The following is a 57,671-nucleotide window of genomic DNA, read 5'->3' as shown; positions in this document are numbered from 1 at the left end:
TTTCGATGTTCTCCTCCAATGAACCTTTGATTTCGGAAGATTTTCCTTTCACTTCACGAGCCAATTTGTCCATTTCCTTTTTCAATTTGGAAGTTTTTTTATCGACAGAATCTTTGATTTTTCTGCGAGTGTCTTCTCCTTTATCGGGAGCGAACAAAATTCCTACTCCAGTTCCGATAGCAACACCTGTTACTAATGCTAATAAAATGTTTCCTGTTTTTGTCATAACGCTTACTTATTTTTATGTTTAATATTTTGGTTATATCCGAATAATTCTTTTTTCATAATGATTTCCGCAACTCCCTCAGGAAGTAATTCTTGCCATCCTGAATCACCTTTTTCAATCATTGAAAGTATTTCTTTTGAAAAGATGTTAAGGTGCGTTTCGTCGTAGTCTTTGATGTCCACGACTTTTCCGTTGAATTTGAAAAATTTGTATAATTCCTTCATACGCGGATGAACTTTTAAATTCTCGCTGTTGATTATTTCTCCGGTGTTTGGGTCTTTCATCGGGAACAGATAAATTTTTATATCCCGATAGAATAATTTTCCGAAAGCTTCCAGAATTCCGCCGCTCAAATGTCGGTAATATTTTTCATCAAAAATGGCAATCAAATTACTTACTCCCATTGCTAATCCCATTCGTGAATGAGTATAATTTGAAAAATACTCAACTACGCGATAGTATTCTTTAAAGTTGGAAATCAGTACTTTCTGTCCTAAAGAACACAACAATCTGGCTCTGTCCATAAAATCTTGCTCATTCAATTCACCTCCGGAGATGAGATTGGAAAGTGTAATTTCAAAAATAACCTCAGTACGTGCCGGGTTCACCTTATTTTCATTGAGAAACATCTCCAATGATTTTTGGTACATATCCATATTTACCTTAGTTACAGGTCTGAAACTTCCTCTCAAAGTAAGAATATTTTTCTTGTAAAGTTGTTCCGCAGGAAGAATATTTTTCCCATCGGGACCAAACATTACGGCTTCCGTCATCCCGTTTTTGATAAGTTGCAGGCTAATTAACCTGTTATCAACGTCTTTGAAATCAGGGCCAGAGAAATTAACCATATCAATTTCAATCAAATCCTTGTCGATATGGTCGTATAAATACTTTAATATCTTTTCAGGTTTTGAGGTCTTGTAAAAAGCCCCATAAATTAAATTCACTCCCAAAACACCCAAAGTTTCCTGTTGGGCTCGAGCTTCATTTTGATGAAAACGAATGTGAATGATTATTTCATTGTATTCGCCTTGTGGCTGCGTTTGAAAACGTATTCCAACCCATCCGTGTCCTTTTTTCCGTTTTGAAAAATCAATCGTGGTTACGGTATTCGCATACGAAAAAAACACTTTATTGGGATGATTTTTTCTGGTTAAGCGAGTTTCTATTAGTTTGATTTCATAATCAAGCATTTTTTTGAGTCGGCTTTCAGTAACGTATCTGCCGTCTTTTTCAACTCCATAGACTGCGTCACTTACTTCCTTGTCATAGGCACTCATCGCTTTGGCAATAGTACCGGAAGCTGCACCCGCTCTGAAAAAATGTCGCACGGTTTCTTGCCCTGCTCCGATTTCGGCAAAGGTACCATAAATGTTCTCATTCAGATTGATTCTCAAAGCTTTTGCTAAGGTTGAAGGCACATCTTCAATAGGAATATCTCTATCTCCTTGGATAATGACGCTCATAGTACACGATTCGTTTTTCAGAAAAAAATTTTCACAAATATAAGCATTTATCTGATAAAATCATAATTTTGCACGAAAAAAATACTTTGAAAATCACTTTTTTAGGAACAGGAACTTCGCAAGGAATTCCAGTTATAGGCAGTAATCATCCCGTAGGGTTTAGTAAAAATAAGAAAGACAGGCGTTTACGTACCTCTGCAATGATTTCTTGGGAAAATGTAAACCTCGTTATAGACTGTGGTCCTGATTTTCGCCAGCAAATGCTCACAAATAAGGTTACTCACCTTGAAGCTATTTTGTTTACCCACGAACACGCCGACCACACTGCGGGAATAGACGATATCCGCCCTTTTGTGTATCAGCAGGGAGATATGCCCATCTATGCACTGCCACGCGTAATTTCGGAACTTGAAAGGAGATTTGAATACGTGTTCAGAACTGAAAATCGTTATTTAGGAGCTCCGTCAGTAATCATCAATGAGATTGAAAGCGAGAGTTTTAGCCTTTGTGGAAAAACGATAATACCTATACAAGTGATGCACGGAGAGTTGCCTGTGCTGGGGTATCGAATTGAAAATATGGCTTATATTACCGATGCAAAAACTATTCAGAAAAACGAGTTGGATAAGTTATATGATTTAGATGTTTTGGTACTGAATTGTTTGCGAGAGCAGGTTCACCCTACTCACTTAAACTTACAAGAAGCTCTTGAAATTGTCGAAATTGTAAAACCTAAGCGGACTTTTTTTACCCACATAAGCCAAACGTTTGGGTTTCACGATGAAGTTTCAGAGAAGCTACCGTCCAACGTTTTTTTGGCGTATGATAATTTAGTGATTGATATTAAATAGCGTAATCTCATAGTCGTACTTTGGTTGTTACTGCCTTTATCTTCAAAAATATTCGATATAAAATCCTTACTGATTACAAGCATTATCACCATATACTAATTACTACATTGTCGCATCTCTCTTTTTATCAATAAACTATACCTAAAATAAGTTATGGTGTAGTTAAAGAAATCAAAAAGTTTAATTTGTTTAATATAGATTGAACTTTTTGTGTACTTTTGTATCTCCAAGTTAAGAATATAATTATGATAAAAAATATAGACGAAAATTTAATTCAGCAGTTGGTAAATGTGTACACGAATAAGGGGCTTTCGCCTATTGCTGCACAAATATTGACTTATCTCAGGTTTGATTTTAGTGGTAAAGGCGTAACTTTTGAGCAGTTGCAAGAGGCTTTGGGAGTGAGTAAAGGCTCTATTTCGCTTAATTTAAGAACTCTGATTGATAAAGGTTTTGTGATAGAGTTCAATAAATTCAATGACAGAAAGCGATACTTTACCCAAAACTCAGGATATCTTCCAGAAAGATTAAAATCAGAAATAGAAAAGCTTGAATTTGAACAGCAAACAATTGAAAAACTTGCTGATTTGTTCTCTAAAAAGGAAACAGCCAACCCTGAAATACTAAGCACGCTTCAAGTACATATGGCATTAACCCGCAAAATTACAAGGATATTAAAAGAAAGTTTAGCCGAGTTATAATCAATTATTAAATACTTAAAGTGTAAAAAAGTCAAAATTATATTAGGTATTTTTCTATTAAAAGTTGAATAGCAATTCTTTATATAAATGTAAAAAAAGATGAATAGAATATTATTTTCAGTAATTGTAGCTGGTTTATTTATAGCTTGTAAAGAAAACCGACAATCTGCACCACAGAGTGTAAAATCGTATCCTGTGATTACGGTTAGCCAAGGGCAGGCAACGTCCTATTTTTCATATCCTGCCAATATTGAAGGTAAGGTAAATAGTACCATACAAGCAAAAGTTACAGGCTATATCACTCAGGTTTTAGTTGATGAAGGGCAATTTGTAACCAAGGGGCAACCTCTTTTCAGGTTGGAGACGCAAACACTTAACCAAACGGCACAAGCTGCCAAAGCATCAGTGGAAGTAGCACAAGTAGAGGTAAACAAACTCATTCCATTAGTGGAAAAAAACATTGTAAGTACTGTACAGCTCGAAACAGCTAAGGCAAATTTACAAAAAGCCCAAGCCACTTATAGCGAAGTAATGTCCAATATGAATTTTGCTACGGTAAAGGCTCCTGTAAGTGGGGTAGTAGGAGCGATACGCCATAGAGAGGGAGCGTTGGTAACGGCAGGAAATACGATGCTTACCAGCGTTTCTGATGTGGGGGAAGTGTACGCCTACTTCTCTATGAACGAGAAAGAATACCTTACCTTTTTGGAACAAGTGCCAGGAAAAACCACAGCCGAGAAGCTCAAAAGTTTTCCGAAGGTAAAATTAATTTTAGCTAACGGGGCTATATATCCTGAAAGTGGCACTGTCCAAGCCGTTACAGGGCAAATCGATACTTCTACTGGGAGCATACAATTCAGGGCTACCTTCCCCAATCCTAATGGCTTATTAACCAATGGAAATAGTGGAACTATACAAATTCCGCAACATTCCAGCGAGGCTATCATTATTCCAGAAGTAGCTGCCTTTGAACAACAAGGATTGGTCTTTGTATATAAAGTTGAAAAAGATACCATAAAACAGTCAGTAGTGAAGGTACGCAACCGAACAGCTAATACAATGGTGGTAGAAAGCGGACTGAAAGAAGGTGAAGTTATCGTAGTGCAGGGTATCAATGGGCTTCGTTCAGGAATGGTCATCAAACCGCAACCTGTACAAATGGATAGCATTGTTAAGCAAATACAACCTATCTTTTAGAAGATAATGAACAAATAACAGAGGTTAATCAACGCACAATTTCTTATAATTAAAATAGAAATAAGCTCTTTTATTTAACGTATAAAACATTTCTCTGCTCCCTTCAAAGGGGGAATGTAGGAATTTGATAGAGCTGTTTTTAGTAAGAGCTTTTATATAGTTTGAAGAAGACATACCTCTGTCCCTTTCAAAGGGGGAGTGTAAGAATTTGATAGGGCTGTTTTTAGTAAAAGTTTTTATATAGTTTGAAGAAGACATCCCCCTGCCCCCTTCAAAGGGGGAATGTAGGAATTTGATAGAGCTGTTTTTAGTAAGAGCTTTTATATAGTTTGAAGAAGACATACCTCTGTCCCTTTCAAAGGGGGAGTTTAGAGGTATTCTAAAACTGTTTTTAGTAAAAATTCCCCCTTCGAAGGGGGCAAGGGAGATGTAAATAAAAAAAAATTGCAGTATAAAATAATTTAATAATGAATATATTTAAAATAATAGGAGTTACGATAGCTACTGTCCTGCTGACATCGTGTGCTGCCCGAAAAAACTATGAGCGACCACAGCTGGTAGATAGCAAATTGTTCCGTACTGAGAATGTTTCAGCAGATAGCCTCAGTTCGGCGGTGGTGTCGTGGAAGGATATTTTTACCGATAAAGTGTTACAGCAGTATATCGGCAAGGCTTTGACCGAAAATTTGGATATCAGAGTGGCATTACAGAATGTCGCTTCGGCACAAGCCTATTTAAAACAAAGCAAGAGTACCTTCTTTCCTTCGGCTACAACATCAGCAAGCTATACGCGTAGCACATCTTCACTCAATGCAAATCCATTGCAGGCGGAAAGAAGCTATAACAACGTATGGGATTTGACAGTAAATGCCTCTTGGGAAGCCGATATATGGGGAAAATTAAACGCTCAAAAGAAGGCGAGTTATGCCTCGTATCTGTCTTCCGTTTCAGTGCATCAGGCGGTACAGTCCGAAGTGGTGGCTACACTGGCAACAGCTTATTATCAACTGTTAATGTATGATAAGCAACGTGAAATATTACAGGAAACCATCAAGCTACGGAAAGCCAGTTTGGAAACTACTCAGACACTTAAAGGTGCAGGGATTACCACAGAAGTAGCTGTGCAACAAACTCAGGCACTTTTATACAATGCACAATCACAATTAATTACTGTAAACAATGCTATCTGGGCATTAGAAAATAGCATAGCAGTACTACTGGCAGAAAATCCACAAGCCATTAAACGTACAAAGCTGGAAGAACAACAGTTCCCTACTGACTTCAAGCAAGGATATACCCTTAGTTTACTTGAAAACCGACCCGATGTAAAGCGTGCAGAGTATAACCTTATCAATGCCTTTGAACTGCATAATGTAGCACGTGCAGGATTTTATCCGTCATTGACCCTTACAGCTCGTGCAGGGGTTACAAGTACTGATATTGAGCAATGGTTTTCAGTAAAGTCTATATTTGCGAATTTCATTGCAGGGCTTACACAACCTTTATTTAATCGCCGACAGATACGCACACAATATGAAGTAAGCGGAATTAATAAAGAGATTGCTTTATTAGGATTTCAAAAAGCATTACTCATCGCAGGGAAAGAAGTTTCAGATGCAATGCAAAATTTTACTTCACAAGATGAGTTTATACAGATAAAACAAAAAGAAATGGAGTCTTACCAAAAAGCGACAGACTATTCCAAAGAGTTATTTAATAGTGGAATGGCAAGTTATTTGGAGGTAATAACTTCGGAAGTTAATCGATTGAATGCTGAATTATCCCTTGCAAATGCTCAGTTTATGAGAATGCAGTATGGAATTGTGCTTTATAAGGCTTTGGGTGGTGGCTGGCGATGATTTTAGATAGTATTGATTTATGAAATAGTGGTACTGATATTGCGTAAGAAATCATTAAAAAAAATAGTTAGTGTATTGTGGTCTTTATTGTGGGTTTGTGTTGTTGAAATTGTTGTATTGAGGTCTTTATTGTAATTCTAATTAATTGTATCTGGTGTAGTGATGTGTTTTTTATGAGTGTAAAAATTAATAGTTGTAGTATTGTGTAGTTTATTGTTACTATAAATGATAAAACCTATTGTATTGAAGTATTTATATATTGTACAATATATAAAAGTGATTAGAAACAATTAAATAGAATAATTTATTTATGAATTGTATTTGAAATAAGATTATATAAATGAAGTTTAATTTTTAAAAATAATAAGTTATGAGCGTATTAATGGATATTTCGTTACCAAATCTTGTTAAGTTAAACAATGATGAGTATGCCCAATTTATAAAAGGGGTGGTGAAACTGATAGATGTAGATAATTTGGACAAGTTATCCATACGTCAAGAGTTATTTACAGATATTCAAACGAAATTGGATTTGCTTACGGAAGCCTCTCGGCAAAGTCGTTCAAGCAAAGAGTCAATGGAGATTAATGTGTTAGATAAGCAACGTAATGAATTGCTGTCTTATTTGCTTTCTTCTTTTAAGTTAGGTAAAAAAAGCTCATTAGCAGCACATAAAGAAGCATCACAAGTGCTTGTTAATGAATTTAAAAGCTACTCAAAAGTACAATCTTTACCTACTCGACAAAAGTCGCAAGCTATCGATGCATTGATTAAAGATTTGGAAAAGCCTGAAATCTCTAAGCACTTGAATGCATTGAGTGTATCACACGCTGTGGCTTCTTTAAAGCAAGCCAATACCCGATATCAGGAATTGGTGGGAGTGCGTGCTGAAACACAGGCTACAACACCATTAATCAATGTGAAAAAGGTACGTAAAGAAGCTCACGTTTTATATAAGGAGTTAGTTCGCTTCGCTTTTTCTAATAATGTAATACACCCATCAGAAGAAAGCAAAAATTTTATTACCTTGCTCAGTAAGTTAATGGAAGATACGATGAATGCATACAAACAGCGTTTAGGTCAGCTTAAAGCAAACAAAAATATATCAACTAAGGAAGAAAATGTTCCTTCTGTATCGTGATGTATTATAGGCAGATATTGATTTTATATGTTAAATGTATAAAATTAATAAGCCAAAAATATTCTGTGTAAGTCCAAGAGAGGTCAAGGGCTTACACAGATTAAATAATATCTATTAGCAAATAAAAAGTATGATAAAAAAATTTATTGACAGACCTGTACTATCAACGGTTATTTCCATTTTGATAGTTATTGTAGGTATTTTAGGAATAGTAGCATTGCCTGTATCGCAGTATCCTGATATTGCCCCTGTAACGGTAACGGTTTCGGCTAATTATACGGGTGCAAATGCAGAAACGGTGCTAAAATCGGTGGTAATTCCCCTTGAAGAACAAATCAATGGGGTAGAAAATATGGATTATATTACCTCTACGGCAAACAATAGCGGTTCTGCAAGTATTTCTGTATATTTTAAGCAGGGAACTAATCCGGATATTGCAGTGGTAAATGTGCAAAATAGGGTTGCACGAGCTAATGCTATATTACCTTCGGAGGTTACGCAATCAGGAGTTATCACCCAAAAACAAAACTCAGGAGCATTGATGTTCCTAACTTTCTATTCAGAAAATCCAGAGCTGAATGATATCTTTATCCAGAACTATATGAATATTAACGTAGTTCCTGCCATTAAGCGTATTAATGGAGTAGGTGATGCATCAGTATTCGGAGCGAAGGATTATTCTATGCGAATATGGCTCAATCCTCAGAAACTTTCAGCCTATAAACTAAATCCGTCCGAAGTTACCTCAGCTATCACCAGCCAGAGTAGAGAAGCCGCAGCAGGTACATTGGGGCAAAACAGCGGAAGCATCTATGAATATACCATCAAATATAAAGGTAAGTTCAATGAAGTAACTGAGTATGAAAATATTGTCATCAAAGCGATAGATGGAGGTAGAATTCTGCGATTGAAAGATGTAGCAAAGATAGAGTTAGGAGCTCTTTCCTATACTGGATTTGCTAAGAATAATGGAAATCCAGCAGTGTCTATGGGTATTTTCCAAACGCCAGGCTCCAATGCACAGGATATTATTAATGATATTAAGTCATACTTGGAAAAGGCACAACCTACATTTCCCGAAGGGATAAGCTATACGATTAATTATGATACCAATGAGTTCTTGGAAGCCTCCATATCAAAGGTACTTACTACACTTTTAGAAGCCTTCTTATTAGTGTTTTTAGTAGTTTATATCTTCTTGCAGGATTTCCGTTCTACGCTTATTCCTGCTATTGCAGTGCCAGTATCTATTGTAGGTACGTTTTTCTTCTTGAATTTGTTTGGTTATTCAATTAATATGCTTACACTTTTTGCCTTGGTGCTTGCTATTGGTATTGTGGTGGACGATGCGATTATCGTGGTGGAGGCTGTTCACGCTAAAATGGAACGCACAGGAGATAAAGCAAGAAATGCAACTATCGAGGCAATGCACGAGATTTCAGGAGCAATCATTTCTGTAACTCTGGTAATGGCAGCAGTATTCATTCCTGTAACCTTTATAGGTGGAACAACGGGTGTATTTTATAAGCAATTTGGGATAACACTTATTGTAGCTATTGCTATTTCAGCGGTGAATGCCCTTACACTTAGTCCTGTGCTATGTGCATTATTCCTAAAACCCCACTCACATAAGGAATATGCCAACAAATCCTTCTTGCAGAAATTCTTTCATAAATTCAATATTGCTTTCGATGCTGCTACCAAACGATATGGAAAAACGTTTACCTTCTTTTTACGTCATAAGTGGGTAACTTTGGTATTATTTGCCTTAGCTGGTGTAGGGTTTTATGTGGCTAACAGTCAGATGAAATCAGGTTTTGTACCTACGGAAGATAATGGATTGTTATTTATAGATGCTCAATTGATACCAGGAGCTTCAATGGAGCGTACAGCAGCTGTAATGGAAGAAGCACAACAAAAACTGAGAAAGATACCAGGGGTAAGTTCCGTAACAGCTATTACAGGTAGAAGTTTTATTTCTGGTGCGGGGAGTAATTATGGTATGGGTTTTTTACGTTTGAAGCCTTTTGAAGAACGTCTGTCAGACCCCAATCAATCCATACAAGCTATTACAATGCAGGCTTTCAAAGCAGTTTCAGATATTCCAGAGGCTCGCGTTATCTTTTTTCAACCACCAGCAGTTCCTGGCTTTGGTATGAGTTCAGGATTCTCAATAGTACTTCTTGATAGGGCAGGAGGAGAGATTAAAGATTTGGAGCGAGTATCACAGGAGTTTATCGGAAAGCTAATGCAACGACCTGAAATACAATATGTGCAAACTTCTTTCAATGCGAATTATCCGCAATATCAGATGACGTTAAATGTAGAGCGTGCAGTACAGTCGGGAGTAAATGTAAGTACTATTTTGCATTCTCTTCAAAGCTATATAGGAGGTGTGTATGCTACTGATTTTACTAAGTACGGGAAGCAATTTCGTGTGATGGTTCAGGCACTTCCCGATGATAGAAAGGATATAAATAACTTAAATGGCTTGATGGTGAAAACAGCATCAGGTGAAATGACTCCGATTTCACAATTTGTAACGTTGGAAAGGGCTTTCGGTCCTCAGAGCTTGAATCGTTATAATCTTTTTACTTCTGTAAATCTTTCAGGAGCTAATGCCGAAGGATACAGTACAGGTGATGCCTTACGTGCCATTGAGGAAGTAGCAGCTGAAAGTCTTGGGGCAAATTATAGCATTGATTATACAGGAATTACACGTGAAGAACAAGGTTCTGGCTCGCAGACAGCTATCATTTTTGTACTTAGCTTGATATTTACTTATTTTATTCTTTCAGCACAATATGAAAGTTATATCCTTCCTTTGGGGGTAATCTGCTCGCTACCTTTTGGGATAATGGGAGCTTATCTGGGACAATGGTTATTTGGCTTGGAAAATAACATTTATTTTCAGATTTCGCTCATTATGTTAGTTGGATTGTTGGCTAAGAATGCTATCTTGATTATTGAGTTTGCCGAACAACGCCGACACCACGGGGAGAGCCTGTCGCGTTCAGCTATCAATGCAGCAATGGCACGTTTGCGACCTATTTTGATGACCTCATTTGCCTTTATTGTAGGGCTATTGCCATTGGTATTTGCCTCAGGAATTGGTGCGGCAGGGAATCGTTCTGTGGCAACGGGAGCTGTAAGCGGATTACTTATAGGAACGTTCTTAGGATTGATAGTTATTCCGGTTTTATTCGTGATTTTCCAGCATTTACAAGAGCGATTCGTAGGAAGAAAGGTAAGAATGTAGAATTTGATATAGCTTTTATTCTTCTGAATAATTGCAAATGCTAAATTACTTCAAACAGAAATCCCAGTAATGAGCTCATTACTGGGATTTTACCAATTATAGATAACCGATTAGAATTTCAATCCGACTCCAACCTGAATTTGTTGCGTTTTAGCCTTTTCTTTTAAAAAATCGCTAATATCATAGAAGCCCCAAACATAGCGTCCGTAAACAAAGAAGGGGCTTAGGTTTATTTCTGCTCCTGCAAGGAACGAAAAATCGGAGCTTTTAAAAAGTTTTTCTCCGTTTTGCCATAAATTATCACCGCGATTGGTCAAGATACTGAACTGAGGACCTGCAAGTAACGAAATAAATCCGTTTTGATTGAATTTGAGTAAAACAGGAACGTTTAAATAGTTCAGCTTTTTCCCTTTATCGAATTTGTCATTCCAAATTGAAGCGTAAGAATCTTCAATGGTAGTATTTGTTTGGTCAAATAGAACTTCACCTTGTATTGCTAACTTATCAAGAAGCCCAACACTCACAAAACCACCCAATTGGTAACCTAATTTGAAATTGTCTTTGTAGGCAACACCATCAATTTTTCCCAAATTAGCACCAGCTTTTACACCAATGTTAAGTTGTGAATAAGCACTCACGGAAAATAACAGCGTGAGAATCACCGAAAATGTTAAGAACGTCTTTTTCATATTCTGTAAATTTTAAATTTCCGAAAATAATAGGGCAATAACCGTACCAAACTATAAATTATATTACTTTCGGAAAGAAAATAACTTTTGAGAAGCTTCAAAAACTGATTTTTATCATAAAAAAATAAAATTTTAATATAAAACTTTTATAAAACAATATTATCTTGTACTTTTGTAGGACTTTTTTTGAGTATTAACTTAATAAACGATAAAGTATGAACAGGAGAGTTTTATGCTTACTTGTGCTTTTTATAGCGAGTTTTCCTCTCTTTGCACAAGTAAAGACCGTAACAGGAACTGTTACAGATGAGGCAGGTAGTCCGCTACCTGGTGTGAGCGTTCTAATACAAGGAACGAAGAAGGGGACTTCTACTGATTTTGACGGGAACTATACTTTACAAGTTAATGAAGGTGGCGTTCTTGAGTTTTCTTACATTGGATTTACAACTCAAACCAAAAAAGTTACAGGTGGTGGTAATTCTCTGAAAATTAACGTTGTAATGAAAGAACAGGCTGAGCAACTCGGTGAAGTTGTTGTTACAGCATTGGGGATTAAGCGTGAAAAGAAATCTTTAGGATATGCCTTACAAGAAGTTAAAGGAGAGGCTTTAGTGGAGGCAAGGGAAGCTAACATAGCAAATGCTTTTTCAGGGAAAGTAGCCGGATTACAGATTGTTAGAGGAAGTAACGGCCCTGCGGGTTCTTCCAAAATTGTGCTTCGTGGGAATAATTCTTTAACAGGTGATAATCAGCCTTTGGTAGTTGTGGACGGAGTTCCGATGGACAATTTCACGGGAGCTTCCAACAATGATTTTTGGAATCCTTCCAATGATATGGGAAATGGATTGGGAGATTTGAATCCGAATGATATCGAAAGTATGTCGGTGTTAAAAGGTCCTGCTGCGGCTGCTTTGTACGGCTCTCGTGCTGGTAACGGGGTTATTCTTATTACCACAAAAACGGGTAAAGCACGCGAAGGATTGGGAATCACATATTCTTCTTCCGTAGGTTTTGAAAATGTTTTTATGAGACCTAATGTTCAGGATATTTTCGGTCAGGGAGAAGATGGAGTTTATGACCCGATTTCTTTCTCCAGCTGGGGACCAAAAATTGAAGGACAAACAATTACGAATTGGGATAAGAAAAAAATACCTCTACGTTCGTACGACAATGTTAATTCATTCTTAAATACGGGAATTGATATTCAGCATTCTGTGTCGTTTCAACAACAATTAAAAAACGGAACTTCTTTATACACTTCTTTAACACACGTGGATAATGAAAGTACCATTCCCGGTTCTACGTTGGAGCGTTTGAATTTGATAACAAGAGCAGTATCTCGATTTGGGAAAGATAACAAATGGACGACAGATTTCAAAGTTCAGTACATTAATTCTAAGGTGAATAACCGTCCTATTAATGGTAGCCGAAAAGATAATCCTTTTTCAACATTGATTAATCTTCCTTCCACTGTTGATGTTTCGGAGTTTAGTTCAGGAATTAATTCCAACGGATATCATATTTGGTTTCATCCAAAAGATGGTTTAAATCCTTATTGGGCAACTAAATATAATTTGAATAGCGATTCTCGTGACCGTTTCTTGCTTAATGGTTCTGTAAAATACGAATTTACCGATTGGTTAAATGCAGAAGTGAAAGTTGGAACAGATTTGTACACAACTAACTTGGAAAACAAAACTTACGGAAAAGGACCTTTGACAGCCACAGGAAGATATAGCATCGGGAAAAATACCTTTAATGAAACCAATATGAGTTTCTTGTTAAGTGCCAATAAAAGTAACTTATTCGGAAAAGTGGGAATGGCAGCTACATTTGGGGGTAACTTGATGAGCCGTAAGCATACAGGTATGGGCATCACGGTTGGAGAATTGGAAGTGCCAAATCTGTTTTCAGTGAATAATTCCGTTGGCACGCCTTCTGTAAGTCAAGATTATAAACAACATAAGATTAACTCATTCTATGGAACTTATCAAATAAGTTACGATAGTTATGCTTATTTGGATTTCACAGGAAGAAATGACTGGTCTTCAACCTTGAGCAAAGCAAATCGTTCGTTTTTCTATCCGTCAGTAAGTGCTTCCGTAGTATTTACAGAATTGTTAGATAAAGAATTTTCAGCAAAACCTTCTTGGTTTGATTACGGAAAAATCAGAGCTTCATATGCAGCAGTTGGTAATGATATGGGACCATATCAGTTGTACAATTACTACGTAATAGGTTCAGACCCTAACGGAAATACAACAGGTAGTACCAATTCAGTTCTTTTCAATCCTAATGTAAAAAATGAGTTGATTAAATCTTGGGAAGTAGGGTTGGAAACCAAAATGTTTAACAATCGTGTGGGAGTGGATTTATCTTTCTATAAATCAAATGCTACGAATCAATTATTGAACATTCCTTTGAATTCAATGAGCGGGCGTACTGCCAAAAAGATAAATGCAGGAGATATTGAAAATAAAGGTTTTGAGTTGATGCTTACAGGGCAACCTATTCGAAATGAGAACTTTATGTGGGATATGAATTTGAACGTTTCTAAAAACATAAATACAGTTAATGAACTTACAGAAGGAATTACGCAATATGCCTTAGGAGGATTTGAAAATGTTAAAATATTGGCTTCTACGGGAGAACGTTATGGAGCTATTTACGGAAGTAAATTCTCTCGCGTTGAAGATACTGCAAGTCCGCATTATGGCAGAATTATTGTTGATGCCAACGGTATTCCTGAAGCAGCAGAAGGAAGTTTTTACTTAGGAAATCAGCAACCTGATGTTATGGTTGGGTTTACCAATACGTTTACGTACAAGAACTTAAGTTTAAGTGTTTTAATTGACGGACGCTTTGGAGGTAAAATATTCTCAGGAACTAATTATGGTTTGAAAGCAAGCGGTCGTTCAGATGTCACTGTAGTTAATGGTGATAGAGCTGATATTATTTACAACGGAGTTGTATCGGATGGTCAGGGAGGATACGCAGAAAATACCAAAGCTGTTTCTCCGCAAATTTTCTGGACAACTTTAGCAGGAAAATCCAATCGAAATTTAGGGATTACAGAGGATAACTTGTATGACGCCACGAATGTTCGTATCAGAAATATTCAATTGAATTACAAATTACCGGATTCTTGGGCGAAAGCTTTCAGAGCTCAGAATGCAAAAGTAGGATTTTCTATGAATAACGTAGTGATGCTAAAAAGCCATTTGAACGGTGTTGACCCCGAATCAGTTTATGCTACAGGAAGTAATGCAGTTGGTTTTGAATATTTTTCAGCACCAACAATGCGTTCTTATTATTTCAACTTAACGATAAGTTTCTAACCTCTAAAGTATAAAAAAATGAAAAATAGTAAATATATCAAAACAGGAATATTAGCATCGGCATTGGCATTATTCTCTTGTGGTAATTTTGATGAAATTAATGTGAATCCTAACGTGTCAACTAATGTTGAACAAGTTCAGATAGAATATTTTATCAATAATTCTGTTTTAGGAGCACAACAAAATCCGCACGTAGCCGAAAGGGTTTTCGTTCTGTATTGGAAAGCCGCAGGGAGAATGGACAGAATTAACACTCTGCCAGCAGGTGTAGCCGATGACGGATGGAGTACTGACTATTACAACGCTTTGGCAAAGTGGCTTACAGATATTAACACAGCCATAAAGGTATATGAGGAGAAAACAAGTTTGGGATTTAGCGAAAATTATTACAATAATTTGCTACAAGTTGCCCGAATTTGGAGAGTTTACCTATTAAGCGAAGGTGCTGATAATTTTGGACCGATGCCTATCAATGGGTTTCACGATGAGAATCCAAAATACAATAGCGTTGAGGAAGTTTATAACTATATGCTTTCAGAATTGAAAGATGCAACCTCAAAAATGGATTTAAGTGTAGGGAAAGTACCAAGTAAAGTAGCTAAACTTGACCTTGCTTACGGATATGATTTTTCGAAATGGAAAAATTACGGAAGTTCATTACGTATGCGTTTGGCGATGCGTCTGTCAGAGGTTGCTCCATCTGTGGCACAAAGCCATTTTGAAGAAGCGGTAAATGCAGGATACATTGCCGAGTTAAGTGGTGATTTTGAGGTGCAAGAAAAACCAGGCTGGGATGATTTAACAGGAGTAATGTCACGCGAATGGAATATGCAGTATCTTTCTCCTACATTAAATAACTTATATGTAGGGTTGGGAGGCGTAAAATCTTCTGTTCAACTTGCTGGAAAGAAAGATTCTATCATCTCAAATATAAAACCGGCAGATTGGTTAGGAGTTCGTTATGAAAATCACATAGCAACTAAAACAAACAATCCTATGGCTGGATATTGGTTTGACGGATTGCCAGATGCTATCGACCCTCGTGCTTATGCACTTTATCCTATTCCGGGAGATGTTCAAAATGAGCAATTTAATCTATATCCTTCTTGGGCTACTTCTCAAGTGACTGATACTAAGAGAAAATTGAAAAAAGATGATAAGGAGGACTTAGTGGAAATTGATGCGGTTTTTACTTGGAACGCTCAATCTTTAGGAAGTTGGGGTGCAAAAGGAAGTCTTAACCAAGTTTATAGCTGGCCGGCAATGACACCTCGTTTGAGAAACAATCTGAGAAACAGTACCGCAAAACGTTTATTTTTCGGGGCGTGGGAGTCTTATTTCCTAATTGCTGAAGCTGCCGTAAGAGGTTGGAACGTGCCAATGACCGCACAAGAAGCGTACGAAAAAGGAATCAAAATGAGTTTCGATTATTGGGGACTTGCTTCATATTATTCAACTTACATAGCTTCAGAAGATTACAACCGTATAGGTACTTCGGTTAAATGGTCACATAATACCGAACCTACTTCTGTTGCAATGAAATACAAAGATGGTTATACCAATGCTGAGCAAACAACTACATATCAATATCCTGTAAATCATTTGTACAAAAATGGAAGTGTACGCAATGATGCTCTAACTAAAATCATCACACAGAAATTCATTGCACAAGTACCTTGGTTACCTTTGGAAGGATGGAGTGATCATCGTCGTTTGGGGCTTCCTTTCTTTGATAATCCTGCTATTGAAAATCCGTTGGTAGGAGTTCCTTCCCTTACTGATGCCAATTATATGGAAAGCAAGGTAGAGTTCTTCCCACAACGATTACAATATCCAAGCACTCTAAAAAGCAATGTTCCAGATGGATACAAACAAGCTGTACAACTTTTAGGAGGAGAAGATGAAGTTCATACACCTCTTTGGTGGGCTAAGAAAAAATAAGGTTGCTAACAATCATTAAAAATAAAAACAGAATGCTTTTGGGTATTCTGTTTTTTTTGTATTTAAAACATAAGGAAAAAGACTTTAGAAATGTTTTTTGCATATTCGACATACTTAAGTTATATTTGCATTGAGATAAAAAGTAATATTGGATGTAAATCAAACTTAAAAAAGGTGTGATTATCTTCAAAATATAATTAAGCGGAATGAATTGGATACTTCTTGTTATTGCTGGGTTGTTTGAGGTGGCGTTTACTTTCTGTTTGGGAAAAGCAAAAGGAAGCATCGGAACAGAAACATATTTTTGGTACAGCGGATTTGTTATTTGTACGATAATAAGTATGACTTTGCTAATGAAAGCATCGCAACATCTTCCATTGGGAACGGCTTACGCTGTATGGACGGGCATTGGTGCGGTAGGAACTGTTTTGGTAGGAATATTCATTTTCAAAGAACCGGCTACTTTTTGGAGATTGTTTTTCATCACAACACTTATCGGTTCTATCATTGGGCTGAAAGCTGTCTCTAATTAATTTGATGAATATTTTTTAAATTTGTGACTAAAATAAAAAGATATAATTATGAAAGTAACCTATTTAGGGCACGCCTGTGTCAATATCGAAATTGGAGGAAAATATTTCCTTGTTGACCCGTTCATTTCGGGCAATCCGCTGGCGAAACACATTGATATCAAATCCGTAAAGGCGGATTATATTCTGCTCACGCACGCTCATTTAGACCATATTTTAGATGCTGAGGTTATTGCTAAAAATACTGGAGCAAAGCTTGTTACCAATCCTGAAATAATGGCACATTACAGAGAGTTGGGATTGGACGGATACGAAATGAATATCGGAGGAACGCAACGATTTGAAAACGCAGAAGTAGAAATCAAAATGACCAAAGCTGAGCATTCATCTGCCTTTGCTGATGGAAAATATGGCGGAAATCCGGCGGGATTTCTTATAAGCAGTAAAAACATTACGATATATATTTCAGGAGATACGGCCTTGTCTTTGGATATGAAGCTCATTCCGTACCAATATAAGGTAGATTTGGCAATTCTTCCGATAGGCGATAATTACACTATGGGCGTTCAAGATGCGTTATTGGCTGCGAAATTTGTTGATTCATATCACACATTAGGAGTTCATTACGATACTTTTGACGTTATTAAGGTAGATAAAGAATTTTCAAAACAAAAGTTTGCAGATTCACACCGTAAGTTACATTTATTACCAATCGGAAACACGATTGACGTTGTAAATCTTAACTAAAAGTTGAAAAATAATTTAAAAAGAATGGATAAAAACTTATCCATTCTTTTTTGTTTTTTTGTGAAAAGAAAAATCGGTAAATGAAAAGTCACTTACCGATAAAAAATTAAACTAAAAAATTTTATAACTAAAAACCATTAAGCCTTTGCCTCTGGTGCCCAAGAAGAGCAAAGCATTTCTGAGCTGGCTTTTTGAGGGTGAGCACATTTATCAGTTTTAAAACGAACACAAGTTCCGCAACTGATAGCCTCTTTTGCAGCAACAGTCATATCAAAACTGTCACAAGTGTATTTCGCTTCTACTTTTGTTTTGTGAACGCTGCAAATATTGTCTTTTTCTAAATTTTGGCAGTTTACGCAACCGCTTGTTAATCTGATAGCCATAATCGTATATTTTTTTTAATTAATAATTCATTTATTTTACGTTGCAAAGGTAAGAGTAGAAACACTTAGAAACAATTTAAATAACTGAAAATGAATTATATATATTTAGATTAACTCTATTGTTGAGTTATTTGAAATAGGAATAAATTAATAAATTAGGTGCGAAATAAGTCTGTACAATAGATTTTGGCTTTTGACGACTAACTTTAGGAGAATTGTTTTTAAAAAATACGGAAAACAGAACAATTTTTGTATTTCGATTATTGTTTTTGTTGTTCTGTAAATTTGACCAAAACATACTAATCAGAATTACAATTAGTTTTGTCTTGTAATGTTACGTAAGTATTAAATTTTCATTTTTGGGATAAAAAAAATGTGAATTTGATTTTTTATTTCAAGTTTTTTTTTTACTTTTACATCGCCAAATTAAAAAAGGCATTGCTTAGAATTAACAATATAAATAATTATAAAATCAAAATTATGAGTAAATCAAAAACAATTTCAGTTGAGAATTACGGAATCAAAAATGCAAACGTACGCTACCAACTTTCTGCTGACGAGTTGCACAAAGAAGCTATCGCAAAAGGTGTAGCTGAAGAAGCTAACTCTGGAGCATTATCTATCAAAACAGGAAAATTTACAGGACGTTCTCCGCAAGACCGTTTCATCGTAAAAGATGACATTACAAAAGACCGTGTATGGTGGGGAAAAGTAAATATTCCTTTCGATGCAGCAAAATTTGACGCTCTTTACGATAAAGTAATGGCATATCTTTCAGGAAAAGAATTGTTCGTTCACGACGGATATGTATGTGCTGACCCTAACTATCGCACAAACGTTCGTACCATTGCCGAGCTTCCTTGGAGTGCACAATTCGTGTACAATATGTTCCTTCGTTTGGAAGAGAGCGAAGTAGCTGGATTTAAAGAAGATTGGTTGGTAGTAAACGCACCAGGATTCTTGGCTGACCCTGCTGTGGACGGAACTCGCCAATCAAACTTCGCTATTTTGAACTTTACCAGAAAAATCGCTCTAATCGGTGGAACAGGATACCCAGGGGAAATGAAAAAAGGTATTTTCTCGGCTCTTAACTTCGTGCTTCCTGTATTCAAAAATACAATGCCAATGCACTGCTCTGCAAACGTTGGTAAAGGTGGTGATACAGCGATTTTCTTCGGACTTTCAGGAACTGGAAAAACAACCCTTTCAGCTGACCCGAACCGCCACCTAATCGGAGACGACGAGCACGGCTGGACACCAGAAAACACCGTATTTAACTTTGAAGGTGGTTGCTACGCAAAAGTAGTGGACTTGACCGCTGAAAAAGAGCCTGAAATTTTCCGTGCCATCAAAAAAGGAGCTATCCTTGAAAATATCGTGATGGATGCCAAAGGAGAAGTAGATTTCGCTGATACGTCAATTACTGAAAATACACGTGTTTCTTACCCAATTTACCATATTGATAACATTCAACCAGGGTCTATCGGAAAAAATCCTAAAAATATTTTCTTCCTAACGTTCGATGCTTACGGAGTGTTGCCTCCAATCTCTAAATTGACACCAGAACAAGCTGCGTATCAGTTCGTTTCAGGATATACTTCAAAAGTAGCTGGAACAGAGGTAGGAATTACTACACCACAAAAAACGTTCTCGGCTTGTTTCGGAGCTGCCTTTATGCCACTTCACCCAGCCGAATACGGAAAAATGTTGGCTGAAAAAATCGAAAAATCAGGCGTAAACGTATGGTTGGTAAACACAGGTTACAACGGAAAAATGAAACGTTGCAGCTTGAAAGACACTCGCGCTTTGATTACTGCGGCTCTTACCGGAGCGTTGGATAAAGTGGAGTACAAGGAATTGCCAATCTTCGGATTTGGAGTGCCACAATCTTGCGAAGGAGTTTCTGACCAAGCTATTTTGAACCCAGAAAATACTTGGGATGATAAAGCTCAATTCGTTGCTAAATCAAAAGAATTAGCGGAAGCATTCTTACAAAACTTCAAAGATAAAGGATTTGAAGAAGGAGCTGATGCACAAGTACTTAAAGGAGCGCCAAAATTGTAATTCAATTAGGATAAATTCATTAAGTCATATTTTTATAGAAGAAAGATTGCCTCTGAAAAAGAGGCAATTTTTTTATTTTTGATTTTAAAATAATTATGATTTATTAACTAAATTCGGTATAATTTTTGCTTAATAATTTGTATTAACATTTTAAAAAACAAATAAAAATGAAGAAAAAAAATTATTTTAGTTTGCTGTTTGTCTTTGCATTGCTTTTGGTGGGTTGTAAAGATAATGATGATGTAAAGGAAAGTGACGTTGTTGCTATGCCTAATTCCTCAAGCTTTCAAAATTTAAGAAAAGCTGCCTTAGCTGAATTAACTCAAACAAAGGAATTTGAGGTTGATGGAAATGGAAATATTGAGTTTACATCTAAGAAAGGTGTGAAGGTAAGTATTCCGGAGTATTGTTTAACTGTTAATGGAGGTACGGTGTCAGGTACTGTTAAATTGGAGTTTATCGAACATTTTGATAAAAGCACATTACTTACCACGAACATCGCTACAATGGGCAGAGACAGTAATGGTGATGTGAAGTTTCTTGTTACAGGAGGAGCTTTTTATTTAAAATTAACCCATAATGGTAAAGAAGTTGAAAGTCCTACTTATTGTAATTACGAATTGGAAGTTCCGGCAAAGCTTACAGGGAAACTTGATAATACTATGAAATTATGGTATGGTAATTTTAACGAGGAAGGAAATTTAATTTGGGAAGAGGTTATAACAGAAAATTGGAATCCTGAAACCGGAGAGGGATGGAATCCTGAAACTGGAGAGGGATGGAATCCTGAGGTGCCGATGCCTGGCTTGATGTTCCAAGATGAGAAATACCTTGTTATAGCTAATAAATTTGGTTGGGTAAATATAGACCGTTTCTATGATAATGAGTTACGTGAAGTAACGCCTGTTACTGTCAAAGTGCCAAGTGAATATGATGGAAAAAATTCTGCAGTCTATATGTCTTACAAAGAAGTGCCAGGACTTGCTACAATTTATTACCACATTGACAAGAAAATTTTTACTACAGGAAACTATACTTTACCAATCGGTTTAGAGGTTCACGTAATTTTCGCTTCTGAAAGTAATGGAAAATGGGCTTATGCTATAAAAAGTGCAAAAATTACGAAAGACCATCAGGTAGAGTTTTTGAAATCTGACTTGAAAGAAGCTACACAAGCCGAATTTGAAGCCGCAATAGAGGCTATTAAATAGAAGTTAATTTATTAATAACAAAAAAGCTCGAAATTAATTTTCGAGCTTTTTTATATGTAAAAAGAAAATTCTATTCTTTTTTACCTCCCAATCCTCTTAAAAAATTGTCTATTTGTTTTTTAGCTTCTTTTTTGACCTCTTCTTTGGCCTTCTCTTTTACTTCTTCTTTTGCTTTTGTGATGACGCTATCTTTATTGTTGATTAATCCATCAACCATTTTGCCTGCTTTTCCTGCCGTTGTAGAGTCTGTTTTTGATGAAATTAAACTTTTTAGCGCATCTGTTCCCTTGTCTTTTAGATTATTAATCTGACCTTCTGCTATTTGAGAAACTAAGTTTGTGACAGCTTGTTTCATATCAGTCGATACCTTGGGAGATTTAAAAGTACCTTCAACAGAAGCAATTACAGGAATATTACTGATTTTTTTCTGATTTTCAGGCGTTAGTTTTGATAGTAGAGAATTAGCTTCGTTTCCTAACATTTGAGGCGGAACGTTGAATGTTAGTTGATAATTCATTGTTTGGTCAAAACCGTGCGAGCCATCTACATTAATAGCTACATCTTTGTATTTCAGAGTGAAAGGCTTAAATTTTACTCTGCCGTTTTCAAATTGTAAAGAAGCTTTCAAATCGTTCAGATTTAAGTTAGATAGATTCAAACCCGAGAAATGTGAATCCAAGGAAGAAAGTAGAGGCGATTCTTCACTTTTAATTCTGGAATTAACGAGCGAAGCCAACAAATCTCCCGAAATGGTATTCAAATTCGGAGTTAAATCGTCATTTAATTTTCCATTAACAGTGATATTTGTATTTACAAAACCTTGAACTACATTGGCAATCGGAGCTATTTTCTTTAACATATCAATATGCGTAAAAGCCTCAGGTACATTCAATTTGCTCATTAACAGCTTAACATCAAAAGAAGGAACATTTTCCTTAGTTGAAACATTTCCGCTTATAGCGATTTCTCCTCCGAAAATATCTGTTCTCAAGTTTTCAAGCGAAACTTTTTCATCTTTGATAATCAATTTTCCGGCTACACTTTTCAACTGTAAATTATCGTAAATCACGGTATTGGCACTGGCAGAAAAAGTACAATCCAAGAAAGAAGGCACTTTTAATGAAGTTTTGTCAGAAGTCTCTTTTGTTGTATTTTCTGTCGTTTTAGATTCAGATTCCGTATTTTTTGACCCTGAAGAAGGTTGTAAAAAGTCATTTACAGCTAATTTATCTGATTTCATATCAAAATTTCCTTTCAAAATCTCCTTTTTGAATAGAAATCCGTAAAGATTATCAAATCTTCCCTTCAGATTGATGTCCGATTCACCCGTTTTTGCTGAAAAACTGCTCAATTCAATATGTGAAGGACTGAAATTCAATCCGGCTTCGTTGATATGAAAAGGTTTTACAAACTCTTCCCCCTCATAAACAAACTGTTGCAGAGAAGCATTTCCTTGACTTTTTATGTTTTGATATTGTTGTTTTTCAACAGAATTCATATCTAATTGAGCAGAAACATCCATTTTCAATATTCCTGACAATTTTTTATCCAAAGAGATAGGATATGCTTGAGAAAGATTAGCCAGATTTATAACTCCTTTTAAATCAGTATCTACATAAGGATTTTTAACAAGATTACTCACTTTTGCTTTGGCAGAAAAATGGTCTTGGTCAATTGTTATTGTAAATTTATTCAGGTTGACTTTGGTGTCATTCAAAATTCCTGTTTCGTTATTTACTTTTAAATCAATATTAATATTTTGGATTGCTTTGGGCAAATCAGGATATTTAAGCGATGCGTTTTGCGAAAACATTTCAATCCCAAAAGCGGGAATTCGCTCTTTATTAAAATCACCTTTTACATTTCCATTAACAGTAAAGTTCCCCGTAGTTTTCACATTTTCAATACTTTTTGAATATTCTTCGGGAATTAAAGCCAAAAAGTTCTGAAAGGAAGAAGAAGGCGTGCTAAAAGTTAAATCGTATCGTTGTCCGTTTTCCAATAGCTGAATAAATCCGTCAAATACCAAATCCAATCGGTTAATAACAGCTTTGTTTTCCTTGAAAGTGTATTTTTGTTGGTTTAAATCGATTCCCAAAACAGCATCCAATGAAATAGGAACTTTATTCATAAAGTTGCTTTTATCCATTGAAAAAGAGAGATTTGCCGTACTTTCCGTATCCAAATCCAAAATTTCGTTGGAAAAATTTCCTTTTCCTTTATGGTTGATTTCATCAAGGGTTAAAAGTATGTTCCCGTCGTCATCTTTGAAGGTAAACTTCATATTTTCAACAGTATAAGATTGTATTTTCAGGTCAAAAGTACTTGATTCACTGTTTTTATCTGTGGTTTCGGAAGGAATGGCAATATCGTAATTCCCTTTTCCTTCTTCGTTAAAATGTATCAGAACTGAGGCATTTTTCAAATCAAATCCAAGAATGTTATAATTTCCTGAAATTAAATCGGTTATACTTAGTTTCAAATTCATTTCTTTGGCTGAAAGCAATGTATCTCCAGCGAAAGGTTCTTTATTGATAATCTGAAAGTTAGTAAGGGAAACAGACGCTTTTGGAAAATTTTTGAACAGACTCACGGAAACATCTTCCAAAGAAGCCGTCGCATTTATGTTTTTGTTTACGGAAGCGATTGCTTTTTCCTTTATCGTATCTTTAAAAAAATAAGGAATTGCTATCATCGCTAAAATGATAATAATCAGAACTATACCTCCAATTTTGAAGATTTTTTTTACTGTTTTCATTTAAGATTGCGTTTTTTGAAGCTTTTTTGTGATTTTTAAATTTAAAGAGGGAAAATTATTTTTGAATTATTTCTTTTTTCGGTTTAATACCCGATATTCTTCATAGCAACTACTGATTGCCTCAAGTATCTGTAAATCATTGGCTGACATTATGAAATCATTGGAATAGTTGCACGAACGAATAACTTCTTCAAGCTCATTTCGGTCTATTTGCAGAAGTTCCAGAAGCGTTTCTCGGTCGTATCTTGTGGCAAGAAGGTCGCTCAATTGGTTGTCTTCCCGCATTTTTTGGAGTTTCCGCATTTCTCTTCCCTTCGAGCTGAATGTTCGGTAAAGCAAATCAACAGGATTGAAGATGGAACTAATAACACGCCCCACAGCACCCGAACTTCCTCGGCTTTCGTAACCGATTTCTAACCCTGAAATACTATAACGCTTATTCTCGTTTATAGGAACATTTTTTGCGTCAATATCCAAGAAACCAGTTAATTTATAGGGAGTTATGACTACTTCTTCCAAAGCGTACGCAAGTTCTGTCATTCCAATTTTTGTACCCGAAAACTTAAGCATATCGTTGGTTACTTGCACTTTCATTGATTTGTGTCCTAAAAAAGAAAAATACAAGGTATCATTTATCGCAGCACGAATGCTGAAATTTCCGTCGTTATCCGTAGTTGTTCCTCTAACCTTATTTAGGTTTAAAATATGCACGTTAGGAATTGGTTTATTTGTATGCACACTAAATACATTTCCTTGAACTTCAGTTTCTTGAGCGGTTGCAAGATGAACAAATACAATTGTTAGTATAAATAGTATTTTCTTCATATAATATTTTTTTACTTTAAGGTTTTATGATTTCATTACATAATCAAAGGATAAAGATATAAAAATAAAAGAAATAAATCAGGAAAAGGCTTTATTTTTTGTTTTTATTTAACAAATTTTGTAGAGTATTAAAAAAGAGTGAAGATTTCTCTCCACTCTCCATTTCAGTTATGAGTAACTATTTTCGTCTTTTCCTTTTATTGAATGCTTTTTCAAAGGCTTGAGAGGTTTTTTGTTCTCTTTTTCCTTTCGGAGATTGTTTTTCAAAAGAAGAACGAGATTTTCCATTGCGTTTTCTGTTTTTTGAATCTCTGCTTTTCTCTCTTTGACCTTTTCTGTTTCGTTCTTTTCCTTCTTGCTTTGAAGAAATTTCTACATTGATAAAGCGACCATCCATCTGAAAATCATTGAATGTATTCATCACTAAATCAGTGTTTTCTGCCTCAGTATTGAAAAAAGAAAAACTATTTTTTACATCTACTTTGAAAACGTCATCTTTTCCTAAATCAAGGGTTGCTTTCAGGAAGTCTTTCAAAGTTTTCCAATCGTAACCATCTCTTTCACCAACATTTATAAAAAATCGAACTTCGTTATTGTTGGAGCTGGAATCTTTTTCTTCCGAACTGTTCAAATCCTTTGAATTTTTGTAATAATTGAAGAATCGGTTGAATTCCACAGCCACCATTTTTTTGATAAGTTCCTCTCTGTCAACTCCTTGAAGGACGTCATTTATAGCAGGCAAGTAATCCTCAATAGCCTGATCTACAGTAACATTTTTGATATTATTGGCTAAATGATACAACTGTATTTCACAGATTTCGATTCCGCTTGGCAGTTTTTTCAGTTCAAAAGGTTGCTGAATGATTTTCTCAATGGCTTTGATTTTTTTAACCTCACTTTTAGGTATGATAACCATCGAAACTCCTGATTTTCCGGCTCTTCCGGTGCGTCCGCTTCGGTGAGTATATGTTTCTATTTCATCAGGAAGTTGATAGTGAATAACGTGAGTAATATCATCAACGTCAATTCCTCGTGCCGCAACATCTGTGGCAATTAACATTTGTATTTGCTTGGCACGGAAGGCTTTCATTACCAAATCGCGTTGGTTTTGACTTAAATCACCGTGTAATGCGGCTGCGTTGTAACCATCTTCGATTAATTTTTCTGCAACAGATTGAGTATCTTTCTTTGTTCTGCAAAAAACCACAGAAAAGATATCAGGATTTGCATCAGCCAATCGTTTCAGAGCTTCGTATCTGTGTCGTCCATTGACCATATAAAACTCGTGACGTACACTGTTGGAAGCCTGATTTCTTGTTCCTACTGTGATTTCCAAAGGTTTATGCATAAATTGACGAGCAATTTTTGCTACTTCATTAGGCATTGTTGCCGAAAAAAGCCACGTATTTTTTGTTTCCGGAGTATGTGATAAAATTGATGTAATATCCTCATAGAAGCCCATATTGAGCATTTCGTCAGCTTCATCCAGTACGCAAAAGTCTATGTTTGAGATATCTACAAAATTTCTGCGAATCATATCCTGCATACGCCCGGGAGTAGCAACGATAATTTGAGCTCCTTTTTTTACGCTACGAGCTTGTTCCTCAATACTTGCCCCACCGTAGATTGCAACTACATTTATTTTTGGAATATACTTTGAGTAAAGTTTTAATTCTGAAGCTATTTGCAGACATAATTCGCGAGTGGGAGAAAGGATAAGTCCTTGTGTTTCACGGCTATCAGCATTTATTTTTTGTAAAAGAGGGAAACCAAATGCTGCTGTTTTTCCTGTTCCTGTTTGTGCCAAAGCAACCATATCAGTGTCTTCAGAAAGTAGCGAAGGGATTGCTTTTTGTTGTATTTCAGAAGGGTTTTCAAAGCCCATATCATCTATGGCTTTGATTATAGGCTCATTAAGCCCCAATTGTTTAAATGAATTCATATATAATTTTCTACGGGGGCAAAGGTAATCAATTAATTGAGAAAAAATCGTTAATTTTTCGTTTTTATTGTTCTAAATAATTTTACTTTTGCACAAAAACGAAAATGATACAATTTTTACGCTACTTACTTTTTCCAATTTCCATTTTATACGGAATGGTAATCCGTTTGCGTCATTTAGCATTCGATTACGGAATATTTGATTCTGTAACATTCAATGTGCCAACCATTTGTGTTGGAAATTTGAGCGTTGGAGGCACCGGGAAAACCCCAATGGTAGAATATTTGATACGTAAACTCAAATCCGAAAAAAGAGTGGGAGTTGTTAGTCGTGGGTACAAACGTAAAACAAAAGGTTTTGTATTGGCGAGTAAAAATTCAACAGTTTTTGATTTGGGAGATGAGCCATTTCAGTTTTGGAGAAAATTTCCTGAAATTGTTTTAGCAGTTGATTCTGATAGAGTTAGAGGAGTTGGGGAATTATTGAAATTGAAAAATGCTCCTGAAATTATTTTGCTTGATGATGCTTTTCAACATAGGAAAATAAAGGCTCAAAAAAATGTATTATTAACTTCTTATAACAGCTTATATTCAGACGATTATCTTCTTCCAACGGGAGATTTGAGAGATGTCGTTTCAAGAGCTAAAAAAGCGGATGTAATTGTTGTTACTAAATGTCCGACCGATATTTCAGAAAAAAAACGTAAAGAAATCACGGAAAAATTACAAAAAAACGAAAAACAAAAGGTAGTTTTTGCAACTATTTCCTATTCTGAGAAAATTTATTCACAAAAAGAAGTAATTGATTTACAGGATTTTTTGAAAACACCTTTTGTACTTGTTACTGGAATTGCAAATCCTCTTCCGTTAATTCAATTTTTAGATGATAATCAGGCTAATTACAAGCATTTGGAATTTCCTGATCATCATAATTTTAGCACTTCGGAAATAGAAAAACTTAAGAAAGAGTCGCGAATATTAACCACAGAAAAAGACTTTGTACGTTTGCAAAATCAACTTCCTGAGATTCACTATCTTCCCATAGAAACCGAATTTATAACCAAATCAGATGAAGATATTTTTTGGGAAATATTGGAAAGTTAATTGTAGTTTTTGTTAGTTTTGCCCGTATTTTGTAACTAAATATGAATATTATTAAGCTCGAGACAATAGATTCTACAAATAATTATCTAAAAAAATTAGCAAATTCGGAGGAAAATTTGCCGAATTTCTTAACTGTTTGGACTCCAAATCAAACCAATGGAGTGGGGCAGTACGGTGCTAAGTGGGTGACGGAATCGTACAAGAATTTGACTTTCAGTGTTTTATTTTTACACAAAAAATTTGAATTGGAGCGATATTTCTTGCTGAATATGCTCACGGCAATTGTGGTTGCACAAACCATTGAAAAAATGCAAATTCCGAATGTAAAAATAAAATGGCCTAATGATATTTTGTTAGAAAAGCATAAAATAGGAGGAATTTTAATTGAAAATGTGATTAGAGGCACGAATGTAGAAAAAAGTATCATAGGCATAGGTTTGAATGTTAATCAAACAGATTTTTCGGACTTGCCAAAGGCTTCTTCTCTTCAAAATATCACTCAAAAAGAATTTGATATAGAGGTAATTATGAAATCCATTCTTCGTAATTTACAGAAAGAATTTTTGAATTTGGAGGAGCTACAATTTGCAGATATTTACCCGATTTACAAAAAATATCTTTTTCAGTTAGATAAAATTTCTGCTTTTCGCCCAAAGGAAGGAAAAGATTTTTCGGGAATCATACGAGGTGTGTTGCCTTCAGGAGAACTTCTTGTTGAAACAGAAAACGACGAAATCAAACAATTTGCTTTAAAAGAAATACAGTTATTGTATTGATTTGTAGTGTTTTATATTAAAAAATCGACCTCAAAAAAAGAGGTCGATTTAAAATAGAAAGGTTTGACAATTATTGAACTTCAATCATTTGCTGAAAATCGGTTTCACTAATCATTGGAATACCTAATTTTTCAGCTTTTTCTTTCTTGCTTGGTCCCATATTATCTCCTACAATTATGTAACTTGTTTTAGATGAGATAGATGAACCTACTTTTCCTCCGTTTTGTTCGATTAAATTTTTTAACTCGTCACGTGAGAAAATTTGAAAAACTCCTGAAACTACGATGGTTAATCCTTTAAGTTTATCCGTTTGATTTTGCATATTTTCCTCGGAAAGAGAGAACTGCAATCCGTGATGTTTTAATCGTTCTATAAGTAGTTGATTTTGTGTGTTATTAAAGAAAGAAATTACACTTTCCGCAATGCGATTCCCAATTTCATCTACTTCTGTAAGTTCCTCCAAAGTAGCTTTTTGCAAGTTTTCAATACTTTTATAATGGCGTGCTAATTTTTTTGCTACGGTTTCTCCCACATAGCGTATTCCAAGGGCAAAAAGTACACGTTCAAACGGAATTTCTTTTGATTTTTCAATGCCTTTTACCATATTTTCCGCACTTTTTTCAGCCATACGTTCCAAAGGCAACAATTGCGGAACGGTAATTTCATACAAATCCGCATAATTTTTTATAAGTCCTTCTCGGAAAAGCAATTCCACCGTTTCTCCGCCCAAACCTTCGATATCCATCGCTTTTCGGGAGATGAAATGTTGTATTTTTCCTGTAATCTGAGGCGGACAAGTATTTGTATTAGGGCAGTAGTGTTGTGCTTCGCCTTCATTGCGAATTAAATCCGTTCCGCATTCAGGACAGTTTGATATATAGATAGTTGGATTAGAGTTTTCAGGGCGTTTTTCAAGGTTTACGCCCACAATTTTTGGGATAATTTCACCTCCTTTTTCCACATAAACCGAGTCGCCAACACGAACGTCCAGCTTTGCGATTTGGTCTGCATTATGTAGTGAAGCCCGTTTTACGATGGTTCCCGCCAGTAAAACAGGTTTGAGATTAGCAACCGGAGTGATAGCTCCCGTGCGTCCTACCTGATAGGAAATGCTTTCCAAAATTGTATCTACCTGTTCGGCTTTGAATTTGTAGGCAATTGCCCAACGTGGTGATTTTGAGGTATATCCTAACTCTTCTTGTTGTTGAATGTTATTTACTTTTACTACCACTCCGTCAATTTCATAGGGTAAATCGTGACGGTGCTCGTCCCAATAATTTACAAAATCCATTACCTCTTGAGTAGAATGGCATAATTTGGATTCTTTAGGAACTTTAAATCCCCATTCACGTGCCTTTTGCAAACCTTCGTATTGTGTTGATATTCCGGTATTTCCGATTAGGGAATAAAGCAAACAATCTAGTGGGCGTTTGGCTACTTCTGCCGTATCTTGTAATTTAAGGCTTCCGCTGGCGGTGTTTCGAGGGTTCATATATGGGTCTTCCCCAGCCTCCACACGCTCTTTGTTCATTTGTTCGAAACCTTTTTTTGGTAAAATGATTTCTCCACGAATATGAAACTTTTCAGGATAATCGCCTTGCAATTGCAAAGGTACACTTCTGATAGTCCGAACGTTAGCCGTGATTTCATCACCTTGAAAACCATCTCCGCGTGTGGTTGCCTGCACTAATTTTCCGTTTTCGTAATGTAAGCTCACCGATGCTCCGTCGTACTTCAACTCACAAGCGAAAGCGATTTTGTCAGTTCCGATGGCTTTGATAACTCGTTTTTCCCAATCTTCCAAATCTTCTTTAGAGTACGAATTATCAAGCGAATACATCCGAAACTCGTGTACAATGGTTTTAAAATTTTTGGTAATTGTTCCGCCCACCCGAACTGTCGGAGAATTTTCGTCATAAAACTCTGGGTGATTTCTCTCTAAATCCTGTAATTCCTTTAATTTCAGGTCAAATTCATAGTCAGAAATGGTTGGATTATCTAAAATATAATAGTTGTAGTTATGTTGATTGAGTTCCGTTCTGAGTTGCTCAATTTTCGTTTTTATATCCATAAAATTGAATTTATAAATCAAAAAAAGCTATCTTTTTTGATAGCTCTTTTCTAATTTTTAAGTTTTACTTTTCGTAAACTCCTTCTTTTTTGAAATGTTTTGCCAATAAGTAGTAAATAACCGCACGGTATTTACTCTTGTTTGATTTTCCGTAAGTTTCGATTACGGATTCAATAGCACTATCCAATTCCGGACCGTCTTTTAAGCCAAGTTTTTTAATCAAAAAATTTTGTTTTACACGGTCTAATTCCGTTTTGTCTGAACCTGCAACTGTTGAAGCATCAGCGTTGTAGATTGAAGGACCTAAACCAACTGTTACTTTTTTTAAGAAATCTAAATCGGGAGTTACTCCACATTTCTCTTTTAAGTCTTTGGCATACAATTCAATAAGTTCGTCTCTTTTACTCATATTGACTTTTGTTTTAATAATTAAAAGTGTAAAACTAAATCAATTTTTCAAGAAATGAAAGTAGTTTAACAAAACTTTATCGTTTTCCAAGCGAGGTGTGCTGATTTCCAATAATTTCGGACGTTCAGAATTGTCAAAAAAGGCTTGTAATTCAACTTCAAGCGATGCTAAATCATTCGTTTGAGAGTAGTTCCATCCGTACATTTTGCAGAGATGTTCCGCAGTGAGTTGGTGAGGCGTTTCAAAATATATTTCAAAATTTTTGTCGGATTTATCGCCTGGTAAAATTCTAAAAATCCCTCCTCCTTGGTTGTTAATCAGTATAATACGAAAATTTTTCGGAATGTATTTGTTCCAAAGTCCGTTGCTGTCATAAAAGAAACTTAAGTCTCCGGTAATCAGTAGAGTAGGGGATTCGCTTCCTACTGCGGCACCAATGGCGGTAGATACGCTTCCGTCAATTCCGCTTGTTCCTCGGTTACAAAAAATCTTCCAAGAAGGGTCTAATTTAAAAAGTTGTGCATAACGAACTGTGGAGCTGTTACTCAATTGAACTAATTGATTTTTAGGGATTTTACTAAAAATTAGTTTGTATATTTTTAAGTCAGAATACGGGATTTCGGAAATATATTCCAAATGTTTTTTATGGATTTCTTCATTGATTTTGAGCCATTTACTTTTATATTCTGAATTATTTTTTCGTAATTCAAAACTCAAGTCGTCAAAAAAGAAATTCATATCTGTTTGAAAATGGTTTGTCAAGCAAAAATATGAATCATATCCCTTCTGTAAATCAATATGATAGTGGAATTTAGGCTGAAATTTCCGCAAAAATTGTTTTATTTTTTTTGAGACAACCAAACCTCCAAAAGTAAGTAACAACTCAGGACGTAGTTCTTCTTTTAGTTTTTCATCTTTTTCTGTGAAAGTCAATAACTTATCGATATAAGGAATGAAATTTTCGTTATGAAGATTTGAAGTTGTTTCAGTTAAAACCAAAACAGAAGGGTCATCAGCTAAAAGATTTACATATTTCTCTTCCAGACTGTTAGGAGCTAAAACCCCGACCAAAACCATTTTCTTCGATGATTGATTCCAATTTTTAATAAAATCTGCTTTTTGGTTCGGATTTATGTAAGGCTTTTGTTTTTCAATAGGCTGATTTTCAAAAGAAAATGATTCTTCTGTGGTTAAATACAAAGGTTCTTCAAAAGGAACGTTTATATGCACGGGAGCTTGGCGTTCTATGGCTGTATTTAAAGCTCTATTTAGTTCATATTCATTGCTTTTACTGCTAAATTTCTTATCTGACAGATTGGCATTATAAGCACTATGATTGGCAAAAACATTTTGCTGACGGATAGTTTGCCCATCTCCGATATCGATTTTGTCCAAAGGTCGATCAGCAGAAATCACAATCAAGGGAATATCACTGTAAAAAGCCTCACTCACAGCAGGATAGTAATTCAGTAAAGCTGAACCGGAAGTGCAAACTACCGCCACGGGATGTTTTGTCTGTTGTGCAATTCCCAATGCAAAAAATGCGGCACAACGCTCATCAACAATGCTATAACACGTGAAATAGGAATCGTTTGAAAATCCGATGGTTAAGGGAGCATTTCTTGAACCTGGTGATATTACAATATGCTTTATATTTTTTGCTTTGCAAGCCAGAATTACCATTTGTGCAAGTTCTATGGCGGGTCGCTTCATAATATTTTGAAATGTTTAATCTTGAATGGATTCTTGTTCTGAATTTTTTAAAGGATTATGAGGGATTTCTTCTTTCTTGTATCTATTGAAAAATAGAAAATACAAACAGGTCACAAACCAACTTAGCCAAAATAAATAGAAACCGGAATGAAAACTGAATTTCATCATTTTATGACTGGTGGTTGTAAAATCAATATATGTGAGGTAAGTTCCTGCTATTCCTATGAGAATGAGTAGAATACAAGTAAAAAATTGGTATTTTCGACTTATTTTTTTTGAAAATTGTATTGTCAGAATTAATATAAATTGAATGGCAAAAAATAACAGAGCTGTTTTCCACCACGTTTTGAAAATCAAATACTCACGATGCATTGTGCTAATGCCAATACGCCCAATGAAGGACATTTTTGAAATTAAAATGCTCGAAACTACGCTTGAAAGAGCCTGAAAAAGAGTCAGAATAATTAAATTTTTCATATTTACTTTACAATTTTCCAGCCTGAATTTTCGTCATATTTCAATTTGAATTTACGACTGATAAACATCAATTTGGGATTTGGGTCTTTACCGAAATGGTAGAAAGGAGTTTTTTCCTTGTCCAAAATAACCGTACAGACAGCCGTTTTTTCATTATTTTTCTCAATATTTATCTGCTTTTCATTTAGCTTGTAAATAATTGTCTTAACAACTGAAGTTTTTTTGTTGTGACTTATAATGTAAGGCAGTGCCAGTTTTGTGAGCGTAGGTTCAATGATGTGTACGCTATCTTTTGAGAACCATTTTTTTCTGATTTTTTCGTTATTTATTTCAACATAGCCATCATCAACCAGATTTTCAATAGCTTTGATAAGCTCTTTGTCTTTTTTTGCTTCAAGGCGTTGCTTGTCCGTGCTGAATTTTCCTGTTTCATACAAGGGCTTTTCCTCCAAATATGCTGAAATCAGGTATTCGGCGTCGCTTGAGCTTAATTCTTTATCTGATTTGCAAGATATTGAAAATAAAGCCAGAATGATTATTGAAAGGTAAGTTTTCATAATATTTTTATTTGTTTAGAATAGTATCAAAATTTGAATTGTTATCCCAGCCAGCCTTCTCTGTCCAAACTTCGGTATTGAATTGCCTCCCCGATATGGTGTTGCTTCACGCTTTCAGACTTTTCCAAGTCGGCAATGGTGCGGGCTACTTTTAAAATTCGGTCGTAAGCACGTGCGGAAAGATTCAGCCGCTGCATTGCATTTTTGAGAAGTTCCAACGAAGCCTCGTCTAATTTGCAATACTTTCGGATTTGTTTGGTATTCATTTGGGCATTGTAATGAATGTTTGGGTATTCTTTAAATCGCTCAGTCTGAATATTTCTTGCTTCAATCACTCGCTGGCGGATAATGTTACTGCTTTCGGCTTTTTGCTCGCACGAAAGTTTTTCGAAAGGAACAGGATTTACTTCAATATGAATATCAATTCGGTCTAATAAAGGTCCTGAAATTTTACTTAAATAACGTTGCATTTCGGCAGGTGTTGAAGTTACGGGAGCATCGGGGTCGTTAAAATAACCACTTGGACTGGGATTCATACTCGCCACCAACATAAACGAAGCAGGATACGTAACAGAAAATTTAGCTCGTGATATGGTTACTTCTCTGTCTTCCAAGGGCTGACGCATCACTTCCAAAACGGAACGCTTAAATTCAGGAAGTTCATCAAGAAAAAGCACTCCGTTATGGGCCAATGAAATTTCGCCTGGTTGCGGATAAGCTCCACCACCCACTAATGCCACGTCCGAAATGGTGTGATGCGGACTACGAAACGGACGATGACTCATCAGTCCGCTGTCTTTTATACGCCCAACAACGCTGTGTATTTTTGTAGTTTCGAGTGCTTCGTGCAAGGTCATTGGCGGAAGAATGCTGGGTAAACGTTTGGCTAACATTGTTTTACCAGAACCCGGAGGACCAATCAAAATAATGTTATGCCCGCCTGCTGCCGCAATTTCCATACATCGTTTTATGGATTCTTGCCCCTTTACATCGGCAAAGTCAAATTCGGGGAAATCTAAATTCTTGAAGAATTCTTTTCGAGTGTCGATTTCCGTTTTTTCAAGTGTTTTTTCTCCATTGAAAAAATCAATAACGTCTTTGATATTTTCAACTCCATAAACCTCCAAATTATCAACTATGGCAGCTTCTTTTGCGTTTTGAGCCGGCAGGATAAAGCCTTTAAAACCCTCTTTTCGAGCTTGTATGGCAATGGGTAGAGCTCCTTTTATAGGTTGCAAACTTCCGTCCAAGGAGAGTTCTCCCATAATGATATACTTCTCTAAATCATCCGATTGAACTTGTCCGTTAGCTGCTAAAATCCCGATAGCAAAGCTCAAATCGTATGCCGAACCTTCCTTACGCATATCGGCAGGAGCCATATTGATGGTGATTTTTTTGCCCGGAATTTTATAGCCGTTGTTTTGCAAAGCTGCCCCAATGCGGTAACTACTTTCCTTAATGGCAACATCGGGTAAGCCTACCAAATGATAACCAACTCCTTTGTCGATGTTTACCTCAATGGTGATGGTGGTGGCTTCTACTCCAAAAACGGCACTTCCGTATATTTTTACAAGCATAAATTGAGAATTTAAGCACAAAAATACTCAAAAGAATGCATAAAAACAAGCTCTTTTATGGAAAGACGTTTAATTATTCAGAAGAATTTTTTCTATGTTAGGGCTAAAGATACTTTCGAAGGCTGTAATAATCCGAGCATCTCTGCCAAGAATAAAACATTGGCTGATGTTATTGATGAGAAATTTGCGAGATAAATCCGTAAAATCCGTTGCGTGAAACTGGTCAATTCCTTGAACTGAAGGAGCTTTTTCAAGCCATTGCTCAACATTTTGCCCTACATCAATTCCGGTAAATTGCACTTCGGGGAATAATGTTCTTAGTTGTAAAACTCTGTTGAAAATCAAGCTTGACATTTCGGGTTGATTTACAGACCAAAAGTAATAAATAGTAACTTCAGGTTTTACTATTTTGGATAAAGTTGTAGGATTTTTTTTAAGATTAATAATCTCAAAATCAGGGGGAATGCTTCCTATTTGTAAAGCTATTGTACTTTTAAAGAAGGATTCTAATTCTGATTTATGTATGTTATTCTGATTGTATTTATTGAATTCATCAACATAGCATTGACATTCTCCATTGTGCTGAATATTAAATACATAGGAGTAAGCAGCATTTCTGTACAGATTATCTCTCATACTTCCGGAAGGGAAAATGCTGTCGATTACTTTAATTTTCTTCAAATGAAAATCTTCTTCTCTATTTACGTCGGTACGACCTGGCTTTAATCCTAATTTTTTTAAAGCTAAGTTATTGGTAAACATAACCATATATCCGTAGTACGGGCGAAAATATTCCAAAAATTGGTCATTATAATTAATCTTCTTTCTATGGTCATAGAAGTTTTTGGGTAGAAGAAAACTTGTAACAGGATTTTGGTTATCTTTCTGAAATACAAAGGCATAAGTCTCTATTTCTTTGTACAGAGGAAAAGTGGAACTTACCAAAGCTATATTTTTTGCCTTTTCAGACAGATTAGGATTGTCTTTCAGAAAGTTATCATACATTTGTACTTTAGCTTTGTGTACAGAGTCCATTTTCTTCTTGTAATCATCCGGCTGTAACAAATTGTACTTCTTTAAGGTAAGATTTTCCTTCTCAAAATCATTGATTTGCTGTGATATAAAGCTATTAATAGCCGAACCTTTTCCAGAGAAAGATATGGTTTGGTGAAAGTTTAGTGCATTGGCAGAAATAATCAAGCTGTCCTTTGGCTCAAGAAAAACATATTGGTAGTTGTTATCTATCTCAAAATGATATAATTTAGCCTTATTGATATCTAAATTTAATGAGAATTTTTTATTTCCATCAAAGAATGCCGTATCAACAGGTTTGTTGTTATGATACAATACTACTAATGAGTCCTTTGCGTTAGGGAAGAATCCTTTTAAAAATGCACGATTTTCATCTTTAGTATTTTTGCAAGAAATTAAAAAAGAGGGGAGTAGTAGTAAAAGTAGTAGCCTGTTCATCATTTAATCATCTCGTCAATTGAAGTGCAAAATTAGAAAAAAGCTATTCAACCTGTGTTATGAAAAAGTTAAAAAGGAAAACTCTGATGAAAGATTGTGAAATTTTATCTTTTATCAGAGTTTTTTAACATTTTATATATGTTATCTGTAGTTTTTTATAAGATTCTTTACTAATAAAATTACGTTAGGCATAGCCTTATTTGCCGCATTTAGTACTTCTTCGTGAGAGACATTTGGTGAAATTTCAGGACCTCCTAAGTCAGTGATGATAGAAACGGCACAAACATCCATATTTTGGTGGCATGCTACAATTGTTTCAGGTACAGTACTCATTCCCACGGCATCTCCGCCTAAAATCCGAATCATTCCGTACTCGGCTGGAGTTTCAAACGAAGGACCTTGTAGCCCAACATAAACGCCTTTATGCACCTTAATATTATTATTTTTTGCTATCTCCTCTAATTCGGCAATCATTCTGTGATTGTAAGGTTTGCTCATATCAGGGAATCGAACGCCAAATTGATCTAAATTTTTTCCTCTTAGGGGATGTTCCGGAAATAAATTAATATGGTCACGAATAATCATAATATCACCAATTGAGAAGTTCGGATTTACTCCTCCGGATGCATTTGAAAGGATTAATCGCTTGATACCCAGTTTATGAAATACACGAATAGGGAAAGTAACTTCTTGCATAGAATATCCTTCATAGTAATGAACCCTACCAGCCATCATCAAAACATAGCGGTTTTCAATCTTTCCGTAGATTAATTTTCCTGTGTGTCCTGATACTGTTGATTTTGGGAAATTTGGGATATGTGAATATTTTATTTCAGAGATAACCTCCACTTCATCTTGCAATTTGCTAAGCCCTGAGCCTAAGATAACTGCAAATTCGGGAGTGTGTTCTGAAATGTAAGATTGTATAATACGTGCGGTTTCGTTTATTTTTTCATTGATTTCCATAATCTTTACTTTTATACGATTCTATTCGCAAAGATAAGTAAAAATAAACACTTATACAAATAATAAGTTTCATAAAAAATAGTATTTTTGCAGAAGGTTAATTATAAATTTTGCAATTTAAACTTCTTAAAAGAAATATTTAATGAAAAATCTTAGAATAATTTTTATGGGAACTCCCGATTTTGCCTTGGAAAGTTTAAAACAGTTAGTTGAAAATAAGTACAATGTGGTCGGAGTTGTCACAATTCCTGATAAAAATGTTGGTCGTGGACAAAAATTACAATCTTCACCGGTAAAAATATATGCTGAAAAGAATCAAATACCTGTATTTCAGCCAACAAATTTGAAGAGTGAAGATTTTGTTAATTCACTGAAAGAATTAAACCCCGATTTGCAAATTGTGGTTGCTTTTCGGATGTTACCAAAAGTAGTTTGGCAGTTACCTAAGTACGGAACATTTAATCTACACGCTTCATTATTACCTAATTACAGAGGTTCTGCACCAATCAATTGGGCAATCATAAATGGTGAACAGAAAACGGGAGTTACCACTTTTTTTATTGATGAAAAGATAGATACGGGAGCTATTATTTTGCAATCAGAAATGGTGATTTCGGAAAGAGAAACTGCTGGAACTCTGCACGATAAATTAATGACGCAAGGAGCAGAGTTAGTGCTAAAAACTGTTGACGAAATAGAAAAAGGAACTCTTAAAGTGGTACAACAGCCTATGAATGAGGTTTTTGCGGAAGCTCCAAAAATTTTTAAAGAAACTTGCAGAGTTAATTGGGAGAAAGAGGGAATCGCCATTGAGAGGTTAATACGAGGAATGAGTCCGTATCCAACCGCTTGGACGATTTTGCTTCAAAAGGGAGAAGAAATGAATATAAAAATATATGATGCTGTTTTTCAGAAAGAAGGCCATTCTCTTCCTAATGGAAAAATAAAAGTACAAAACAGACAAATATATGTTGCTGTCAAAGAAGGTTTTGTAAACTTATTGGAATTGCAAATGCCAGGGAAGAAACGTATGAAAGCCAGTGACTTACTGAATGGGTTTTCTTTTGATGAAGAAGCGAAATTTATTTGAGAAGAAAAAGTAAATAACCAAAATTAGTTTTAAAGATGAAATATATTTATTTGTTTTTAATGTTTTGTTGTTCTGTTAGTTATGCTCAAAAATCTCTTCAGGAGGGATTGAAAACCATCAACAGGCAATCGGCAGAGGCACATATTGATTTTCTGGCAGATGACGCTTTGGAAGGACGCGAGTCAGGGTTTCAAGGCGGACGCATAGCTCGGAATTATATCGTTTCACAATTGCGACAAATTGGGGTTGAGCCTCTTTTCTCCGATGGATATTTGCAACATTTTTCAGCTTACAGGGCTGATAGTCAGTCTAAAGATTCGAAAAGATACACAGTGGTTGATTCTGTTATTAACCGATTGAAAACCAATACTCATTATCGTCTTGAAATGGCTAATGTTTTGGGAATGATAAAAGGTAAAAAAGCGGATGAATACGTTATTGTCGGTGCTCATTATGACCATTTGGGAGTGGATAAATATCTTGAAGGAGACCAAATATATAATGGTGCAGATGACAACGCTTCAGGTGTTTCGGCGGTGTTGCAACTTGCAAAGGCATTTAAGGCGTCGGGCGAACAACCTTTGCGAACGATTATATTTGCTTTTTGGGATGGAGAAGAAAGAGGATTGCTTGGTTCTAAGTATTTTACGAATCATTGTTCTTTCCGAAACCAAATCAAAGCATATTTGAATTATGATATGATTGGCAGGGATAATCGTCCGCAGCAGCCTAATTACTTCGTGTATTTTTATACGGCTTCACATTCCGTTTTTGGAGATTGGTTAAAATCAGATATTCAGAAATATAAACTTGATTTACAGCCGGATTATAGGGCTTGGGATAATCCCGTAGGAGGAAGTGATAACGGTTCTTTTGCAATTCATAAAATCCCGATTGTATGGTTCCACACCGACGGACATCCTGATTATCACAAACCTACCGACCATAGTGATAAACTTAATTGGGAGAAAATTGTGGAAATCACAAAGGCATCTTACTTGATTTTCTGGAAATTAGCAAATGACAAGTATTGAAATATTTATCTTTTTGCCAAAAATATAGTTTTCTTTTTCAGTCAAATCATTAAAACGTCAAGTTCTATCGGTAATTTCAATATTCAATTACAAAGCGTTAATGTAATTTAAAAATTAATTATAAATCCTAAAAATTAACGATTTATTAACGCATAATTACTTTTCTATTTTATATCTTCGTAGCAGAAAAATCCAAGTGAGGGAGGATAGTATTTAATCGTATAAAAAGTAGTTGAGTAATGTTTGTTGAATTTATGGATTACCTCTCCATCGAGAAAAAATATTCAAAGCATACGACAGAGGCTTACAAGAATGACCTTAAGGCTTTTGAAAAGTTTGTGAAGAATGTTTATGGTGAGAGTGAAAAGGAACGTAGCTTGGAAAGCGTTTCCTATGATGATGTTAGAAGTTGGATTGTTGAACTCTCAAATCAATCGATTGCGTTTAGGAGTATCAACCGGAAGTTATCGGCGTTAAAGGCTTATTATTCGTTTTTGAAAAAGACAAACCAGATTGAAGTTAGTCCGTTTGAAAGAGGAATAATGCCTTTGAAGATGGAAAAAAAGATAAAACTTCCTTTTTCGGAAAAAGAGATAGAAAAAGTGTTATCTTGTTTTTCAAATAAAAATAAATTTGAAGAAATTCGGGATAAGGCTATTATAGAAGTTCTTTACGCAACGGGAATGCGGCGTTCTGAATTAATTTTGCTGAAAGTTAATGATTTGGATTTCAGTCAGAAGCAAATTAAAGTTCTGGGCAAGCGTAACAAAGAAAGATTGATACCAATGCTTCCTCAAATTGAAAATATTTTGGAAGAATATCTTAAAATAAGAGAGGAAGTGGCTAATGAAAACAGTGAAGATTTCTTATTTTTAGCCAAAAATGGTAAAAAAATATATCCAACGCTTGTTTATAGAATAATTAATTTGTACTTTAGTGCGGTGACTACAAAGCAAGATGTTAGTCCGCACGTGTTAAGACATTCATTTGCAAATCATTTGCTCGATAATGGTGCCGATTTGAATACAGTTAAGGAATTGTTGGGGCATTCGAGTTTGGCAGCGACTCAGGTTTATACCAATACAAGCTTAGCCGAACTCAAAAAACAGTATGGAAAGGCACATCCCAGGGCAAGTGGTGGAAAAATATGAAAAATAAAGTAGATTGTTAAACCTTTTAAAAAGTTTAGTTTATGAAAGTTTATGTACACCCAGTAGATTTTACGGTAGATCAAAAATTGGTTGATTTTATTCAGAAAAAAATGGATAAGTTGGATCATTTTTATGATAGAATAATAGAGGCAGATGTTCATTTAAAATTAGAAAACACAAGTTCAAAAGAAAATAAAATTGTAGAAATAAAAGTACACGTACCAGGAGAAAGTTTGGTAGTGAAAAAGCAATTCAAAACATTTGAAGAGGGAGTTGATAGTTCAATAACTCCTTTGGAAAGAATGTTATTAAAATATAAAGAAAAACGTTAAAAAACGGTTAAAACATTTTTTTTAAGTTAAAAAAATGTATATTTGCCCCAATCAATAATTTAAAGTAATTTAAAAATAGTATGAAAAAACACATTTTTGCTTTGGCTTCACTGGTTTTTGTTGGGGCACAAGCTCAAGAGAATTACAATAAGTGGTCAATTGACTTCAACGGAGGAATAAACAAGCCTATAGCTCCTTTTTCAGCACAGCATTCGGCTTCTACACCAAGTTTGTGGGGAGCAAACGCGGGAGTTCGTTATATGTTCAATAACAAATTCGGGCTTCGTTTGGGAGGAGGATATGATTCTTTCAAAGAAGGAGATAATAGCAATAAATTTGAGTCGAATTTCTGGAATGTTAATTTGCAAGGAGTTGCGAACGTGGGGCGTGTTCTGTCTTTTGAAGAATGGACAAGCGATTTGGGATTGCTTGCTCACGCAGGGGTTGGATACGGACAGCTTAACAGCGACGCACTTTCAAGTGCGGACCAAGTTGCTTTCATCGTAGCAGGTTTGACACCTCAGTTACGAATCTCTAACAGAGTAACTTTATTGGCAGATGCATCTATCTTCTTCAATGCAAGACAACAAAGAACATTCGATACTTTCTCACAATCAGACAGAAGAGGTATTCAAGGAGTTAATGTTGCAGCAACTATCGGGTTGCAAATCGCTTTAGGAAAACACGGAAAACACGCTGATTGGCATCACGAAGGAAGCAAATTCGAGAAAATTGAAGAACGTTTAGCTTCATTGGAAGGAGATGTTTCAGGATTGCAGCAAGAAGTTGCTAATAAGCAAAATAAAATGAACGATGCAAACGGAAATGGTGTTCCTGATGAGGTTGAAAACTATGTAAACGATAATTATGCAACTAAAGAAAGCGTAAAATCTTTGACTGAAGACGGAGATATGGCTGCGGACTTAATCAGAAAAGGTTATATAAGTACGTATTTTGACTTTAATTCATCAAAACCACAAATGTCTTCTACTTGGGCAGTTGATTTTGTTTCTAAGTTCTTGAAATCTAACTCTAATGCAAATATCAACATTGTAGGATTTGCAGATGAGCTTGGTGGAACTGATTACAACCAATCACTTTCTAACAAGAGAGCGGAAGCAGTTAAGAAATTGTTAATTGATGCAGGTGTTGAAGCTTCAAGAATTTCTACTGAAGGAAGAGGAGAGGACACATCTGTTAATAAAACTTCTCCAAGAGCACGTCAGATTGCACGTAGAGCAACTTTCGAGTTGAAATAAATAAAAAAATAATAGACTATATGTCAGTTGCAAAAATCCTAAGAAATTGTTTCTTAGGATTTTTGTTTCATTATTTATTTTGTGAAAAATTAGTCTTTAACGGATTTTACTTAGGAATAAATTATTTTAGAAACTATAAAATTATTTTATCTATGGAAAAACCAACCTTACTTATTTTTTTGTTGTTGTGTTGCTTTACAACAAGTATGAAAGCTCAAAAACAAGACGTTTCTGTCGTGTTTGATAAGCCTGCAAATTATTTTACTGAAAGTCTTCCTATCGGGAATGGACGTTTGGGAGCAATGATTTTCGGCAAAACTGATGTTGAAAAAATTGTACTTAACGAAATTTCTCTTTGGTCAGGAGGGCATCAAGATGGGGATGACCATCAGGCACATTCTTACCTAAAAGAAATTCAAGATTTGCTTCTGGAAGGCAAAAATTTGGAAGCTCAGCAAATACTACAAAAGTATTTTGTGGCTAAAGGAAAAGGAACTTGCTTCGGCAGAGGAGCGAATTGCCACTATGGTTGTTACCAAATTTTAGGAGAGCTGAAAATTGATTGGAAATCAGATGCTTCTGTAACAAATTACAGACGAGTTCTTGATGTGGAAAAAGCAGTTGCCAGAACTTCTTTTGAACGTGACGGAAATCAAATTCAGCAGGAGGCTTTTGCTGATTTTGCAAATGATTTGGTTTGGATTAAATTTTCAGGAACAAAGCCACTGAATTTGGATATATCACTTTTCAGGAAAGAAAACGCTACCGTGTCTTACGAAAGCGGTAAAATAATTATGAAGGGAACGCTTCCTAATGAAGAGGAAAAAGGAATGCAGTTTGGAACTATTGTTGAGGTACACACTGACGGAACTTTGCAAACTCAAACTTCACACATAGGAGTTATTTCTGCAAAAGAAGTAGTTTTAAAGATAAGTGCTTCAACTAATTACAATAACGAAAGCGGACAACTCAACAATGAAGACGTTTTGGCTAAAGCAAATAAATATCTTGAAAAAACAGCGAAAAATTTTAGTCAGTCTTTGGTAGAAAGTCAAAATGAATATCAAAAGATATTCAACCGCAATCGTTGGACAATGCCTAATAATGCAGAAGTGGAAGGTTTGACTACTTTACAACGATTAGAAAGATTTTACAAAGGGGAAAAAGATGCTTTATTGCCTGTTTTGTACTATAATTTTGGTAGATATTTGTTGATATCCTCATCACGAAAAGGGTTATTGCCTGCTAATTTGCAAGGTTTGTGGGCAGAAGAATACCAAACTCCTTGGAATGGAGATTATCATTTGAATATCAATGTACAAATGAATTATTGGTTAGCAGAATCCACAAATTTATCTGACTTAACTGAGCCTTTGCACCGTTTTACAAAAAATTTAGTTCCTAACGGAAAAAAGACAGCGAAAGCATACTATAATGCCAATGGTTGGGTAGCTCACGTGGTTAGTAATCCTTGGTTTTTCACTTCCCCGGGAGAAGGTGCGGGTTGGGGTTCCACGCTTACGGGAGGAGCTTGGCTTTGCGAACATATTTGGGAACATTATAAATTTACGCAAGATATCAATTTCTTGAAAGAATATTATCCTGTTTTGAAAGGAGCTGCACAGTTTTTTGAGGATATTTTAATCAAAGATACTAAAACAGGTTACTGGGTAACAGCACCTTCAAACTCTCCTGAAAATGCCTATATTTTGCCTGAACTTAAAGATGGCAAAAAACAAACTGGCTTTACTTGTATGGGACCAACAATGGATATGCAAATCATTAGAGAGTTATTTTCCAGTGTGTTGAAGTCTTCAGAAGCTTTAAATGTTGATGCAGATAAACGCAAAAAATGGAAGAATATCATAGAAAACACGGCACCAAACACCATCGGTAAAAATGGAGATTTGAACGAGTGGCTCGATGATTGGGATGATGCAGAGCCTACACATCGTCACGTTTCGCATTTGTACGGATTGTATCCTTATGATGAAATTACTCCTTGGGACACGCCCGAACTTGCCAAAGCCGCACAAAAGACCTTGGAAATGAGAGGCGATGGAGGAACAGGCTGGTCAAGAGCTTGGAAAATCAATTTCTGGGCAAGATTGCAAGACGGAAATCACGCTCTTACATTGATAAGACAATTACTGAAGCCGGTTAGCCCTGAAGTTAAAGGCGGTCAGCTTGGCGGAACATATCCAAATTTGTTCTGTGCACATCCGCCGTTCCAAATTGATGGAAATTTCGGAGGAGTTGCCGGAATTTCAGAAATGTTATTGCAAAGTCACGGAAAAAATAACACAATTCGCTTCTTACCGGCATTGCCTACGCATCCTGATTGGAAAGAAGGGGAAATGAAAGGAATGAAAGCACGTAACGGATTTGAAGTGAGTTTCTTATGGAAAAATCATTCTTTGGAACAAGCTGAAATCATTTCTCTAAACGGACAAAAATGTAAAGTATTTCTTCCTGCTGGAAAAAGCGTTTACTACAAAGGCAAATGTATTGCTAAAAAACAAAAAAAGGACAGAGAAGCTGAATTTAAGACAGTTAAAGGAGCTAAATACATAGTTAAGTAAGTAATAATTGTTATTTCAGAAAAAAGCTGTACTTTTGGGGATTGTTTACAAGAGTAATAAATTATGAGTATAGATAGTGCTACAATGGAGAAGAATGTTTTTCCTCCGAAAGGCAAACCGAAATGGATTCGAGTAAAATTACCCACAGGGAAAAAATATACGGAACTTAGAAATGTAGTTGATAAATATAACCTTCATACAATCTGTACATCAGGAAGTTGCCCAAATATGGGTGAATGTTGGGGAGAAGGAACGGCTACGTTTATGATTTTAGGAAATATTTGTACACGCTCTTGCGGATTTTGCGGAGTTAAAACGGGTCGTCCTGAGAGTTTGGATTGGGAAGAACCTGAAAAGGTGGCTCGTTCCATCAAGTTGATGAATATCAAACACGCCGTTATAACCTCGGTTGACCGTGATGACTTGAAGGATATGGGAAGCATAATGTGGGCTGAAACAGTGAAAGCCATCCGCCGAATGAATCCTGAAACCACATTAGAAACGCTTATTCCTGATTTTCAAGGGATAGAGAGGCATTTAGACCGTATGTTGGAAGTTTCTCCGGAAGTGATTTCACATAATATGGAAACTGTTCGGCGTTTGACAAGAGAGGTTCGTATTCAAGCAAAGTATGACCGCAGTTTGGGAGTTTTGAAATATTTGAAAGACAATGGAGCAAAACGCACAAAATCAGGGATTATGCTCGGTCTGGGGGAAACAGAAGAGGAAGTTATCGAAACACTTCACGACCTGAAATCGGTGAATTTGGATGTTCTTACCATTGGGCAATATTTACAGCCATCAAAAAGGCATTTGCCTGTTAAACAATTTATTACACCTGACCAGTTCGCTAAGTATAAAGAAATAGGGGAGTCGTTAGGCTTCCGACACGTTGAAAGTGGAGCTTTGGTTCGTTCATCTTACCGAGCCCACAAGCACGTTTTGTAATTAAAAAAGGTCGGAAATTTATCAAATTTCCGACCTTTTTTCTTATAAATCTCTTCGTTTTATCAAAAAGTAGGAAAAATAAATAAAAATTCCTATCCAAACAGAAGTTATCGTAACATCAATCAAACCTACGCCATATTCGCTACTTAGTTCCACACCAACTTGATTTGCCGCCGTTCTCACGCCTGACATTCTGGTAAAAGGCTCTTTAATGAGATTACCCATAGATTTTAAAGGAAGAAAACGAACGATGAAATCCAATTTATTATCATTATACGAGGAAATACCTGAGATAATAGTTTCCACAATGCTCCAAAGAACCAAAAATCCTAAAGAAAAGGCAGATTTTTGAGTTAAAACCGCAAAAAATAAGCAAATACTGAAAAAACCGACTAATTTTAGAAAATAAGCAGGCAGAAATTCCATTTGTGAGAAAATAATTCCCGTTTCATCGAAACTTGAATATATCAGTCCCAAAATCATTGAAATTACAAAAACCATAAAGGTTGAAATTAAAGCAAATAGGACAGTAGTAAGGAATTTTGAAAGAATGAATTCTTTTTTGCTTAATCCGTCTATAAGATTCTGTTTCAGTGTTTTATTACTATACTCATTAGCAACCATCGATACGATGACAATCGCGAGAAATAGTTTAAAATAATCGGCAATGTAAGTGTTAAAATGCCAAATGTACGGAAAGTCAAAAATTCCTTGTTTTGCTAAATGAAATTCAAAACTACCAAAATCAATTTTAACCATTGAAAGCAAGAAAAGTAACGTTAGCAATCCAAAGTAGGAAATTATTAAAAATCGGCTGCTTTTATTGCTCCATATTTTGATAAGTTCAATTTGTAATAATCGTAACATAATAAACTTGTTTAAACTTTTCGAATAAATGTTAGTATAATCCCTAGATACAACATAGCCATCCAAGTTGTGTTTAGGGTTTCATATCTTATAATCAATCCTTTAAAACCATCAAGCCACGCAAAACTTCTCTCTATTTTAAACCGATTTTTATATAATTCTTCGTCAAAATAAATATTTTCATTTTGTCCATTTCTGGGATTTTGTTTGATATTAGGTATTATTTCTTTTTCCTGTAAAAAACTTTTTAAGTCTCGGCTATCAAAACCTGCATCTGCATTGACAAACAAGCCTTTATGCTCTATTTTCGCTTCCTCCAAAAGATTCAAAATCTCTTTTAAAACAAAGTCTATATCATTCAAATCGTGATGATTACCGGATTTTGGACTACCCATTGCTAAAATTTGCCCCAAATTATCACACAGAAAGATAGAATTCGTGGTCTTTGACTTTTTTCTTAACTGATAACCAACAGATTGCCCTCCCATTCGACATCGAGTATGACTACCATCAAGTTGGACGCTTGATAAATCTAATTTTCTCCGATTCTCAAGCAACAAATTAAGCCAAATTCGCTTAAAACTACCATCTTTACTCCATTTATTGAAATAATAATAGACTGTTTGATAGCTTATTTTTTGGTCTTTAAAATACACTTCTACCGGAAGTTCCCTCCACTGGCAACCTGTTTTTAATCGTTTGACTATCAGAAGAAAAATTAATGATAAATCAAATTTTGTTTTAAATCCTCTTTTTCCAATACTCAAATGGGAAATAATCCATTTTTTTATTATATCTTTGCTCAAAGTTCCTTGATTTTCATTTTGTTATGCAAAACAAAAATGCTAAAAATTCTTGGAACTTTTAATTTTCCTCTTAAAAAGTTTAGACAGGTTTAATGTTTAATTTTGGTTGTTGGTTAATTTTAGGAATTGATTTTCAAGGCTTTCTTTTCGTTTTACTAAATGTGAAAGGGAAAATCCTTTTTCAAAGAGTAATTTATTTAGGTCTGAAGCATTCATATCCGTTTTCGGAAAGGCTTTGATAATTCCGTTTTCGGAAATAATTCTATCAAAATCAGAACTATTTCTCAAAAAATGAAGCAATTCTTCGTTATTTTCAGAAGATAATTCAATAAAACCGTTGCTGGTTACCATCTCATCAACACGTCCGTTGTAAAGCATTTTTCCTTGTTGCAAAACAATCACGTGTGAGCATACTTTTTCGACTTCATCTAATAAATGTGAAGCCAAAAGTACAGTAACTCCTTGTGAAGCAATGTATTGTATTAACTCTCTGATTTTGTGTATCCCTTGAGGGTCAAGACCGTTTGTGGGTTCGTCCAAAATTAATATTTCAGGGTCATTTAACAAAGCCGAAGCTATCGCCAAACGCTGCTTCATTCCCAATGAAAAAGCCTTGAATTTACGGTCTTTATATTCCCATAAACCTACCAGTTTTAGTTTGCTTTGGATTTTGTCGGTAGAAATTTCTTTGATTTTACAAACCAACTTCAGGTTGTCGTAGGCTGACATATACGGATAGAAATTAGGTCGCTCAATAATAGCTCCTATCCTTTTGAGAGCCTGTTGGTTAGAAGTATTTCCGCCGAACCATTGATACGTTCCTGAGGTTTTATTTACTACATTAAGAATCATTCCCAAAGTAGTTGATTTTCCGCTTCCGTTAGGACCTAACAAGCCATATACATTGCCTTTTTCAATCCGAAAAGAAATATTATCCACAGCTCTGAACTTGCCAAAGTTTTTGGATAAATTGTTAATTTCTAAAATTGTTTCCATATGAGTTTTGCAGTTGATAAAAAGTTAAAAAATCAAAGTCAAAGCTCCTGAAAAAGAGTAACTTTAACTTTGATTTTATTTTGAAAATGAGTCTATTCCGCAGAACTTACAACCGCTTCTTTATTAATTTTTTTAACCAAACCTTGTAGTACTTTTCCTGGTCCTACTTCGATAAATTCCGAGGCCCCGTCTTGAATCATTTGCTGTACACTTTGCGTCCATTTTACAGGTGCAGTTAGCTGATTTATTAAATTTTTCTTGATTTCATCAGGATTATTAACAGCCGTTGTAGTAACATTTTGATATACAGGACAAATAGGTTTGTTAAAGTGTGTACTTTCAATGGCTTTTGCTAATTCTTCCTCTGCAGGTTTCATCAAAACTGAGTGAAAAGCTCCGCCTACTGGCAAAATTAAAGCACGTTTGGCACCGGCTTCTTTCATTGCTTCACAAGCTTTTTCAACGGCATTAAGTTCACCAGAAATTACTAATTGCCCAGGACAATTGTAATTTGCAGGAGTAACAATTCCTTCGATTTTTTTACAAACATCTTCAACAACAGCATCTTCCAAGCCTAAAACGGCAGCCATCGTTCCCGGTTGTGATTCACAAGCCTTTTGCATTGCCATTGCTCGTTTGTACACCAATTGTAATCCGTCTTCAAAAGAAAGAGTTTTATTAGCAACCAATGCAGAAAATTCACCTAATGAATGTCCCGCAACCATTTGAGGCTGAAAAGATTCTCCCAAAACTTTACTCAAAATCACTGAATGAAGAAAAATGGCAGGTTGTGTAACTTTTGTCTGTTTCAAATCCTCATCAGTGCCACCAAACATAATTTCCGTAATGGAAAATCCTAAAATTTGATTTGCTTGCTCAAATAAATCTTTTGCTTTATTTGATTTTTCATACAAATCGCGTCCCATTCCTACAAATTGAGCCCCTTGACCAGGGAAAATATATGCTTTCATATTCAATTAAATTTTATTTTTACAAACCTATTTTAAAAATTTATTAAATACAAATTTTTCTATGAAATAATTTAGAAAATTCATTTTTATAGAGATTTTTGCTTTAGGAAATTCAAAAGAAGAGAAAGAAGATTGATGGAAATCAAGAACCAAAAAAGCCATCAGAAAATTTATTTTTCCGATGGCTTGATATTTACTTTAACTTAATGATAGATAATATGTTACTTTTCTTCTATCGTAGCGATACTTACTCGGTTCCATTCTGGTTCTGAGAACATATCACCGATACCATTTCCTTGTGCTACAATACGATTAGCATCAATTTTGTAACGAGCAATAAGTACTTTTTTCACAGATTCGGCACGAGCGTTCGCCAAAGCTATGTTTTTCTCCTCATTTCCTTCCGGAGAAGCAAAACCTTTGATAACCACACGGCTATTAGGATATTTTTTCAAATAAGTGGCAATACGCTCAACGTTAGGTAATTGAGAAGCATCAACGGTAGATTTTCCTAAACCAAAAGTAACAACAGACTCCAAAGTTTGTTTTGTTTTTGTTATTGTTTGTATTTCAGGTTCTTTGTTTTTAGCCTCTTCCAATTCTTTTTCAAGTTGAGCGATACGTTCTTGAGCACTGTTAATCTCTCCTTCTTTACTGCTTACTTGATTGCGTAAATTATTGATATTGTTATTTAACTGGTCAATTTCAGCTTGATTTCTTCCTTCAATTTCGGTAAAGTGATGTGCTCCATTACTTCCTTTAAAACGATACACGATACCAACGTTTACTTGTGATAATGAATGGTTGATGTTGAGGCTGTTAGCTGCGTCTGAACTTGGCGTGTCAATAAAATATAAAATCGACGGAGTGAGTTTTACAGCCCAAGCTTTGTTAGCTCCAAAATTGTACATAAAGTTAGCTCCAAATTTGGTTGTCATCGTGTTGTAATTGTTATTGTCTCCTTGGAAGAAGTGATGCATCCAACCTGGTCCGGCAAAGGCTTCCACTTCAAACTTACGGGGTTCGCCTTTGTAGCCTGCAAAAAGATTGTTTAAATTGAATGCACCAATTACAGCTACATTTGTGTGTTCAATAACAAGAGGATTTCTTTCTTCCCAATTTCCATTTAGGTAAGCATTTGCATCAAAACCCAATCGGAATACGGGAGAGATTTGTTTGCTCAACTCGGCTCCGAAATTCAAACGAACATCTTCAATTAAGTCATAACCCTTAGTAGGCACATATCCACCCACATTTGCTCCTATTTGCCAATTGTCAAAAAATTTACTTTGGCTGAGCCCTTTTTCCTGTGCAGAGGCAGTCATAGCAATTCCAGCTATCATTGCCGATAAAATAATTTTTTTCATAAATAAATTGTTACAATTAAATTTTTTTGCAAATATACGGAAAAATAGTTGTAAAAAAAGAGTTTTGGGGATAATTTATTCAAAATTAAGTGTTGATTGCTGAAAAAGAGATGTTCTCTAATTAACAGAGTTACGTTTTTTTAGCGTTATTCCTAATATTTTGTAAAAATAAATGGTTTTTCATTATTCATATCTGTAAATAATTTTGTACCTTTGACCTCGTTTTAAGACAAGATATATACAACCAAAAAAAATAAAAATGAGTACAACTATCCAAAAAAATGAACAATCCATTCAACATCAACCAGCAGGATTGTTTGAAGACACACGTTTTGAGAAAATCCATAATGTTATTTTTTCTGACTCGGTAAAGGCTTCTGTTGCCGTTGCTCACGAAATAGCGGATTTGATAAGGAGTAAGCAAGCAGAGGGAAAAACTTGTGTATTGGGTTTAGCTACGGGGTCATCTCCTGTTAGGGTGTATGATGAATTAGTACGTCTGCATCAGGAAGAAGGGCTTAGCTTCAAAAATGTAGTTACCTTTAACTTGGATGAATATTATCCTATGAAGAAGGATGATGTACAAAGTTATTGGTATTTTATGCACGAACATTTATTCAATCACATTGATATTCCGAAGGAAAATATCAATATTCCTGACGGAATGGTGCCAAGAGAAAAGTTGGTTGAATATTGTTTAAATTATGACAAAAAAATCAAAGAGTGCGGAGGGATTGACTTCCAGCTTTTGGGAATTGGCAGAACCGGGCATATAGGCTTTAATGAGCCGGGTTCACACCGAAATTCAGGAACTCGTATCATCACCTTAGACCACATCACACGTGCCGATGCCTCAGGAGCTTTCCACGGAATTGCAAACGTTCCGGAACAAGCCGTTACAATGGGGGTAAGAACGGTAATGAAAGCTCGAAGAATCGTGCTATTGGCTTGGGGAAGCAACAAGGCAGATATTGTAAAAACAGCCATTGAAGGAGAAGTTTCTTCTGAGGTTCCTGCAACTTATTTGCAAGAACACGAAAATGCTACATTCGTGATGGATACAGAGGCTTCTGCTCAACTTACACGTATCAAAACTCCTTGGTTAGTAACAGATTGCGAGTGGAACGAAGATTTGAAAGCTAAAGCCATCGTTTGGTTATGCGAGCATCTCGGAAAAACAATTTTGAAACTTACCGACAAAGATTACAACGAAAATGGTATGTCAAAATTATTGGCTGAATCAGGACCTGCTTACGATTTGAACATTGCTATGTTCAACCGTTTGCAACATACGATTACAGGATGGCCGGGAGGAAAACCAAATGCAGATGATTCACATCGTCCTGAGCGTGAGTATCCTCACAAAAAACGTGTTATTATTTTCAGTCCGCACCCTGATGATGACGTAATTTCAATGGGAGGAACGTTTGACCGACTTGTATCGCAAGGTCACGAAGTACACATTGCTTACCAAACATCAGGAAATATCGCCGTTTCTGACCACGAAGCTTTGAAATTTGCAGAAGTATTCAAAGACGTTGTGAAAGAAAATGGAGGAGATGTAAAAGTTATTCAAGAAATTATTGATGCACTTAACAACAAGAAATCCAACGAGATGGATGCTCTTCCGGTGCGTATGCTAAAAGGAAATATCCGCCGTCACGAGTCATTGGCTGCAACACGCTATGAGGGAGTTCCTGATAATCAAGTACATTTCTTGAATATGCCTTTCTACGAAACGGGAGCTATTAAGAAAAGTCCGTTAGGAGAAGCTGATATTCAAATTATTATGGATTTGATTGAGAAAGTAAAACCACATCAAATTTATGCTGCGGGTGACCTTGCAGACCCACACGGAACGCATAAAGTTTGTTTGGATGCTATTTTTGAAGCATTAAAACGAATGAAATCAAAAGATTATATGAAAGATTGCTGGGTTTGGTTATATCGCGGAGCTTGGCACGAGTGGGATATCCACGAAATTGAGATGGCTGTTCCGATGAGCCCTGCACAGGTATTGAAAAAACGTCAAGCTATTTTCTTCCACCAATCTCAAAAAGATGGAGTTATGTTCCAAGGAGATGACTTGCGTGAGTTCTGGCAACGTGCCGAAGCAAGAAACAGCGAAACTGCCAAACGTTACAGAGATTTAGGTATGGCGGATTATGCTGCAATTGAGGCATTTAAAAGATGGATTTTTTAATCTGTTGTAAATAATCATAAAATGAAAAAGTTGAGAGTTTTTCAAAATTCTCAACTTTTCTTTTTTGTAGTTTTTTAATTATTTTGAAGGATTAATCTTTTGGAAATCAGGTTAAAACGCCATAAAAGCCAAACGGCAGCAACGGTAAGCCCAGCGAGAAGCCCTATCCAAATTCCCATTGTTCCTAATTCGGTTTTAAGTCCTAAAAAGTAGGAAATGGGGAAACTTACAACCCAATAAGCTACGAAAGTAATATACATCGGTGCTTTCACATCTTGTACGCCTCTTAAAGCTCCTAAAGCACTGACTTGCAATCCGTCTGAGATTTGGAAAATAGCCGCGATGAGTAGCAATTGAGCAGCTTCGGCAACAACTAAAGTATTACTATTTAATTTGCTGAAATCATCCATATCTAAATATAAGGAAGGCAGCCAAAATCTGAAAATCGCTAATAAAATCGCAAAGAAAGATTGTGTGAATAGCACCAATAAAAATACAGAAAAACCAATTCTTCTTAAATTCAAGTAATTTCTTGCTCCTAATTGATTTCCAACTCTAATCATTGCCGTTACACCTAATCCGTTGGCAACCATAAAAGTCATTGTGGCTAAATTTAACGCTATTTGGTTGGCAGACAGGTGGTTTTTACCCAAAATTCCGCTCATCCAGATGGCAGTTGTGAAAATTCCTACTTCGAAAATCATCTGTAATGCTGATGGTATGCCCAAGGCTGTTATTCTTTTAAATTTTGACATTTCAAAAACATGCCAATTAAAACCGGTGACCAAATCTCGAGTTTTATTTAAATTTTTTAGCATCCACCACATAAGTATTGGCATTGCAAAACGAGAAACTAAAGTCCCGACTCCTGCTCCAATAATCCCCAGCTTGGGAAAACCGAAACTTCCGTATATGAATAAATAGTTGAGAACCACATTGATGACGTTTCCTATTAAAGTTACATACATTGATTGTTTCGTAAGGGAAAGACCATCAGCAAATTGCTTCAATGCAACGTAAAATCCCAAAGGAATCAATGAAAACGCAACTAAATTTGTATAGGGAATGGCGAGTTTTATCACGTTTTCAGGCTGCCCCGTAAGGTACATCAATGGTTTTGCAAACAATAATAACAGAAAAAGAATAAGTGACAAAACAACATTCAGAAGGATTCCGTGTTTTAAATACGCTTTTGCTTCTTTATTGTTTTTTTCTCCGTCGGCTTTTGCAATTAGGGGAGTAAGTGCAGTGGAAAAACCAATTCCGAATGACATTGCAATAAAAACAGCACTATTTCCCAATGCCACGGCTGCGAGTTCCGTAACACCTACTTTTCCCACCATAATATTGTCAATGAATCCCACGAAGGCGTGACCCAGCATTCCAAAAATGACAGGATAAGCAATTTTGAAGTTATTTTTGAATTCTTTTGTGTAGTTTGAAAGCTTTTCTAAAATCACAATATGAGGTTTTTAAGGGACAAAGATAGGTTATTTTTAAAAAGGATTAAAAAAGCCAAAGATTTTATGTCTTTGGCTTCGTTTAAATTTTGTATTACAGAAATTTTATGCACAATCATCAACAGCTTTTTTAAGTTGACTCAGTGCTTTTTCAATTACACTTCTTGGGCAAGCCAGATTAATACGCATAAAGCCTTGTCCTTCTTTTCCGTACATAGCACCATCATTTAGGGCAAGAAAAGCTTTTTCAGTACATAAACTAACAACGCTTTCGTGACACAGATTCAGTTCTCGGAAATCCAAAAATACCAAATAAGAGGCTTCAGGTACGATTGTTTTTACTTTTGGAATGTGTTTTTGTACATAATCCACAAGAAAATCAATATTTCCTTGTATATAAGCTAATAATTGTTTCAGCCATTCTTCTCCTTCCGTATATGCAGCGATAACAGTCTGAAAAGCAAATACATTTCCGTCTCCAAGCATATTTCCATCTACATAACCTTGAAATTTCTTACGCAATTCAGGATTTTCAATAACCGCATACGAAGTAGAAAAACCAGCCAAGTTAAAAGCTTTACTTGGGGAGCCAAACATAATGGTACTCATTCGTGCCTCTTCACTTACACTTGCAAAAGGAATATGTTTGTGTGGAGGTAGAGTTAGGTCGGCGTGAATTTCGTCAGAAACGATTACAACGTTGTTTTTGTGGCAGATATGTGCTACTTTTTCAAGTTCTTCACGTGTCCAAACGCGACCACCGGGATTGTGTGGGTGGCAGAATAGGAACAATTTGCAACCTTTTATGTCTTTTTCTAATTTATCGAAATTGATTTGATATTTTCCGTCGATAAGCTCAAGTGGGCTGTTTACCAAAATACGTTCGTTATTTTCTATCACAAGAGAAAAAGGCTGATAAACAGGTTGTTGAATTAATACTTTATCTCCCTTGTTGGTAAAAGCTTGCACCGCCATAGCCAAAGCGGGAACTACTCCGGGCGAAAAAGAAATCATCTCAGGTGTAATTTCCCAACCAAAACGGCGTTTTTGCCAATTTACGATTGAATCATACCAAGCTTTTGGTTTTGCCGTATAGCCAAAAATTTCACATTCCATACGCTTTTTCAAGGCATTAATGATAAAAGGAGGCGTTTTGAAATCCATATCGGCAATCCACATAGGAAGTAAATCGGTTCTTCCCCAACGAGGTTCAAGTGCTTCTAATTTTAGAGCATCACTTTTACTACGGTCATTAATTTGATCGAAATTATATGTCATAAATGTAATAAAGCTATTAATTATTGTGAATAGTTTCCAAAGGTACAAAAATAAAGCTATGTAACAACATTTTTTTGAAAATAATTTAATTTTTTTAGATATCTATGATTTTTCATATCTTTGTCCTTATAAAAATAGAAAATAATGAAACTGAAAGTAGGGGTTTTAGGTGCAGGTCACTTAGGAAAGATTCACTTGCGATTATTGAATCAATCGGAAAAATATGAGCTAATGGGTTTTTATGACCCTAACCAAGAGAATGCGAAGAAAGTTTGTGAAGAATTTGGATATCAGAGTTTTAATTCCGTAGAAGAATTGATTTCGGTTTGCGATGTAGTGGATGTTGTTACTCCAACTTTGAATCATTTTGAGTGTGCCGAGAAAATTATTTCAAAAGGAAAACATCTGTTTATAGAAAAACCCATTGCCAATACAGTTGAAGAAGCCGAGAAAATCATCGCTTTGGCAAAAAAACATAATGTAAAAGGGCAAGTTGGTCACGTGGAACGCTTCAATCCTGCGTTTCTTGCTGTGAAAGAGACAATTACCAATCCTATGTTCATTGAAGCTCATCGTTTGGCTGAATTCAATCCGCGAGGTACGGACGTTCCTGTGGTGTTGGATTTGATGATTCACGATATAGATGTGATTTTGAGTGTGGTAAAATCAAAAGTGAAGCATATTTCTGCCAGTGGAGCTTTGGTTATCAGTCAGTCTCCTGATATAGCCAACGCACGGATTGAATTTGAAAACGGCTGTGTAGCAAACTTGACGGCAAGCAGAATTTCACTGAAAAATATGCGAAAATCACGATTTTTTCAGAAAGATGCGTACATTTCCGTTGATTTTTTAGAGAAAAAAGTAGAAGTCGTTCGGATGAAGGATGCTCCTGAAAATCCGGGTGATTTTGATATGATTTTGCAAAATGCAGAAGGACAGAAAAAACAAATCTATTTTGAAAATCCTGAAATAAGTGCAAATAATGCCATTTTGGACGAGTTAGAAGAGTTCGCTAATGCCATAAATAACGATACCACGCCCATCGTTACATTGGAACAAGGCACAGAAGCATTGCGAATT

The 57,671-nt window shown here is 35.7% G+C and carries 45 protein-coding genes (2 of these 45 cut by a window edge); 23 read left to right on the top strand and 22 right to left on the bottom strand.

The features are described from left to right. Positions 1-226 carry the 5' portion of a YtxH domain-containing protein gene (locus CGC58_RS02320; protein ID WP_095894949.1) on the bottom strand. 92 nt of this gene lie to the left of the window's left edge, so only the first 226 of its 318 coding nucleotides appear in the window; it begins with the start codon at positions 224-226; the stop codon falls past the left edge of the window. A gap of 5 nt (positions 227-231) precedes the next feature. After that, positions 232-1,692: a nicotinate-nucleotide adenylyltransferase gene (locus CGC58_RS02315; RefSeq protein WP_095894948.1), complete on the bottom strand. Its 1,461-nt coding sequence runs from the start codon at positions 1,690-1,692 to the stop codon at positions 232-234. 86 nt (positions 1,693-1,778) lie between these two features. Here CGC58_RS02315 and CGC58_RS02310 point away from each other — a divergent pair, with 86 nt between their 5' ends. The 6 genes from CGC58_RS02310 (at position 1,779) to CGC58_RS02285 (ending at position 10,700) form a co-directional block, all read left to right on the top strand. Further along, positions 1,779-2,543 carry an MBL fold metallo-hydrolase gene (locus tag CGC58_RS02310; RefSeq protein WP_095897073.1) on the top strand — a complete coding sequence of 255 codons (765 nt, stop codon included), beginning with the start codon at positions 1,779-1,781 and terminating at the stop codon, positions 2,541-2,543. Between the two features lie 245 nt (positions 2,544-2,788). After that, positions 2,789-3,244: a GbsR/MarR family transcriptional regulator gene (locus CGC58_RS02305; RefSeq protein WP_095894947.1), complete on the top strand. Its 456-nt coding sequence runs from the start codon at positions 2,789-2,791 to the stop codon at positions 3,242-3,244. A 99-nt stretch (positions 3,245-3,343) separates the two neighbouring features. Further along, on the top strand, positions 3,344-4,441 hold the full coding sequence (locus CGC58_RS02300) for an efflux RND transporter periplasmic adaptor subunit (protein ID WP_095894946.1): 1,098 nt from the start codon (positions 3,344-3,346) through the stop codon (positions 4,439-4,441). Between the two features lie 467 nt (positions 4,442-4,908). After that, the gene (locus CGC58_RS02295) at positions 4,909-6,300 is read left to right on the top strand and encodes an efflux transporter outer membrane subunit (protein WP_095894945.1); all 1,392 of its coding nucleotides are present in this window, start codon (positions 4,909-4,911) and stop codon (positions 6,298-6,300) included. A 370-nt stretch (positions 6,301-6,670) separates the two neighbouring features. After that, complete coding sequence (locus CGC58_RS02290; RefSeq protein WP_157909178.1) at positions 6,671-7,441, top strand: DUF6261 family protein; 771 nt, start codon at positions 6,671-6,673, stop codon at positions 7,439-7,441. A 130-nt stretch (positions 7,442-7,571) separates the two neighbouring features. Beyond that, the gene (locus CGC58_RS02285; protein WP_095894943.1) at positions 7,572-10,700 is read left to right on the top strand and encodes an efflux RND transporter permease subunit; all 3,129 of its coding nucleotides are present in this window, start codon (positions 7,572-7,574) and stop codon (positions 10,698-10,700) included. A 110-nt stretch (positions 10,701-10,810) separates the two neighbouring features. Here CGC58_RS02285 and CGC58_RS02280 read toward each other — a convergent pair whose 3' ends face one another. Beyond that, positions 10,811-11,389, bottom strand: coding sequence for a porin family protein (locus CGC58_RS02280; protein ID WP_095894942.1), 579 nt, complete (start codon positions 11,387-11,389; stop codon positions 10,811-10,813). A gap of 215 nt (positions 11,390-11,604) precedes the next feature. Between CGC58_RS02280 and CGC58_RS02275 the strand changes: the two genes are divergently transcribed. The 4 genes from CGC58_RS02275 (at position 11,605) to CGC58_RS02260 (ending at position 17,945) form a co-directional block, all read left to right on the top strand. Next, positions 11,605-14,727 carry a SusC/RagA family TonB-linked outer membrane protein gene (locus CGC58_RS02275; RefSeq protein ID WP_095894941.1) on the top strand — a complete coding sequence of 1,041 codons (3,123 nt, stop codon included), beginning with the start codon at positions 11,605-11,607 and terminating at the stop codon, positions 14,725-14,727. 18 nt (positions 14,728-14,745) lie between these two features. Further along, positions 14,746-16,668 carry a SusD/RagB family nutrient-binding outer membrane lipoprotein gene (locus CGC58_RS02270; RefSeq protein ID WP_095894940.1) on the top strand — a complete coding sequence of 641 codons (1,923 nt, stop codon included), beginning with the start codon at positions 14,746-14,748 and terminating at the stop codon, positions 16,666-16,668. Between the two features lie 206 nt (positions 16,669-16,874). Next, on the top strand, positions 16,875-17,201 hold the full coding sequence (locus tag CGC58_RS02265) for a DMT family transporter (protein WP_095894939.1): 327 nt from the start codon (positions 16,875-16,877) through the stop codon (positions 17,199-17,201). Between the two features lie 48 nt (positions 17,202-17,249). After that, positions 17,250-17,945, top strand: coding sequence for a metal-dependent hydrolase (locus CGC58_RS02260; RefSeq protein ID WP_095894938.1), 696 nt, complete (start codon positions 17,250-17,252; stop codon positions 17,943-17,945). A gap of 137 nt (positions 17,946-18,082) precedes the next feature. On the opposite strand, the gene CGC58_RS02255 is transcribed toward CGC58_RS02260, so the two are convergent. After that, positions 18,083-18,328 (bottom strand): hypothetical protein, encoded by a 246-nt coding sequence (locus CGC58_RS02255; RefSeq protein WP_018278964.1) that lies wholly within the window; start codon positions 18,326-18,328, stop codon positions 18,083-18,085. Between the two features lie 480 nt (positions 18,329-18,808). Between CGC58_RS02255 and pckA the strand changes: the two genes are divergently transcribed. Together pckA and CGC58_RS02245 are read left to right on the top strand one after the other, a co-directional pair. Further along, entirely contained in the window at positions 18,809-20,392 is a 1,584-nt protein-coding gene (gene pckA, locus CGC58_RS02250; protein ID WP_095897072.1) for a phosphoenolpyruvate carboxykinase (ATP), read from the top strand. A gap of 167 nt (positions 20,393-20,559) precedes the next feature. Next, positions 20,560-21,603, top strand: a complete 1,044-nt coding sequence (locus tag CGC58_RS02245; RefSeq protein ID WP_095894937.1) for a hypothetical protein — start codon at positions 20,560-20,562, stop codon at positions 21,601-21,603. A gap of 70 nt (positions 21,604-21,673) precedes the next feature. On the opposite strand, the gene CGC58_RS02240 is transcribed toward CGC58_RS02245, so the two are convergent. From CGC58_RS02240 to CGC58_RS02230, 3 genes are all read right to left on the bottom strand, one after another. Then, complete coding sequence (locus CGC58_RS02240; RefSeq protein WP_095894936.1) at positions 21,674-24,361, bottom strand: AsmA-like C-terminal region-containing protein; 2,688 nt, start codon at positions 24,359-24,361, stop codon at positions 21,674-21,676. A 66-nt stretch (positions 24,362-24,427) separates the two neighbouring features. Further along, the gene (locus CGC58_RS02235) at positions 24,428-25,186 is read right to left on the bottom strand and encodes a carboxypeptidase-like regulatory domain-containing protein (protein WP_095894935.1); all 759 of its coding nucleotides are present in this window, start codon (positions 25,184-25,186) and stop codon (positions 24,428-24,430) included. A gap of 178 nt (positions 25,187-25,364) precedes the next feature. After that, entirely contained in the window at positions 25,365-27,128 is a 1,764-nt protein-coding gene (locus CGC58_RS02230; protein ID WP_095894934.1) for a DEAD/DEAH box helicase, read from the bottom strand. 104 nt (positions 27,129-27,232) lie between these two features. Here CGC58_RS02230 and lpxK point away from each other — a divergent pair, with 104 nt between their 5' ends. Both lpxK and CGC58_RS02220 read left to right on the top strand, forming a co-directional pair. Further along, positions 27,233-28,231, top strand: a complete 999-nt coding sequence (gene lpxK, locus CGC58_RS02225; RefSeq protein ID WP_095894933.1) for a tetraacyldisaccharide 4'-kinase — start codon at positions 27,233-27,235, stop codon at positions 28,229-28,231. A 41-nt stretch (positions 28,232-28,272) separates the two neighbouring features. After that, a complete protein-coding gene (locus CGC58_RS02220) occupies positions 28,273-29,007 on the top strand; it encodes a biotin--[acetyl-CoA-carboxylase] ligase (protein WP_095894932.1) in 735 nt (244 codons plus the stop codon). A gap of 70 nt (positions 29,008-29,077) precedes the next feature. Here the strand turns inward: CGC58_RS02220 and ligA are convergent, their stop codons facing one another. The 8 genes from ligA to CGC58_RS02180 form a co-directional block, all read right to left on the bottom strand. After that, complete coding sequence (gene ligA / locus CGC58_RS02215) at positions 29,078-31,072, bottom strand: NAD-dependent DNA ligase LigA (protein ID WP_095897071.1); 1,995 nt, start codon at positions 31,070-31,072, stop codon at positions 29,078-29,080. A 70-nt stretch (positions 31,073-31,142) separates the two neighbouring features. Beyond that, entirely contained in the window at positions 31,143-31,487 is a 345-nt protein-coding gene (locus tag CGC58_RS02210; RefSeq protein ID WP_095894931.1) for a DUF2853 family protein, read from the bottom strand. 39 nt (positions 31,488-31,526) lie between these two features. Then, positions 31,527-33,200 carry a 2-succinyl-5-enolpyruvyl-6-hydroxy-3-cyclohexene-1-carboxylic-acid synthase gene (gene menD, locus CGC58_RS02205; RefSeq protein ID WP_095894930.1) on the bottom strand — a complete coding sequence of 558 codons (1,674 nt, stop codon included), beginning with the start codon at positions 33,198-33,200 and terminating at the stop codon, positions 31,527-31,529. Between the two features lie 15 nt (positions 33,201-33,215). Further along, complete coding sequence (locus CGC58_RS02200) at positions 33,216-33,677, bottom strand: hypothetical protein (RefSeq protein ID WP_095894929.1); 462 nt, start codon at positions 33,675-33,677, stop codon at positions 33,216-33,218. 2 nt (positions 33,678-33,679) lie between these two features. Continuing rightward, positions 33,680-34,234, bottom strand: coding sequence for a hypothetical protein (locus tag CGC58_RS02195; RefSeq protein WP_095894928.1), 555 nt, complete (start codon positions 34,232-34,234; stop codon positions 33,680-33,682). 41 nt (positions 34,235-34,275) lie between these two features. Further along, positions 34,276-35,811, bottom strand: a complete 1,536-nt coding sequence (locus tag CGC58_RS02190) for a YifB family Mg chelatase-like AAA ATPase (RefSeq protein WP_095894927.1) — start codon at positions 35,809-35,811, stop codon at positions 34,276-34,278. 69 nt (positions 35,812-35,880) lie between these two features. After that, entirely contained in the window at positions 35,881-37,284 is a 1,404-nt protein-coding gene (locus tag CGC58_RS02185) for a TlpA family protein disulfide reductase (RefSeq protein WP_095894926.1), read from the bottom strand. 138 nt (positions 37,285-37,422) lie between these two features. Next, positions 37,423-38,247: a purine-nucleoside phosphorylase gene (locus CGC58_RS02180; protein ID WP_394336609.1), complete on the bottom strand. Its 825-nt coding sequence runs from the start codon at positions 38,245-38,247 to the stop codon at positions 37,423-37,425. A gap of 142 nt (positions 38,248-38,389) precedes the next feature. Between CGC58_RS02180 and fmt the strand changes: the two genes are divergently transcribed. The 7 genes from fmt to lipA all read left to right on the top strand — a co-directional run bounded on the left by fmt (position 38,390) and on the right by lipA (position 46,643). Beyond that, the gene (gene fmt / locus CGC58_RS02175) at positions 38,390-39,337 is read left to right on the top strand and encodes a methionyl-tRNA formyltransferase (protein ID WP_095894924.1); all 948 of its coding nucleotides are present in this window, start codon (positions 38,390-38,392) and stop codon (positions 39,335-39,337) included. A 35-nt stretch (positions 39,338-39,372) separates the two neighbouring features. Then, the gene (locus CGC58_RS02170; RefSeq protein WP_095894923.1) at positions 39,373-40,371 is read left to right on the top strand and encodes a M28 family metallopeptidase; all 999 of its coding nucleotides are present in this window, start codon (positions 39,373-39,375) and stop codon (positions 40,369-40,371) included. A gap of 239 nt (positions 40,372-40,610) precedes the next feature. Then, positions 40,611-41,522, top strand: coding sequence for a tyrosine-type recombinase/integrase (locus tag CGC58_RS02165; protein ID WP_095894922.1), 912 nt, complete (start codon positions 40,611-40,613; stop codon positions 41,520-41,522). A 41-nt stretch (positions 41,523-41,563) separates the two neighbouring features. Further along, a complete protein-coding gene (gene hpf, locus CGC58_RS02160) occupies positions 41,564-41,854 on the top strand; it encodes a ribosome hibernation-promoting factor, HPF/YfiA family (protein ID WP_095894921.1) in 291 nt (96 codons plus the stop codon). Between the two features lie 80 nt (positions 41,855-41,934). Then, the gene (locus tag CGC58_RS02155) at positions 41,935-43,113 is read left to right on the top strand and encodes an OmpA family protein (RefSeq protein WP_095894920.1); all 1,179 of its coding nucleotides are present in this window, start codon (positions 41,935-41,937) and stop codon (positions 43,111-43,113) included. A gap of 152 nt (positions 43,114-43,265) precedes the next feature. Beyond that, entirely contained in the window at positions 43,266-45,695 is a 2,430-nt protein-coding gene (locus CGC58_RS02150) for a glycoside hydrolase family 95 protein (RefSeq protein WP_095894919.1), read from the top strand. Between the two features lie 63 nt (positions 45,696-45,758). Beyond that, complete coding sequence (gene lipA, locus CGC58_RS02145; protein ID WP_095894918.1) at positions 45,759-46,643, top strand: lipoyl synthase; 885 nt, start codon at positions 45,759-45,761, stop codon at positions 46,641-46,643. A gap of 42 nt (positions 46,644-46,685) precedes the next feature. Here lipA and CGC58_RS02140 read toward each other — a convergent pair whose 3' ends face one another. The 5 genes from CGC58_RS02140 to CGC58_RS02120 form a co-directional block, all read right to left on the bottom strand. Next, positions 46,686-47,510: an ABC transporter permease gene (locus CGC58_RS02140; protein ID WP_095894917.1), complete on the bottom strand. Its 825-nt coding sequence runs from the start codon at positions 47,508-47,510 to the stop codon at positions 46,686-46,688. An 11-nt stretch (positions 47,511-47,521) separates the two neighbouring features. Then, the gene (locus CGC58_RS02135; RefSeq protein ID WP_095894916.1) at positions 47,522-48,316 is read right to left on the bottom strand and encodes an IS5 family transposase; all 795 of its coding nucleotides are present in this window, start codon (positions 48,314-48,316) and stop codon (positions 47,522-47,524) included. Positions 48,317-48,412: 96 nt separating this feature from the next. Continuing rightward, entirely contained in the window at positions 48,413-49,312 is a 900-nt protein-coding gene (locus CGC58_RS02130) for an ABC transporter ATP-binding protein (protein WP_095894915.1), read from the bottom strand. Between the two features lie 92 nt (positions 49,313-49,404). Next, complete coding sequence (gene fabD / locus CGC58_RS02125; RefSeq protein WP_095894914.1) at positions 49,405-50,283, bottom strand: ACP S-malonyltransferase; 879 nt, start codon at positions 50,281-50,283, stop codon at positions 49,405-49,407. A 221-nt stretch (positions 50,284-50,504) separates the two neighbouring features. After that, positions 50,505-51,650: an OmpA family protein gene (locus CGC58_RS02120; RefSeq protein ID WP_095894913.1), complete on the bottom strand. Its 1,146-nt coding sequence runs from the start codon at positions 51,648-51,650 to the stop codon at positions 50,505-50,507. A gap of 259 nt (positions 51,651-51,909) precedes the next feature. On the opposite strand from CGC58_RS02120, the gene nagB reads away from it, so the two are divergent. Then, positions 51,910-53,853, top strand: a complete 1,944-nt coding sequence (gene nagB, locus CGC58_RS02115) for a glucosamine-6-phosphate deaminase (RefSeq protein ID WP_095894912.1) — start codon at positions 51,910-51,912, stop codon at positions 53,851-53,853. A gap of 74 nt (positions 53,854-53,927) precedes the next feature. Here the strand turns inward: nagB and CGC58_RS02110 are convergent, their stop codons facing one another. Then, positions 53,928-55,313: an MATE family efflux transporter gene (locus tag CGC58_RS02110; RefSeq protein ID WP_095894911.1), complete on the bottom strand. Its 1,386-nt coding sequence runs from the start codon at positions 55,311-55,313 to the stop codon at positions 53,928-53,930. A 105-nt stretch (positions 55,314-55,418) separates the two neighbouring features. Next, positions 55,419-56,591, bottom strand: coding sequence for a MalY/PatB family protein (locus CGC58_RS02105; protein ID WP_095894910.1), 1,173 nt, complete (start codon positions 56,589-56,591; stop codon positions 55,419-55,421). Between the two features lie 141 nt (positions 56,592-56,732). Between CGC58_RS02105 and CGC58_RS02100 the strand changes: the two genes are divergently transcribed. Beyond that, positions 56,733-57,671, top strand: partial view of a Gfo/Idh/MocA family protein gene (locus CGC58_RS02100; RefSeq protein WP_095894909.1) — the 5' portion only. The gene runs 27 nt beyond the window's last position; only the first 939 of its 966 coding nucleotides appear in the window; the start codon lies at positions 56,733-56,735; its stop codon lies off the right edge, out of view.

Source organism: Capnocytophaga stomatis (genome assembly GCF_002302635.1).
GTDB lineage: Bacteria > Bacteroidota > Bacteroidia > Flavobacteriales > Flavobacteriaceae > Capnocytophaga > Capnocytophaga stomatis.
The sequence above is the reverse complement of the archived record's forward strand: the minus strand, read 5'-3'. Positions and strand labels throughout refer to the sequence as shown.

Excerpts from the sequence above, each read along its gene's own strand:
- CGC58_RS02120 (WP_095894913.1), bottom strand. The coding sequence starts at position 51,650 with ATGAAAAAAATTATTTTATCGGCAATGATAGCTGGAATTGCTATGACT.
- CGC58_RS02260 (WP_095894938.1), top strand. The coding sequence starts at position 17,250 with ATGAAAGTAACCTATTTAGGGCACGCCTGTGTCAATATCGAAATTGGA.
- CGC58_RS02255 (WP_018278964.1), bottom strand. The coding sequence starts at position 18,328 with ATGGCTATCAGATTAACAAGCGGTTGCGTAAACTGCCAAAATTTAGAA.
- CGC58_RS02165 (WP_095894922.1), top strand. The coding sequence starts at position 40,611 with ATGTTTGTTGAATTTATGGATTACCTCTCCATCGAGAAAAAATATTCA.
- CGC58_RS02240 (WP_095894936.1), bottom strand. The coding sequence starts at position 24,361 with ATGAAAACAGTAAAAAAAATCTTCAAAATTGGAGGTATAGTTCTGATT.
- CGC58_RS02295 (WP_095894945.1), top strand. The coding sequence starts at position 4,909 with ATGAATATATTTAAAATAATAGGAGTTACGATAGCTACTGTCCTGCTG.
- nagB (WP_095894912.1), top strand. The coding sequence starts at position 51,910 with ATGAGTACAACTATCCAAAAAAATGAACAATCCATTCAACATCAACCA.
- CGC58_RS02220 (WP_095894932.1), top strand. The coding sequence starts at position 28,273 with ATGAATATTATTAAGCTCGAGACAATAGATTCTACAAATAATTATCTA.
- fmt (WP_095894924.1), top strand. The coding sequence starts at position 38,390 with ATGAAAAATCTTAGAATAATTTTTATGGGAACTCCCGATTTTGCCTTG.
- CGC58_RS02105 (WP_095894910.1), bottom strand. The coding sequence starts at position 56,591 with ATGACATATAATTTCGATCAAATTAATGACCGTAGTAAAAGTGATGCT.
- CGC58_RS02170 (WP_095894923.1), top strand. The coding sequence starts at position 39,373 with ATGAAATATATTTATTTGTTTTTAATGTTTTGTTGTTCTGTTAGTTAT.
- CGC58_RS02200 (WP_095894929.1), bottom strand. The coding sequence starts at position 33,677 with ATGAAAAATTTAATTATTCTGACTCTTTTTCAGGCTCTTTCAAGCGTA.
- CGC58_RS02155 (WP_095894920.1), top strand. The coding sequence starts at position 41,935 with ATGAAAAAACACATTTTTGCTTTGGCTTCACTGGTTTTTGTTGGGGCA.
- CGC58_RS02245 (WP_095894937.1), top strand. The coding sequence starts at position 20,560 with ATGAAGAAAAAAAATTATTTTAGTTTGCTGTTTGTCTTTGCATTGCTT.
- hpf (WP_095894921.1), top strand. The coding sequence starts at position 41,564 with ATGAAAGTTTATGTACACCCAGTAGATTTTACGGTAGATCAAAAATTG.
- lipA (WP_095894918.1), top strand. The coding sequence starts at position 45,759 with ATGAGTATAGATAGTGCTACAATGGAGAAGAATGTTTTTCCTCCGAAA.
- CGC58_RS02275 (WP_095894941.1), top strand. The coding sequence starts at position 11,605 with ATGAACAGGAGAGTTTTATGCTTACTTGTGCTTTTTATAGCGAGTTTT.
- CGC58_RS02130 (WP_095894915.1), bottom strand. The coding sequence starts at position 49,312 with ATGGAAACAATTTTAGAAATTAACAATTTATCCAAAAACTTTGGCAAG.
- CGC58_RS02300 (WP_095894946.1), top strand. The coding sequence starts at position 3,344 with ATGAATAGAATATTATTTTCAGTAATTGTAGCTGGTTTATTTATAGCT.
- lpxK (WP_095894933.1), top strand. The coding sequence starts at position 27,233 with ATGATACAATTTTTACGCTACTTACTTTTTCCAATTTCCATTTTATAC.
- CGC58_RS02190 (WP_095894927.1), bottom strand. The coding sequence starts at position 35,811 with ATGCTTGTAAAAATATACGGAAGTGCCGTTTTTGGAGTAGAAGCCACC.
- CGC58_RS02180 (WP_394336609.1), bottom strand. The coding sequence starts at position 38,247 with ATGGAAATCAATGAAAAAATAAACGAAACCGCACGTATTATACAATCT.
- CGC58_RS02265 (WP_095894939.1), top strand. The coding sequence starts at position 16,875 with ATGAATTGGATACTTCTTGTTATTGCTGGGTTGTTTGAGGTGGCGTTT.
- pckA (WP_095897072.1), top strand. The coding sequence starts at position 18,809 with ATGAGTAAATCAAAAACAATTTCAGTTGAGAATTACGGAATCAAAAAT.
- CGC58_RS02315 (WP_095894948.1), bottom strand. The coding sequence starts at position 1,692 with ATGAGCGTCATTATCCAAGGAGATAGAGATATTCCTATTGAAGATGTG.
- menD (WP_095894930.1), bottom strand. The coding sequence starts at position 33,200 with ATGAAGCGACCCGCCATAGAACTTGCACAAATGGTAATTCTGGCTTGC.
- CGC58_RS02195 (WP_095894928.1), bottom strand. The coding sequence starts at position 34,234 with ATGAAAACTTACCTTTCAATAATCATTCTGGCTTTATTTTCAATATCT.
- CGC58_RS02280 (WP_095894942.1), bottom strand. The coding sequence starts at position 11,389 with ATGAAAAAGACGTTCTTAACATTTTCGGTGATTCTCACGCTGTTATTT.
- CGC58_RS02185 (WP_095894926.1), bottom strand. The coding sequence starts at position 37,284 with ATGATGAACAGGCTACTACTTTTACTACTACTCCCCTCTTTTTTAATT.
- CGC58_RS02210 (WP_095894931.1), bottom strand. The coding sequence starts at position 31,487 with ATGAGTAAAAGAGACGAACTTATTGAATTGTATGCCAAAGACTTAAAA.
- CGC58_RS02290 (WP_157909178.1), top strand. The coding sequence starts at position 6,671 with ATGAGCGTATTAATGGATATTTCGTTACCAAATCTTGTTAAGTTAAAC.
- fabD (WP_095894914.1), bottom strand. The coding sequence starts at position 50,283 with ATGAAAGCATATATTTTCCCTGGTCAAGGGGCTCAATTTGTAGGAATG.
- CGC58_RS02140 (WP_095894917.1), bottom strand. The coding sequence starts at position 47,510 with ATGTTACGATTATTACAAATTGAACTTATCAAAATATGGAGCAATAAA.
- CGC58_RS02305 (WP_095894947.1), top strand. The coding sequence starts at position 2,789 with ATGATAAAAAATATAGACGAAAATTTAATTCAGCAGTTGGTAAATGTG.
- CGC58_RS02270 (WP_095894940.1), top strand. The coding sequence starts at position 14,746 with ATGAAAAATAGTAAATATATCAAAACAGGAATATTAGCATCGGCATTG.
- CGC58_RS02230 (WP_095894934.1), bottom strand. The coding sequence starts at position 27,128 with ATGAATTCATTTAAACAATTGGGGCTTAATGAGCCTATAATCAAAGCC.
- CGC58_RS02235 (WP_095894935.1), bottom strand. The coding sequence starts at position 25,186 with ATGAAGAAAATACTATTTATACTAACAATTGTATTTGTTCATCTTGCA.
- CGC58_RS02150 (WP_095894919.1), top strand. The coding sequence starts at position 43,266 with ATGGAAAAACCAACCTTACTTATTTTTTTGTTGTTGTGTTGCTTTACA.
- CGC58_RS02285 (WP_095894943.1), top strand. The coding sequence starts at position 7,572 with ATGATAAAAAAATTTATTGACAGACCTGTACTATCAACGGTTATTTCC.